Source organism: Baaleninema simplex PCC 7105 (assembly GCF_000332355.1).
GTDB lineage: Bacteria > Cyanobacteriota > Cyanobacteriia > Cyanobacteriales > Geitlerinemataceae > Baaleninema > Baaleninema simplex.
Map to the genome: position 1 here is coordinate 1,836,230 of NZ_KB235958.1, position 50,187 is coordinate 1,886,416.

Sequence of the window (50,187 nt, forward strand, 5' to 3'; positions counted from 1 at the left end):
TGGGTAGAAGTCTTCTATCGGGAAGCCAAAGGATGGTTGGGTTGGAGGGAATGCCAGGCGAGAGGTTTGAAGAGTTTACAGCGGCATTTAATTTTGGTATTTTGTGCCTACACTTTTATCCTTTGGCATAAGTTGACGGGCGGTTTACGAAGGAAGTGGGCGAACCAACCTTTGGAAACTTTTGTAGATGCTTTAGAGGCTTTTCGGACAGCCATGTCTTTTCGTTTTGTGGCATGGCTGAACGAGAATCGAGACCTGTTTGCCGCTCACAAAGCGCGTTTTGGCTTGGTTTGGGCTTGAAATTTGTTTAAGTACCGATAGGTGCGTTGCTTTAATCCATGACGTAACTGAAGTTCGGTCTGTGATGCGAAACTTCCTTATCTCCTCGTCTCCTCCTCTACCCGTTCCAACTCCAGACTTCCGACCTCGGGATAGCCGAGAGCGTTAGGTTCGCCGAAACGCCAGTGTTGGCGGTAGCGATCGAGGAAGTTTTGACCGATCAGACCGTCAATCCCGATAATATTGAAAAGATCGTCGCCTAAGACAACGGCGTCGAGGTTGCTGGCTTCTGCGGTTCCGAGGCGGACGCGATCGAGCGTTGCAGTCAAGCTGCTTTCCGTTCCGCAAAATCCCACAACGTCCACGGGTTCAGTTTGCGTTAAATCCAGATTTAAGTCGGCGGCGACTCGCTGCGAAATCACCATTAAATCGGCCCCCGTATCGACACCAAAGCGGTAAGTGCGATCGTTAATTTCCAGTTCCACCGTCATCATTCCCATGTTTCCCTGCAACGGAATCGCTGTCGGATCGGGAGTTGTGGGAGATAACAGTTGTAACTGTTGCGTTTGGGGATCGATGGTAACGTCGAAGCGACTGAGAACGTCGATTCCTAACACGCCGTCGGCGTTACCGGGAATGAGATCTGGGGGGAGTCCCATCCCCGTAATCCCTTCAACCCTGGCAGTTTCGACGGAAATCGAGGGAAGAGTCATCAAGCTCGCTTCGACATCGGAACAGTCGTCCCCAACAGCGAAGTAACTGAAGAAGTTACCGGGAACGGGAGTCGTCGCAACGCCTAACTCGTCGGCGAGAGGATGGGAGACGATCGACCCCGACGCGCCAGTGTCGAGGAGAAATTGACCGGGAAATCCATCGACGTTGACGTTGAGGCTGTAAACTTGCGAGTTGGGAATGGGTTGCAGGGGAACGACGGCTTGTCCGTTCGCGGTGGGAATTGGAAGCGTTACTCCTGTGACTTCGATTAACGCCAGCATTCGCGAGTTCGCGTCTCGTCGCACGTTCCCCGCGTCGTCGAGCAGAACCACTTCGAGCATACATTGCGTCGAGGCGACTTGTAAGGCTTCGAGGGTAACGGCGAGGGGGTTGGAGATGTTGCTACGAACGCACTGCGTCAAGCTTTGTAGCAGTTCTGCCCCCAAGTCTACATCGGTGGCGGGGACGTTTTCAGCAAGGACGGTTGAGGTTCGATCGCCGATGGGGTTTCCCCAGTCTGATAGTTGGGGTGAAGCGGCGATCGCGGGAGTCGAGCTGACTAACGCCCCTAACGTGAATCCTAGAATAGTTTTGACTCTTTTCATGTGTTGTTTTTGTTTCAGGATTGTTCGATCGAAAAAATCAAAATCATGTCAATTTATCGCCAAATTATTTGAGTCGCGAACGCCCTCTACAGTTGGAATTGCAGTTTTACAGTGCTTTTAGGTTGCGCGATCGCACGACTCAGTCGAACTGGCTATATATTTTTCACTTCAGACTCCCCCGTATGCACCACCTCGAGATCGATCGGTTGTCGCCTTCCCAACACTTTCAGGTTTCCGTGACGTTTGGCGTAGCGGTTGGCGTACTCCCCAGACGCCGGGTAAGCCAGTGTAGAGCCACTGTCGAACCCCGTGGCGATCGCGCATCGCTCTTAAGTAGTCTCTCTCTCAGCCAATCCGGAAATTTCCAGCAGCTCAGGGGGCGATCGCTTTATCGCCAAAAGGCGATCGAGATCGCAGGCAACCGGAACGTTAGCCCGTACAATACAACAAACTGCAAATACTTCTGTCACCATCGCTTACAACTGGGACAGTATCGATGAACCAAGTTACGACCCCCAAAAAAACCGAGTCCGTCCTGCGCCAAAATCCCTTCACGACCTATCGCGATCCGAAAACCGGTCGGTGGATTGTGGTCAAACCCCCCACACAACCTTCTCCACAGTAACCCAAAGACTCACAGCAGTTTTCAACCAGTTTCGACGGAACCGAACGCGATCGGCCGTTTCGCTTCAGGTGAGGTGGTGGTGCGCTTCGCGCTAACGATAGACTAGACTGTTGGCACGAATCTCACTCTCGCACCGTGCGTCTCGCCACCGCTATGAAACCATCGTCCTTTCTTTTCGGTCGGTTCCTTCCGGGACTGTCTATCATGGATCGCTACCTCATCGGCGAAACGCTTCCGCCATTTCTCTTCGGTGTCGGCGCGTTTTCTTCGATCGGCGTCGCGGTGGGTATCGTGTTCGAGTTGGTACGACAACTCACCAACGCCAACATCTCCCTCGACGTGGCGGCGAAAGTCTTCGTCTTGCAGCTTCCTTACTACATTTCCCTTTCGTTTCCCATGGCGATGTTGCTGGGAACCCTCATCGGCTATTCTCGCCTGTCCAGCGATAGCGAGTTGGTGGCGTTGCGAAGTTGTGGCGTGAGCTTGTATCGCATCGTCCGTCCGGCGTTGCTGCTGGCGCTCGTCGTCACGGCGATAACGTTTGCGTTCGATCAAGTGGTGGTTCCCGGTGCGCTGTACGAAGCCGAAGTGACGCTCGATCGCGCGTTGAAGGAAGAAGACACGTTGCTGGCGAAGCGCAATACGCTCTATCCCGAAATCGGGAAATTACCGCAAGCCAGAGACGCCGAAGACGAGACGTTGGTGCGATTGTTTTACGCCGAGAAGTTCGACAAAGAAGACGAACGAATGTACGGGGTGATCGTGTTAGATCGATCGGAACCGAAGTTCGATCGCCTGGTCTTCGCCGACTCCGCCACCTGGAACCCCGAAGACAACATCTGGGATTTCTTCGGCGTCACCAGTTACGCCATCCCCCCCGACGGATCTTACGTCAACATCGCCAAGTTCGATCGCCATCGTTACCCCCTCCCCCGCGCACCCTTGGAATTGGCGCGAGAGCGAGATTACCCGCAAATGAACGTGACGCAAGCGTTCGATCGCCTAGAAATCTTGAAAGCCAGCGGCCGCGAAGACAAAATTCGCAAACTCGAAATTCGCATCCAACAGAAGTTCGCCATCCCCTTCGCCTGCGTCGCCTTTGGATTAGTGGGAGCGGCGTTAGGGACGAAACCCCAGCGCACCAGCGCCTCGCGCGGGTTCGGAATTAGCGTGTTGGTGATCTTCACGTATTACCTGCTGATGTCCGTCGGCGATGCGTTGGGATTGAGCGGGTTAATCCGTCCCTGGATAGCCGGTTGGCTACCCACCCTCGTCGGATTAGGGGTGGGAATGGGACTGCTGATGCGCGCCTCGAAACTGTAGCGATCGTCTCGAGGTGGTTCAGCCTTCGTCGCGGTAGCCTTGCAGGTTTTCCGGCTCGAACTGACCTACCAAGATTCGTCGCAGTGCTCCAACCATAGCCAATAGGCTTGGTTGGTGGTGAAGCGGCGGTGAGTTTCGGTGCATCCCCTGAACAATGCGATAGCGAGAGAAGGGGATAGCGCCGAAACGAACAAACTGGTAAAATTGCCTTACCCGAAACGGTCTTTAAGCTCCTAAGGGTATGGTTCGCAGCACCCGAAAAACCCGTGGTGGAGGTAAACCACAAAATCGCCAGTTGGTGTGGCCAAGAGAATTTGATTCTCGCTTATGTCTGCGGTGGGGCGCATCGTGGACGTTAAACAAACAGCCTGTGAAGGCGTTCTGACCGGGGGTATTCGGGCTTGCTCGTTTATCTAGGCATGAGCCAGTGAAACAGGAATCTCCGACCATACCCGCTAGGGTTGGGGGGAGAGCGTCAATTGACGTTGGACTTGGACAAAGGGGGGGTCGATTTCGATATCTGCAAATCGGTCGATGTGGCGAGAGGGAGGAAAACGCTTTACGAAATCACCCCACGTTCGTACAACCCGAGAATCGTGCAAACCGTCAGAATCCAACCCACGATCGTTAACAAAACTGGCCAGTCCGACAGCAAAATTTCTTCCGGTCGTTCGCTGCGATCGCTCGTCGGAATTGGCTTAAAACCCGGACGTTCCATAATTTTCGGATCGCTCAACAACTGATAGCGAAACAATCCGTAAAGGACGAACGGTAACGTCAACATCATCCAAGGCGTCGGCGCCCCTTCAACTTGCGGTCCCGAACTCCAAATGGCATAAGTCATAATAGTTCCGGTCGTCACGATATTTTCCATACGACCGAGTAGTAAAAACGAATAGCGTTTGAGAACCGGGCGAGTTTTACCGATTCCCAATTGACTCAAGCGCAACTCCGCTTTACGCTTTTCAATTCCTAAAAATAGCGCCAGAAACGCCGTACACAACAAAAACCAGGGAGAAAGCCGGATATCGATCGCCGCCGCCCCCGCTACAGCCCGCAACACGAAGCCCGTCGCGATCGCCATTACGTCTAAAATAACCAGACGTTTCAACCCTAAGTTATAAGCAGCTTGTAGCACAGTATACAGCGTTAAAACCGCACCCAACTCCCACGCCTTCCACCATCCCAGCCCCAACCCACCGACGAGTAGCACCGCAGCCATGACCTTGGCCGTGGACATCTTCACCTGTCCCGAAGCGATAGGGCGATGGCGTTTGATGGGATGAAGTCGGTCTGCGTTGACATCGACGATGTCGTTGACGAGATAAAAACTACTCGAAATCGCGCAAAATAACACGAATGCCAGACTACTTCCCAACAGTGTCGCTGGTGTTAAGTCGAACGCGAACAGCGGCGCAGCAAAGACAATTGCATTTTTCGTCCACTGACGAGGACGCAGCGCTCGAACGTGAGGCGAAAGAGTCATAGGTAACCGCCACGAAGATCGAAGGTTTTTTTCAACATCCCAACTGCAAGACGCACCGAATTGAAACCAACAACTTCAGCGTAAACCTGTATATCTTTAAAGTGTAATAGTGGAATCGAGAAATCGATGCGATCTTAACAAACTCTTCTAGAAATGGCGATCGCATCCAACTTTCTTGAAAGAAAACTTCTAGAACAAAGACATTTGACGCTCGGGGGGGTCGTAACCCAGATGTTTCCAAGCTGCGGGAGTGGCGACGCGGCCGCGAGGCGTTCGGGCCAAATAGCCAATTTGCATCAAATACGGTTCGTAGACTTCCTCAATGGTTTGGGGATCTTCCCCTGTCGTAGCGGCGATGGTTTCCAAACCCACCGGACCACCGCCAAACTGTTCGATCGCCACCGTTAGCAAGCGGCGATCGGTCCAATCGAGACCCATCGGATCGACGTTAAACAACTCTAAGGCCGATCGCGCCACCTCTGCCGTCACCGTTCCTTCGGCTTTCACTTGGGCGTAATCTCGAACCCGCTTCAGCAACCGATTCGCCACCCGAGGCGTTCCGCGCGATCGCCGTGCGATTTCCGTCGCCCCATCTCCCGTCAGCGGCGTATCCAACAGTTTCGCTGTCCGTTCCACGATGAGCGTCAATTCCTCCGGTTCGTAAAACCGCAACCGCTGCACTAACCCGAAGCGATCGCGCAACGGCGAAGTCAACGCCCCCACCCGTGTCGTCGCCCCCACTAAAGTAAACGGCTGCAACTCCAAACTACGAGTTCGGGCAGATTTCCCTTTTCCGATGGTAATATCGACGCGAAAATCTTCCATCGCCGGATACAGCAACTCTTCCGTCATGCGGCTGAGGCGGTGAATTTCGTCGATAAACAGTACGTCTCCCGGCTTCAAACTCACCAGCAATCCCACGATATCTCGAGGACGTTCTAACGAGGGTGCGGTGGTCATTTTGTACCCGACTCCCATCTCCGAGGCTAAAATCGTCGCCATCGTGGTTTTCCCCAATCCCGGCGGTCCGTAGAGTAATAAATGGTCGAGAGCTTCACCGCGAGATTGCGTGGCTTGAATGGCAATTTCGAGAACTTCTTTTAACTCCCGCTGTCCGATGTAGTCCGCCAGTCGTTGCGGGCGCAGTTTTTCGTCCGGTTGGACGGCGGCCTGTTCCTCTGGGGTTTCCTCCGGGGACAGCAGGTCGTTTCCTTGGGGTTCTGGTTTGGGAGAGGGTTGGTGAGAAGAGAGAATCGCCATAACTCGAAAATTGCGGCCAGTCGCATCGGGACTTCTTTTTACCTTAGCTCGAATCGCGATCGCCGCCGAACTCGAGAGATTCCGGCTTACTTGCGACAAATCGCCGCCAAACTTGTAAAAAATTGCGTTCCGTTAACGGTGACGGGGTGGATTTGTGCAAACTGAACTTCCGAAAAATAGCGTTCGAGCGTCTTTTGAAAACTGGCTTGATTGAAAAAGTTAAAATGCGTCGCTTCGAGAAGATGCCAGGGAACCACTTGATGGGGAAAACAAAGCGGAATCGCGTTAATATTGGGAACTGTAAACGCAGCACGATCGCGTGTGATGCGGGCCAGTTCCGCCAAGGCTTTCTCATAGTCGGGAATATGTTCGAGGACTTCGATACTCACGACGCTGGAAAAATGCTCGTCCTCGTAAGGTAGCGGAAAACTCCCGTCGTAGCAGGTGACGAACTCCGCCACTTCCGGCAAAATCCCGTTGGTAATGGCGGGGCGATCGATTTCCAAGCCGTAAGCCTCCACGTCGCGCGATCGCAACTCCCGCACTAACGCCCCGATCCCGCAGCCGAAATCTAAAATCGGGGCGGGTAACGGTTGCGTCAGGGATAACACCACCTCCGACGTGACTGGCGAGGGCGTCCCCACTCCATAAATTTGCTCTCGATGCAAAACGCGATCGCCGCTCAGTAACCTATCGTACGCCGGACGAGACACCACCAATTCCCCACGTTCGCACCAGATCCGCGTCCCGTTGCTGTCGATGGCGAGTTCCGCAATCGGTGTCTCGTAAGGAAGACCGTACTCGAACGCAGTACCAGAAAATCCTGAATTTGTCAAGGGCAATAAATCCGGGCGGTAAGTTTGAAACCGACTCAACAGCGGCACGGGCGACCCGTTGACATAAACTCGTAAGGGATCGAAAGACTCCCAAGGCGATCGCGTCCATCCCACCACCCGCAGCACGCCGCAGGCTTCGATATCAAAGGTTTCCCAAACCCCCGTTTCGTGAGGGCGATCGAGGCGATAAGACCCCACAGCTAGCGCAGCCAACGTCTGAGACTTTTGCAAGTGGGAAGGTTCGGACTGCCAGCGACGCAGAACTCGGAACAACTTAGAAAACTTCATAGATAGGGAAAAGAGGAGACAAGGCAGACAAGGGGGACGAGGAGAACCAGGCAGAAAGTTGGTTTCCCTATCATCTCATCATCCCCTTATCTCATCATCCCCTTATCTCATCATCCCCTTATCTCATCATCCCCTTATCTCATCATCTGGCGCGATCGGGCTATGATGGTCGTGCCGAAACTAGAAAATCGGACGAAAGTGCTTTAGCCTAAACTGCGAGAATCCTCGACTTCAATCAAAGATTAGAAGCGGGTACGAACGCGCGGCGGCAAAGTAGCGGGTCAGCCGTTCGATCGGTTATACTCACTTTAACACGAAGCTCGTTTGTATTAATGAAAGTCGTCAAGCTGAGAATCTATCCCACGAAAGAGCAGGAAGTTGCCTTGGCCAAAGCCTTTGGCTGCTGCCGTTTCGTGTGGAATCGTTGTCTCCAACTGACGACTGAAGCCTACCGACAAACCGGAAAAGGGATCTCTGGGTTAACTCTCAAAAAGATGCTTCCGCAATGGAAGCGAGAACTGGAGTGGCTCTCAGACACTTATTCTCAATGTCTGCAAAGTTCGGTACTCAACCTTTCAAGAGCGTTTGTCAACTTCTTTGAAGGACGCGCCCAATACCCACGCTTCAAAAGCAAACACAAACGGCAATCCCTTCAATACCCTCAAAACGTCAAGCTAAACAGAGACAAGTTGCATCTTCCCATGATTGGAGAGGTGTACTGTCGCGTTCATCGTTGGTTTGAGGGCAAGATCAAAACGGTAACGGTCAGTCGCCACACTGACGGTCGTTATCACGCTTCGATCCTTATCGATGACGGTTCTGAGAAACCCGAACCGAATGCGGAAGGTAAAGCCATCGGCATCGATATGGGATTGAAGCATTTTGCGGTGACTTCTGACGGTGATAAATACAATAACCCTCATCACCTCAAGCAACACGAGCGCAATCTCAAACGCAAACAGCGTAAACTTTCGAGGAAACAGAAAGGGTCGAATTCTCGTCGAAAAGCCAGACGCTTAGTGGCGAGAGTTCACAGCAAGATTGCCAACTCTCGAGCCGATTTTCTCCACAAACTATCCCGCAAGATAGTCAACGAAAACCAAGTGATTGTGGTAGAAAATCTAGCGGTGAAGAGCATGGTCAAAAATCACAGCCTCGCTAAAGCGATAAGCGACGTGAGCTGGGGAATGTTCTCGACGATGCTTAAATATAAGGCGAAGGCAGAAGGGAAGGTGTATCTGGAAGTGAATCGATTTTTTCCCAGCACTCACCTTTGCTCTGAAACCTTATTGCCGCTACCTAAGATGGGACTCGACGTGCGGTCGTTCAAATGCCCGCAATGCGGACAAACTCACGACCGAGATCTCAACGCGGCAATCAACCTTAAAAATGAAGGCTTGCGGATTTTGGCCTCGGGAACCGGGGCTTCTGCCAGTGGAGGGAATGTAAGACCAAAGGGAGGTCGGATTCGTTCGATGCTCCCCGAGGCAGTTCCTTTTGAAACTGGAAGCCACTCATCTATCGCGTCGCGATGATGAGTGGTAGTTCACCCTGTTTATCGAGCATATTGCTGCGAATTTTCGGTTGTGGGTGAGGAAAAGACTGTTGCGTAGTATGTTAAAGGGATCGATCTCGAAAGCGGGATCGGGGAACCCAACAAAAGGATCTGACAATTCGCGATCGTTCAAACTCGAACTGCTGAAAACCCTCGTTCAGCGAGAATTAGAAGCGCGATATAAAGGGTCGGTCTTGGGCAATTTATGGCCGGTGTTGACGCAGTTGTCGCAACTGCTCATCTATACCTATGTTTTTTCGATCGTCCTGAAAGTCAAGCTCAACTTGGCAGGAGTTCCAGCCAACAACTTAACCTATGGTTTGTGGCTGTTTGCAGGGTTGTTGCCTTGGTTTGCCTTTACCAACGGATTTTCTCAAGCGGCGTCGTCGGTGGTCAACCAACCGAACCTCGTGAAAAAAGTGGTGTTTCCCCTGGGGTTGTTGCCACTGGTTCCCGTGTTGGCGGCGTTCGTCGAAAGTACCTTGGGGTTGATGGTCTTGGTGGCGTTCGTGGCGATCGCTACACAAACCCTTCACGCGACCCTGTGGTTGATGCCCCTAATTTGGTTGCCACAACTACTGCTGACAGCGGGATTGGGATACTTCGCCGCCGGACTGACCGTGTTTTTGCGGGACATTCCCCAAACCATTACTGTCGTACTCAATCTGTGGTTTTACCTGACGCCGATCGTCTATCCGGCCGAAAGTGTTCCCGAATCGTTGCGAACGCTGGTATTCTGGCTCAATCCCCTCGCTGCCTTTGCCCAAGCCTATCGCGACGCGATTTTAGTCGGCAGCTTCCAGCACGGGGCAGAGTGGGCGATGGCGTCGATGGTGTCGGTGTCGGTATTTTTGGCTGGATTGTGGTCTTACCGAAAGCTCAAATCCGGCTTTGCTGACGTTCTGTAAGCTTCGCGTTTCATCCAGGTGTCGCGTCGGCGTTGTCTGCCGTTCTAGACCTCCGATTTTCCCGTTCTTCGATCGCTCTCAAACCACAGTTCAATGGACGATTTCGCAATTTCCGTTCGCAACGTTTCCAAGAGTTTTCGGCGATACCGACATCCCACCGATCGCCTGAAGGAACTCCTGTTTCCCGGCCATCAGAAGTATCAAGAATTCTGGGCGTTGCGAAACGTCAGTTTGGAAATTCCAAAAGGCCAAACGTTAGGCATTGTCGGACGCAATGGGTCGGGGAAAAGTACCTTACTTCAAATTATCGTTGGGACGCTGATGCCCACCGACGGCGATGTCAACGTCAACGGACGGATTTCAGCGTTACTCGAACTCGGAAGCGGCTTCAATCCCGAGTTTACAGGACGCCAAAACGTATTTTTCAACGGTCAACTGCTGGGACTGACCAAACAGCAAATCGAAGAACGGTTCGAGGATATCGTGGCCTTTGCCGATATCGGCGATTTTATCGACCAACCCGCAAAAACCTATTCCAGCGGGATGTTCGTGCGTTTAGCCTTTGCAGTAGCCACCAGCGTCGATCCCGATATCTTAGTCGTAGACGAAGCCCTAGCCGTCGGTGACGAAGCGTTTCAACGCAAGTGTTTTTCCCGCATCGAAGCCTTACAATCTCGCGGCGGAACCACGTTGTTTGTTTCTCACGCCGCCTCGAAAGTCGTAGAACTGTGCGATCGCGCCGTATTACTCGATCGCGGCGAAATGCTCCTGTTTCACGAACCGAAATTCACCATCGATCGCTATCACAAACTCATTTACGCCCCCGCCGACCTCTGCGAGAGTTTTCGCGAAGAGATTCGCAACACCCCCAACCTCGACCCCCACGCCGAACTCGAGAGCGATTCCCACAACCCGCCGACTCCCCAGACGCCGGAAGAGTCCCCCACCGACGGCGACTTCTTCGACCCCCACCTCGTCCCCAAAAACACCATTTCCTACATTCCTCGGGGGGCGAAAATTGCCAACCCTCACATCGTTGCCCCCGACGGACGCACCGTCAACCACCTCACCGGACGCCAGGAGTACGTTTACACGTATAAAGTGACGTTTTACAAAACCGCGTCGAAAGTCCGGTTTGGAATGCTGGTGAAAACCGTCAGCGGCTTGGAACTGGGGGGAGCGTCGTTTACCACCTCCAGTCAGTCGATCGATCGCGTCGAAGCCAACACCACCGTCACCGTCCGCTTCCGCTTTCAATGTTTGCTCAATCCGGGGGCGTATTTCCTCAACGCGGGGGTGTCTGGCATCGTAGACGGTCAGTTTACCTATCTCGCCCGAGGAATCGATATCGCCATGTTCCGCGTGCGTCCAGATAACGATTCTTTCGCCAGCGGGATCGTGGATTTACTCATCGACCCCCACGTGAGTCTCGACTCTGAAGTAGAGACAGTGGAGGTGCGATCGAACCCCGCCCGCGAACCGAAAGTTGAATCGCTGTAATGCTTAAATACCATAAGTCGTAGGGTGCGTGACTTGAAAAATCGGGTGTCGATCGTTAGAGCGATCGCTCGTCACGCACCGCCCATGTACACCGCCCACATACCAGGGTGCGTGTTTTACAGTGAACAGTGAAGACAGCCGTAGGGTGCGTGACTTGAAAAATCGGGTGTCGATCGTCAGAGCGATCGCTCGTCACGCACCGCCCATGTACACCGCCCACATACCAGGGTACGTGTTTTACAGTGAACAGCGAACAGTGAAGTTGTAGAAATGGATATTCAAGCCACCGAAGAACGCCTCAAGGCCATTGTCGAAGAGTTCGGCCCCTGGACGAATCACAACGTCCGCCTCGCCCCCAACCTTTACACGATGGGGGCGTCGCCGTCCGGGGCGGAAGTGAAGTTAAAGCGGTTTTTGCAAATCGTCTCGGATTTTTGCGGAGACGACTTCTCAAACCTGCGAGTCTTGGATTTAGCTTGTTTGGAAGGGCTTTACGGCTTGGAACTGGCGATGCAAGGGGCGCAGGTGGTTGGAATCGAGGGACGCGAAAGCAACCTCGCCAAAGCCCGATTCGTCCGAGAGACATTGGGACTCGAGAACATCGAGTTTCACTGCGACGACGTGCGGAACCTGTCGCGGGAGAAATACGGCAGCTTCGATATAGTCCTCTGTATCGGGATTTTCTATCACCTCGACGCCCCGGACCTGTTTCGCTTTGCAGAGAACATCGCCGAGGTGTGTTCCAGGCTGGCAATTTTCGACACCCACGTCAGCCAAACCGCCGATCGAACCTACGAATACCGAGGGCGAACCTACCAAGGGCGATCGTACACCGAAGACCATACCGCTTGGGGATCGATCGGTAACGAAGAGAGTACCTGGTTGACGCGCCCGTCACTGTACGGTTTATTGAATGACGTGGGGTTCGCCTCGGTCTACGAGTGTCACCTACCCGTCGTACCGAAGTACGTCGAACTGCGATCGCGCAAACAAGCCGATCGCTCCACCTTTATCGCCGTCAAAAATCGATCGATTTCTCTAAAAACGACCGATTTGGCTGACGTTTAATCCCTTACCAAAACACCTCGAACGTCAATTTCCGACCTCGATTCGTACCATAAATTCTTGACAAAGATCGAGATTTATGTTAATAAAATTGACTTGAAGTTTTCAAATTTCAAAAAACTCGTCGATCGAACAAAACCGATGAGACAATAAGGCAATTTCCTCTCCCCCTCTCCCCCTCTCCCCCTCTCCCCCTCTCCCCTGCTCCCCCTCTCCCCTGCTCCCCTGCTCCATGAACCAAACTCTCATCGTCACCGGAATGCACCGCTCGGGAACGTCCCTAATGGCGTCTCTGATTCAAACAGTGGGCGTTCACATCGGCGACGAATTATTAGAAGCCGACGATCGCAACCGTCACGGCTATTTTGAAGATAAAGAATTTCTCGAATTTCAACGATCGATTTTGCAAACCTCTTGCGTAGAAGGGGAAGAGGGCTGGTCGGATTGGGGATGGACGGTAAGCGAACGGCTCGATCGCTCCCAGTTCGATCGCTATAAAAAAACGGCGTTAACTCTCATTGAATCTCGCCAACAAACGGAAAAAATTTGGGGATGGAAAGACCCGAGAACCGCGTTGATGTTGGACTTTTGGCACGAATTAATCCCCGACGCAAAATATCTCTTTGTCTACCGCTATCCTTGGGATGTCGCCGACTCGATCGCCCGTCTCAACGCCCCAATTTTTGCCAACAAACCCGACTGGGCGTTACGAATTTGGTCGTATTACAACCGTCACGTTCTCGACTTTTACAAACGCCATTTCCAACAGTGTCTTTTAGTCCACACTAACACGGCATTAACCCAACCCGAGCGCTTTGGCGAACTGCTACAAACCAAGTTAAATCTAGAACTCGATAGTCCCTTGACGGCGGAAAAAGTCGCTGAAATTTACGATCCCAACCTCTTACAAACCCTAAATTGGAACCATCCTTTCGCGGAAAGCATCCGCACTCGCGCCTCCCGTCATTGGATGTGGTTGAAGGAACTCGATCGCGCGGCGGAGATTCCTTCAGTCGCCAGTCGTCAGTCGCCAGTCGCCAGTTCTTCGGAAAATATTAGCCAACCGTTCGCTGTGACTCAGATGCAAACACCGTTACCGCTGGCTGTGGCGGCGAAACTTCCCGAAGTGAAGGGAGTTGCAGAACCCGAGGACGCCGACATCACCGTGTCGGTGGTGATTCCCTGTTACAACCAAGGGGAATATATTCTCGAGGCGATCGCCAGCGTTCAAAGCTGTCAAGAGCCAGTTTACGAAATTCTCATTATTAACGATGCGTCCACGGACTCCCGTACCTTAAAGGTTCTCGACTACCTGAAACAGCGAGGGTTTCGGGTTATCGACCATCCCGAAAACCGGGGACTCGCCGAAGCCAGAAATACCGGATTTCATCTGGCGCGAGGGCGTTACGTGCTGCCCTTGGACGCGGACAATAAGATTAAGCCGAACTATATCACGCAGGCGATCGCGCTGGGCGATCGCGACCCCCGCCTCGGCGTCGTCTACGGCGATTGCGAGTACATCGGCGACAAAACTGGCGTCTGGAAAATCCCCGATTTCGACATCAACCTCCTCGCCGTGGGGAATTACATCGACGCTTGCGCCGTCATCCGCAAAACCCTTTGGGAAGACTGCGGCGGCTACGACTCCGACATCCCCGAAAAAATGGGGTACGAAGATTGGGATCTGTGGCTGAGTGCGGCCGAACGGGGTTGGAAATTTCACCATATCCCAGAAGTCCTCTTCGAGTATCGCTTCCGCCGCGATTCGATGGTCAGTCGCTGCAACATCCCCGACAACCGACAGCGACTGATGCACTATCTCTGCACCAAACATCTGACGCTGTACGTCACCAACTTTCCCAGCATTTTCGCCAAAAAAGATAGCGAACTTCTCGCCGAACGACTGCGCGTCGAAGAGTTGAAGGCGGAAACCGAACAACTGAAAGCCGAAGTCGAAACCCAGCAAACCGACTCGCTGCATTTCCAAAGCGAACTCCACCACGCCAACCTGGAAATCGCACAACTGCAATCGCAACTGTTCCCCACCGAGGCGGAGTTAAAGCGCACCCAAGCCGAAGCGAACGACCTCCGCAACGAAAACCGCCAACTCCATCAAAAACTGTTCGAGGCGTTGCAAACCTTAGAGGCGACGAAAACCGAACTTGACGCCGTAAAAGAAAACTCGACGACAGCCAACGAACAGCTTCAAAAGGAACTCATCGCCGCACAACAACAAATTCAGGCGTTACACGTCGAATACCAGGCGATGCAAGCCCACTTACACGACGAACTGCATCGCCATCAAGAAACCATCGCGGCGATGGAGGATACGAAGTTCTGGAAACTGCGGGTGCAGTGGTTTAAGGTAAAAACCCCCGTGATGCGGAAATTGGGGCTGTTGAAAGAAGAGACTCTCGCCGCAGTTCCCCTTCCGCCAGCCGCGACGCCTCCGGTTCCCGAAGACAATCCCTATCAGTGGTGGTTGAGCCAACATTACCCCCGTCCGTCGGATTTAGAACGGATGGCCGAAGACTTGGAAACGTTGGAGTTTCAGCCGACGATTAGCATCGTCATGCCCGTTTATAACACCCCGGCGAACTACTTGGAACAGGCGATCGCCTCAGTTCTCGATCAAGTGTATCCCCACTGGGAACTCTGCATCGCCGACGACGCCTCCACCGCCCCCCACGTGCGCCAAACCCTCGATAAATACGTCACGCTAGACGCCCGAGTTAAAGTGGCCTACCGCACGGAAAACGGCCATATTTCCCGCGCCTCCAACACGGCGTTAGGCTTAGCTTCCGGGGAATTCGTCGCGTTGATGGATCACGACGATCTGATGACGCCAGACGCGCTGTACGAGGTGGTTCGCCTCCTCAACCGCCACCGCGACGCGGATATGGTGTATTCGGACGAGGATAAGGTAGACGAACACAACCAACTGCGCGATCCCTTTTTCAAACCGGATTGGTGTCCCGATTCCTTCCTCTCGCGAATGTACACCTGTCACCTAGGCGTGTACCGCCGCAGCATCCTCGAGGAAATTGGCGGGTTCCGCGTCGGGTTTGAAGGGGCGCAGGATTACGATTTAGTCTTGCGCTTTACTGAAAAGAGCGATCGCATCTTCCACATTCCGAAAATTCTCTACCACTGGCGCAGTCACCCGGAATCGACCGCCAGTCGCCTCGCCAGCAAGTCTTACGCCGCCGAAGCCGCCGCCAAAGCGATTACGGAAAGTTTGCAGCGACGGGGAGAACCGGGTATCGTCAAACCTACGAACAGCGGTCATTGGATCGTGCGCTACAACATCCAAAGACCGGGGAAAGTCAGCATTATTATCCCGACGAAGGATTTAGCCAGCGTTCTCGATACCTGTTTGACGTCGATTTTCCAGAAAACCACTTACGCCGATTACGAAGTCATCGTAGTGGACAACGGAAGCGTGGAAGCGCAAACCCATCAGTTATTCGAGAAGTGGCGTCAGCGTCAACCCCATCGCTTCCGCGTCGAACCGTTAGATATTCCGTTTAACTATTCTCAACTGAACAATTTCGCCGCGTCTAAAGCCCAGGGAGACTATTTACTGTTTCTCAACAACGACACGGAAATCGTAACGGAAGATTGGATAGAGGCGATGGTGGAACAGGCGCAACGTCCGTCTGTGGGGGCGGTGGGGGCGACGTTGCTCTATCCCGACAATACCATCCAACACGCCGGGGTGGTGTTGGGGATTGGCGGCGTAGCCGGTCACAGTCACAAAACCTATCCCAAAGATGCGATCGGCTATTTCGCCCAGTTACAGACGGTGAACAACTATTCGGCGGTGACGGCGGCTTGTTTGATGTGTCGTCGAGAGGTATTTGAGGAAGTAGGAGGATTTGAGGAACGGTTGGCGATCGCCTTTAACGATGTAGATTTCTGTTTGAAACTGATCGATCGCGGCTACCGCAACGTTTGTTTGCCCCACGCGATCCTATACCACTACGAATCCAAGAGTCGCGGCCACGAAGACACCCGCGAGAAACAAATTCGCTTCAAACAGGAAATCGATGATATGAAACACCAATGGGCGAAGTATCTCGACAACGACCCCTGTTACAGCCCCCATTTAAGTCGCGATCGCGAAGATTACAGCCTCGCTGCGACGCACCCGCTCTTCAAACCCAACAAAGTTTTGGGATAGCGTTGTGCGATCGTCAACTCTCGCCTCAATGTGACGTAAACTACAGAAATCTTGCCAATTCAACGCCAACATACCGCCAAATTCCCCCATGAAACGCCGTAAGTTCGTCACGCAAGCTGGCATCGGAACCGCCAGTGCTACCGTCCTCGCCGCCTGCACTCAAAGTTCCGGGCCCGCTGTCGATGCCACATCGCTTCCTCGCATTGACTGGCGTATGGCGACGAGTTGGCCCCCTTCTCTCGATACCATTTACGGCGGGGCAAAAACTATTTCTCGCCGCGTCAGCGAAATGACTGACGGACGCTTCACCATCACCCCCTACGCCGCTGGGGAACTGGTTCCCGCCTTGCAGGTTCTCGACGCGGTTCAGTCGGGTTCTGTCGAATGCGGACATTCGGCGAGTTATTACTACATCGGTAAAAATTCCGCCTTGGGATTCGCCACGGCGATGCCTTTCGGTTTGAACGCCCAGCAACAGAACGCTTGGCTGTACGAAGGAGGCGGTTTAGAGGCGATGCAAAACATTTACGCCGATTTCAACGTCATCAACTTCCCCGCTGGCAATACCGGAACTCAGATGGGAGGGTGGTTTAAACAGGAAGTCAAAACTCTCAGCGACTTAAACGGGTTGAAGATGCGGATTCCCGGCTTGGGGGGCAAAATTATGTCAGCCCTAGGAGTCAACGTGCAGGTGCTACCCGGTTCGGAAGTGTTTTTGGCATTAGAACGGGGGGCGATCGATGCGGCGGAATGGGTCGGTCCTTACGATGATAAAAAATTAGGACTCCACGAAGCCGCTCGATACTATTATTATCCCGGCTGGTGGGAACCCAGCGCAACGCTAGATGTATTCGTGAATCGATCGCAGTGGGATCGGTTGCCGACGGAATATCAAGAGGTATTTAAAGCGGCGACTGTCGAAGCCAACACGACGATGTTAGCTCAGTACGATACCCTCAATCAACAAGCCTTGGCAGAATTAATTGAAGGCGGCACAATTTTAACGGCATACAGCCAAGAAATTATGACTGAAGCGAAGAAAGTCGCTTTCGAGTTATACGAACAAAATGCTCGAGAAAACTCGACATTTAAGGAAGTTTATGAGAATTGGAATGCCTTCCGCGAGGCCGTTTACCGTTGGAACAGCATCAACGAATTGAGTTTCGCACAGTTTAGTTACGGCGGTGAGTAATATAGGGAACGGGGAACGGGGAATAGATGAGGTGAAGTTCCTTAGTGGTGCAGAAAAGTCCTGAAACCCTTGCTAGAAAAGATATCGCCATATTAAAGGGTTGGCCGCAAAATCTCAGATCGGTAAATTGCTGCTGGAGATCCCCGGCATCTTGGAGATGCCGGGGATCTGGCTTGAGTCTCAATACATATTTTATGTGCTTTGTCAATCCCCGATCTCGAAAAGTTTTCTGCACCGCTAAGGGTGAAATTCTCATCATCTTCCCTAACTTTTAGGCGATCGCGCGGGTTGGGCGATGACCGTCAACGCCTCGCTTTCCTGTTGTGCCTGAGCAATTTGTTTCGGTCGTAAATAAAGGTTTTCCACGAGCGCCGACGCCCCAGCAAACCAGGGTGGAACGATGAGCGCCCCGATAATTCCCAATACTTGAGCGCCACCGAGAACAGACAAAAGTTGAAATAACGGATGAACGCCGACAGACGTTCCGACTAATAACGGATCGAGAACATAGGTTTCTAAATTCTGAATGATGGCGAACAGAATCAACACCCACAATACGAGCCAACCCCCTTGAGAAAGGGCGACGATTAAAGCCGGAATCGCACCGAGAATCGGTCCGAGAAACGGAATCAGGTTCGTGACACCGGCGATCGCTCCCAAACCCAACGCGAAATCTTGCAACCCGAGAACTGTCAATCCAGCCGATGTGGTCACGGCCAAAATTGTCGAAACGAGGAGTCGTCCGCGAATGTATCCCCCCATCCGTTGGCTGACAATAGAGGTTTGAGCCGCGAGGCGGTCTTCCCAGGGTTGGGGAAACAGTTGCACGATACTGCGAACTAACGTTTTGCTATCGGCCACCATGTAACCCGAGATAAACAGCGCCAAAATCAGGCTGAAAGCTGCCCCGAGAATGCCCCGCGTAATGCCGTAAGACCGCAAAACCAGTTGTTGGGACGATCGAATCACCCAACCGGTAATCGATTGAGCGTCGAACAGTTCGAGAAGCAGTTCCGGCCGCGCGTCGGTTACTCGGATAACCGTCGATTCGATAAGCGTCAGTACGTCTTCAGAAAACTTGGGAAGTTGACGAGCTAACCGTTCGATTTGGTCGAAAACTGGCGGCCCGATAATTAAAACGACACCCGTGACGATCGCGATCAGACCGAAATAGGCAAAAATCGTCGCCAACCATCGCGGCAAACGCAGAAGGCGCTCGCAGAAGTCTACGACTGGCACGATCGAGGCGGCGAGAACCACTGAAATCATCAAGATGACGATCAGGCTTTGGAGCTGCCACAACAGGAATACGAGCAGCACTACCGCCGCAATCAACAAGATGTTGGAAAGAGAAAGCGAAATCGATCGCTGCATAGTTCACAGAGTTGAAAACGGCAGGTTTAAGGAAAATCAGGTCGAGGACGGACGTTCCCGTACAAGACCCGGAACTCACGGAGAACGGAGCGAGTCAGAATAAAGAGGAGGAAAACGAAACGGTTGCTCTGTCTTCACCCTGTATTCTGCACCCTCTCCCAAAAAACACGCACCCTCGCCTGTTGCAGTTTACGAGAAAATAGAGCCGGGAGTGACTCTCGAGACTCTCGAGCCGAGCGCCGACTCTTTTCTGTCCGACGGTATGGGAACGAGAACGCGAGGAAAATGACAAGCTCGGACAGAAAAAGGCTGAGGTTGTCAGCCAAACGTTGCCACTCGTTCCCTGAGAACTCAAGCGAGGGACTTTCAAATCGAACCGTGCGAAAAGAAGGTCACTTACGCTCAGTGTCGCTAACTATTTTGACCCATCTGAATTATGCCAGTATTGAAAACTCAGACTGATTTTAGCAACGTCGGGGTTCGTTCGCTCCGAACCCTCGAACAGCCCGCGGTTGGAACGCGGCTCGGTCGAACTCTAGGGTGGGCGATCGGGTTCGCCGCCGTTAGTTTAATCGCGTCCAAAGCTCAAGCGATTTTATTAGTGAGTAGTTTTGGCAGCGATCGCGTGTTGAGCTACGACGAAACCACGGGAGAATTCCTAGGAACGTTCGGCCAAGCCAACCTTGCGGACAGCGGACTGCTCGGCCCCGATGGTTTGACGGTCGGCCCCGATGGCAATCTTTACGTCACTAGCTTTATCTCGTCAGAAGTTCTGAAGTACGACGGAACGACGGGAGAATTCCTAGGAACGTTCGGGGACGCATCTAACGCCAACAGCGGATTGGTAAGTCCTGTGGGTTTGACGTTTGGTTTGGACGGAAACCTTTATGTCAGCAGCTTTGGGAGTAACGAAGTTCTCCAGTACAACGGAATCACGGGGGAATTCTTAGGCATTTTTGGGGAGGCGTCCACCCTCGGAAGCGGATTGGGAAATCCCGATAACTTAACCTTCGGTCTGGACGGAAATCTTTACGTGAGCAGTTTTGCCACGGACGAGATTTTAAGATACGACGGCGTGACGGGAGCTTTTTTAGGAACCTTTGGCGAGGCGTCCAATATCGCCAGCGGACTCGACAATCCGACCGGTTTGACTTTCGGACCCGATGGCAATCTTTACGTCACGAGTTATCTGAGCGACGAAATTTTGAAGTACGACGGCGTCAGCGGGGAATTTTTAGGCGTTTTTGGCGATGCGTCGAGTTCTAACAGTCCCCTGAACGGTCCGTTTAATTTGACGTTTGGAACGGACGGTTTTCTCTATGTCAGTAGCTCTAATTTTTTGAGTGTGGATGAAGATCCGGTCGATCGCGTTTTGAAGTACGACAGTACGACGGGAGCATTTGCTGGAATTGTTCTCGATGCGAGCAATACGAACGGCCAGTTGTCGGTTCCGGCGGGTTTAGTTTTCCTTCCTGAGTCCGTCCCCGAACCCGGTTCTGTGTTGGGTTTGTTGGCTGTCGGTGCGATCGGAATCGGTGTGCGGCGATCGCGCAAACCACAGCGATCGCCATCTGTTCGTTCTCTGTAAAGCGATCGAATCGAACGCGGCGATCGCGTTTGTTTGAAAATCTAAAATGAGTGAATCGATTAGCGTTTTATGCGATCGAAAATTCGCTATTTTTCAAACTCTATTTTGGCTTTGATGACTTCGCGATCGCAGCTCGATAAAACCTTGCCGCTCGGATCTCATACTCCATTCTTTTCTGATAAGCTGGGATTCAAGAAGTCTTCACCACATCCATCCTTAGCCCCCCTTCCCAAGAGGGTTTGAGGGGCTTGGCGGGTCGAGCCAAACCAGTATTTGAGTCCTCGACTCCGCTCGGACTTAACGCTTCGGCTCCGCTCAGCGTTGAGATTCGGATTCCGTATCGTTTGTCGATCGCCGAACAGTCTGTGGCACAATAACACAGATCTGCAAACGGATCGATCGCCATTCCTCATTATCCATGAATCTCATTCTCTACAGCAAACCGGGCTGTCACCTGTGCGAAGGACTTCACGAAAAACTCGTTCAAATCGATAACCTCACTGTCGAACCTCGCGACATTACTACCCGCGACGACTGGTTTCGCGCCTATCAATACGAAATTCCCGTGTTATTTTGGGTGGACGAGTCCGGCGTCGAACGTCAACTTCCTCGTCCCTCCCCGCGATCGAACGTCGCACAATTGGAGCAAATGCTACAGAAATATACTCAGATCTCTGGTTAAAACCGAACGAAACCCCTCCGGTGCGAGGACAGCTTTATGAAACTGCGAGAACTCCTCGGGGCGATTTCCCCGCAACCTGCAATTCCCGAACATCCTGCCTTAGACAGCGAAATTAAAGGACTTTCGACCAACTCCCACGCTTGCCAGTCGGGAGATTTATTTATTGGAATGCCGGGAACCCGCGTCGATGGCGGTGAGTTCTGGCAAGGCGCACTCGACGGCGGTGCAGTCGCCGCGATCGTCTCGGAGGAGGCGGCGAAAAAATATCCCCCCCAAAACAACGAATGTGTCGTCGCCGTTCCCGACGTCACTGTCGCCTGTGCCAACCTCGCCAGTTGCTTCTATCACCACCCTGGCAAAACTCTCGACTTAGTGGGCGTTACGGGAACCAACGGCAAAACCACCACCACCCACCTTATCGAGTTTTTACTGCGAGAGGCGCACAAACCGACCGCACTGCTGGGAACCCTTTACGCACGCTGGCCGGGTTTCGAGAAGGTTTCCGTTCATACGACGCCGTTTCCCGTCGATTTACAGGAAAAACTGGCGCAGGCGCGAGATGCCGAAGCCGAATATGCAGTTATGGAGGTGAGTTCCCACGCTTTAGCCCAGTCGCGAGTTCTCGAGTGCGAGTTTCAGGTGGCGGTGTTTACGAATTTGACTCAGGATCACCTGGACTATCACAAGGACATGGACGACTATTTCGCGGCGAAGGCGTTGCTGTTCTCGCCGCAGTATCTTAAAGGTCGCGCCATCGTCAATATCGGCGATCCTTACGGAGAACTGCTGTCGCAGCAAATTCCCGCAGAACGGCTTTGGACGTACAGCAGCGAGGACGATTCTGCCGATTTTTACGTCGATAACCTCAGTTACAATCCCGATGGCGTGGCGGGGACGCTGCACACCCCAGTTGGCGAGACGGCGTTCGAGTTGCCGTTGGTGGGTCAGTACAATATCGAAAATATGATGGCAGCGGTGGGGGCTGCGTTACATTTAGGCTTAGATTTATCGCAAATTGCGGCAGCACTCCCGAAATTTATCGGCGTTCCGGGGCGGATGGAGCGAGTTCAAACCGGGTTAAATCAGGATATCAGCGTCATTGTGGACTACGCCCACACGCCGGACAGTTTAGAAAACTTGCTTCATGCAGTGCGACCGTTCGTACCGGGGCGATTGATTTGCGTGTTCGGTTGCGGGGGCGATCGCGATCGCACGAAACGTCCGATTATGGGAGAAATTGCCGCGCGACTCTCGGATGTTGCCGTCGTCACTTCGGACAACCCGCGCACAGAAGACCCCGATCGCATTATCTCGGACGTTCTCGAAGGCATTCCCGAGGCGATCGATCCCTTAGTCCTTCCCGATCGCGCCGAAGCTATCCGCCATGCTATTTTACAAGCCCAACCCGGCGACGGCGTCGTAATTGCGGGCAAAGGACACGAAGACTATCAAATTCTCGGCACGGAAAAAGTCCATTTCGACGATCGCGAACAAGCCCGAGACGCCCTCGCCCTCCGAAAACAAGAGATGATGAGATGAGGGGATGAAGACAGTCGCCAGTCACCAGTCGCCAGTCACCAGTGATGAGGATGAGATGAGGGGATGGTGGGAAGCTGTAGAGCCGTGACCTGCAACCTCCCCACAATTCCCCAACGAAACGACAAAAGGCGCACCCTAGAGTGCGCCTTAACTGTCAACTAACAAACAGTGAACTAACCCTACTGCTCACTGTTCACTGTTCACTGCAAAAGGTGCGTGACACGGCAACAGCGTTGACCTGACTTCGGCAAAATTGTTTGCTCTGCGTCACACACCCGACAAAGCGGAGAGGGAGGGATTCGAACCCTCGTTAGAGTTGCCCCTAAACAGCATTTCCAGTGCTGCGCCTTAAACCGCTCGGCCACCTCTCCAAAATGGGATTATTCAGTTTTGCAGCTTTACCATCATAACAAAATTTTCGGCGAGTGGGAAGCGATCGCGCGATTTTTTCCAAAATTTTTCTAAAATGTCTCGAAGGGGACGAGTTGTCCCGAGTCTCAGATTTGTCGTACTCTCAATAAAGGACACTTCGATCGCCCCCAGTTGCGATCGCATTTTGCCTCGAGCGTTTTTAAACTATGACTCGCACTTACGAAGTTCGCATTCACCACCGCCAGACCGGAAAACACTATTGCATTCGCGTTCCCGAAAACCGCTACATTCTCCAGTCCGCCGAAAATCAAGGAGCGGAGTTGCCGTTTTCCTGTCGCAACGGTGCTTGTACGAGCTGTGCCGTGCGGATCGTATCTGGAGAAGTCCACCAACCCGAAGCGATCGGACTATCCCCCGAGCTGCGAGATAAGGGATACGCGCTGTTATGCGTGAGCTATCCGCGATCGGATCTCGAAGTCGAAACCCAAGACGAAGACGAGGTGTACGAACTCCAATTCGGCCGCTACTTTGGAAAAGGCAAAGTCCGTTTTGGAATTCCTCTCGACGATGATTGAGTTTTAGAGAGAGCAGGGGGGCTTCTTCGCCGAAAAAGCCCCCCTGTTGGGTGCATCTCAAAAATCTAAATCGATCGGAGGCAAGCTTGAGTCCCCGATCGAGCTGCGGCAACTTACTCCAGACTACCCCAGACTCATATTTTTACAAAAGTGAGATGTCCCCCTGCTCCCGATCCGCTCGTCGTATTCTAGAGTAAGTCATGACGAGCGATCGCAAAACGATGTCTTATCCGTTGGTGAGTGTCATTACGCCGTGCTACAACGGCAAATCCTTTATTCGACGTGCTTTAGTCTGCGTCAAAACTTCGACGTATCCCAATATCGAACATATCGTCATCGACGATGCCTCCACGGACGGAAGTTCGGCGTATTTACAACAGCTACAAGCAGAGTTTAAATTCACCTTCGTCAAATCTCCCAAACATATCGGTGCAGCAGCGGCGAGGAACGTCGCCATTTCTATCTCTAAAGGAAAATATATTTTACCGCTCGATTGTGACAATTATTTCGATCGCGATTTTATTGAAAAATTAGTCGATACGGCGGAATCACTCTCTGAAACCACTTCTCCGATTTATACACCGATGGTTTTGTTTGGAGATGCTCAACGGACGATCGAGGGTAAGGAGTGGTCGCTAGACTTACTTCTACAGGCACCGTTTATTAATATTTGTTCTTTAATTTCTCGTCGATCTTTCGATGCTGTAGGGGGCTTCGATCCTCGATTCCCACTGTTAGAAGATTACGATCTATTTATGTCGATGGCACTGAACGGTTTTATAGGAAAACGAGTAGCAAGCACTCGACTTTATTATAATATAAGAAAAGACAGTGTTTCCGACCACTTTAATCAGCGAGGCGGAGATTTAAAAAAGAAGAAAATTCGTCAACTTATCTTTCAAAAACATCAAGCGGAGTTCGATCGCCTCGGCCTGCGGCAACATCCCGCCGTCGTGGAAACCCTCGACAACTCTTCAGGTCTCCCGTCCGCTCCGAGCGATCCCTCAACGCCCCAACCGACACCGCTCTCTGAAGCAGAAGGGAACGTCAACGAACAACTGCTGTATTTGGTTCCCGGCGATGCGAAAACCATCGTCGAACTGGGATGCGATCGCGGGGCGTTCGGCGTGCGCTACAAGCGCATCAACCCTCACTGTACCTATATTGGCATCGACGAAAACGCCGAAGCGGTCGAAGCGGCAAAATCGCGGCTCGATCGCGCCGTGTTAGTGCCGTATTCCCAACTCGATCGCCTGGAAATTCCCCCCAACTCCGTCGATTGCGTCGTGTTCTCCGCCAACCTCGCCAATATCGTCGATGCGGTGAGACTCCTCAAACTCGCGCGATCGTGGCTCAAAGACAACGGACAACTCCTCGCCAGCATTCCCAACCCCAACCACTGGCAACAAATTCTCGATCGCTTCGCCGGAAACAGCATCAACGCCTTCGACGTAGCGACGATAAAAAAAGTCTTCGCCGCCGCTCACCTGCATATTTTCGAGATGGAACGCTGTCGCGACAGCAGCAAAGAGGCGCAACAGCTCCAAACCCAACTCAAATCGGTTTTAGATACCTATAAGATCGATCGCGCCCAATTCGCCAAACGCAGCGAAACCGCCGCCTACATCGTCCGCAGCCTCAAACTCACCCGACCCCTCAAACGGTTGCTCGTCCAAACCCTGATGATTTCGACCATGGCGAGCGATCGCGTGCGCGTGTACCAACCCGATCGCCTGTTACGCACCGTTCCCGGCGTGCGCCCCGTCTCCAAAATGTACAACGCCAGCTTAAACATCGCCTTGCCCGAAGAAGAAAAAGTCTTTATCTGGCAGCGGACGCGATTGCACAAAGACGAAGCCCCCCCCAAACAAAAGCGTCTCATCGACCACGGCTATCTCATCGTCGTAGAAATCGACGACGATCCGCGATTTTGGCCCGAACATATCGAACAGGATTTCATCACCTACCGTAGCTGTCACTGTATACAAACCTCCACCGAACCCCTCGCCGAATTTCTGCGTCAGTTCAACCCCTACGTCAAAATCTTTCGGAACCAACTTCCCGAAATTCCACCGCCTCGCCAATATGCCGACGACGGAACCGTCAGGCTCTTTTTCGGAGCGTTGAACCGCGAAGCCGACTGGCAACCCCTCATCGATGTCGTCAATCGCGTCTTAACCGAATTCGGCGATCGCGTGCGGGTGCAGGTGATTCACGACAAATGGTTTTTTAACGCCTTACAAACGTCCCATAAAGACTTCGAGCCGACTTGCGCTTACGATCGCTACCACGAATTACTCAGAGCCTGCGACGTGGCGTTGCTTCCCCTCAACCCCACCGAATTCAACAGCATGAAATCGGATTTGAAATTCATCGAATGCGCCAGTCACGGCGTCACCGTCTTAGCCAGTCCGACCGTGTACGCGCGATCGATCGTCGATGGCGAAACCGGATTGTTGTACAATTCTCTACCCGAGTTCGAGACGAAACTCCGCCGCTTACTGCAAGATACCCCGTGGCGTCGTCAAATGGCGAACAACGCCTATCGCTGGGTTCGCGACAACCGCCTACTCTCCCAACACTACCGAGAACGGTACGATTGGTATCTCGAAATGCGTTCCCGTCTTCCCGAGTTAAATGAGGCTTTACGCCAGCGGGTTCCCGAGATATTTCGGTGACGAGGTGATGGGGTGATGATGGGATGATGGAATGAGGTGAAGGAGACAATCGTAGGGTGCCGTGACGCGGACAAAAACATCGCGCCGAAATCCGGTAAATGTGATTACCGCGTCACGCACCGCGCCCCACCGAAAAATGGAGAAGACAATCGTAGGGTGCCGTGACGCGGACAAAAACATCGCGCCGAAATCCGGTAAATGTGATTACCGCGTCACGCACCGCGCCCCACCGAAAAATGGAGAAGACAATCGTAGGGTGCCGTGACGCGGACAAAAACATCGCGCCGAAATCCGGTAAATGTGATTACCGCGTCACGCACCGCGCCCACCGAAAAATGGAGAAGACAATCGTAGGGTGCCGTGACGCGGACAAAAACATCGCGCCGAAATCCGGTAAATGTGATTACCGCGTCACGCACCGCGCCCCACCGAAAAATGGAGAAGACAATCGTAGGGTGCCGTGACGCGGACAAAAACATCGCGCCGAAATCCGGTAAATGTGATTACCGCGTCACGCACCGCCTCCACCGAAACAGGGCGGACAAAAACATCGCGCCGAAATCCGGTCGAGATAACTCCCGCGTCACGCACCGCCCCCACCGAAAAATGAAACCCCTCGTTACGATCGAACATTATCAATTATTAACTATCAATTGCTTCGATGTATTTAAAAACGCTACATTTACAACAGTTTCGCAACTACCAAGAAACCTGCGTTACCTTTGGTGCGCCGAAGACGATTTTAGTCGGAAATAACGCCCAAGGAAAATCGAACCTATTAGAAAGTGTGGCGTTATTATCGACATTAAAAAGTCAGCGAGCCAACAGCGATCGCGAATTAGTCCGAGACGAAGAACCGATCGGACGAGTCAGTGGAACGTTAGAACGTATCACGGGAGAAGTTGAATTAGATGTCATTTTACGGCGATCGGGACGGCGAACGGTGTCTGTCAACAGCGAAACCTGTCGGCGACAAGTGGATTTTCTCGGACTGCTCAACGTCGTAGAATTTTCCAGTCTCGACTTAGATTTAGTACGCGGTTCCCCGGACGATCGCCGCCGCTGGCTCGATGGATTGGTGATTCAGCTCGAACCAGTTTACGCCCATTTGTTGCGGGAATACGGACAAATTTTGCGCCAGCGTAACGCCTTTCTCAAACAGATGAAAGGAAAAGGAGGCGCGGAATTCGAGGCCATGCGATCGGTGTTCGACTTACAGCTAGCGACAGCGGGGGCGAAAGTGATGCGGCGGCGCTGGCGAGCCGTGCGACGGTTGGCTCCCCTCGCGCAAAAGTGGCATCGTGATATTAGCGGACAAACCGAAGTATTATCCGTTGAATACGCGCCTCACGTTCGCGATATTGCCAATTTTAACGATGCAGAAGCCGTTCGTCGGGATTTTCTAACCCAGCTACGCGATCGCGCCGTTCCCGAACTCCATCAAGGGAGTACCCTCGTCGGACCGCATCGAGACGAAGTATATTTAGCCATCGATCGCACCCCCGCACGACAGTACGGCTCCCAAGGACAGCAACGAACCCTCGTCCTGGCCTTGAAACTGGCCGAACTGCAACTGATCGAGGACGTTGTGGGAGAACCCCCCGTACTGCTTCTCGACGACGTACTCGCCGAACTCGACCTCAACCGACAGAACCAACTGCTCGAAACCATCGAAGATCGTTTCCAAACCCTGATTTCCACCACGCACCTCGGCGCGTTCGACGCTCAGTGGCTGCACGCCTCGCAGATTCTCTCGGTATCTGGAGGACGGCTGAGTCCGACCCCCGAACCCGTGACTTAGCTTCGAGGCAATGGTTAAGCTGAGTTAAAAAAGTTTGGAAAAATTTAAAATTCTCACGAGTCTCGTTACGAAGTGAGAATGGTTGCCTATAATCAGTACAGGATTCTTCGCATTCAGTAACAGTTGGCGTAACAGTTCGCGAAGAACCTTCACAAAAGCGAGTTCGTAGTACAGTCGGCCGAACCGACAGTCAGACGACGACGCGATCGCACCTGCGAATCTTTCACACACCCGCTCGTAAACATTGATTAATGATGCCTCGGATACTCGTTATCGACGATGACCCTTCAATTTCGGAACTCGTCGCCATTAACCTGGAAATGGCGGGCTACGAAGTCAGCCAAGCTAAGGACGGTGTGAAAGCACAAGCGCTAGCCATGCAGCTCGTCCCCGATCTCATCGTGTTGGACTTGATGCTCCCTAAAGTCGATGGATTCACGGTTTGTCAACGGCTGCGCCGAGACGAGCGCACGGCTGACATTCCCATTTTGATGTTGACGGCTCTCGGACAAACCCAGGAAAAAGTCGAAGGCTTTAACGCTGGTGCTGACGACTACATGACCAAACCCTTTGAAATCGAGGAGATGTTGGCGAGGGTGCGGGCGCTGTTGCGACGAACCGATCGCATTCCCCAGGCCGCCAAACACACGGAAATCCTCAACTACGGACCGCTGACGCTAGTTCCAGAACGGTTCGAGGCCATCTGGTTCGATAAAACCGTCAAACTGACTCATTTAGAGTTCGAGTTACTGCACTGTTTGCTACAGCGTCACGGTCAAACGGTCTCTCCAAGTGCCATCCTCAAGGAAGTCTGGGGCTACGATCCCGACGACGACATCGAAACCATTCGCGTTCACATCCGACATCTGAGGACGAAAATGGAACCCGATCCCCGCCATCCCAAGTACATCAAAACGGTGTACGGAGCGGGGTATTGCTTGGAGTTACCGGGAAACCAGTACACGGAAGAGGAAGAAACGGCATCGACCGAACCCTCGCGTAGCTAACCTCTGCGGTGTAGCAATTCGGGGCGATCGCGTATCGTTCAGTTGCGGTGGTTGTTGTTGTAGTGAATGCGAGCGCCAGCCCAAAGCAGTTTGTCTCGTAACGTCCCGAAGTAAGAATAGTCTTCTCGTAGAATGACGAACTGTGCCATACAGTCGGCCATACGCACGTCAACGCGCTGTCCGGGCCAGATCGCCGTCGCGAGAGCGCCGTCCATCCAGAGCTTCGTGTTCAAATCCCGGTCTTCTAGCGGCCAGATACTGACGACCGAACCCGGAGGAAGGACGAGGGGACGACTCGACAAACTCAAAGGACAAATCGGGGTGACGGCGATCGCGTTCATACCGGGATGGACGATCGGACCGTTAGCAGACAGCGTGTAACAAGTCGAACCCGTGGGCGTCGCCACGAGCAGACCGTCCCCCTGATATTGATCGACGATTTCGCCGTCGATTTCCATTTCTAAGATCGACGTGAGCATTCGATCGATCGCAGCGGGTTTGATACACATTTCGTTGAGTGCCAAATAGCGATCGCTGACGGGGTCTTGATTGGAGCGATCGCCCTCGTAAATCGCCGCCTGCAACATCATGCGACGCTGTAAGGCGAATCGATCTTCGCTAAGACGATCCCAAACCCCCTCCGTATCTTGAAAAATCTCGAGGGGTTCGGTCAAAAACCCTAAATGTCCGCCGACGTTCACCGCCAAAACGGGAATTCCTTCCGGCGATAAATGGCGGGCGGCCGTCAACGCCGTACCGTCTCCCCCCAGTACAATGCCCAAATCGATTTTTTGCGTCGAAGAGGCTAAAAACACCGGATAGGGGTTATCCTTCGGACCGCTAGGCCCCAGTAAAACATGACAGCCGCGACGCTCGAGCTGCTTGGCACAATCTTCAGCCCAGCGCTTGCTCGTGGTGTCGCCTGCTTTGTGGGCGATGATAACTTGTTTGAGCTGCACGATAGTTGTCGCGAAACGTCCCGATCTGTCCTATTATCCTGGCTTGTCTCGAGCGGTGCAATTCTCTGCCGCTCGTTTGGCGAGGACACAACATGATTTCTTGACAGTCGGCTCGCTATTATATTAAGGAGTTCCGTTCAAGCCTTGTCGCAGCACGATCGCCCAACTTAGAGAGCCGTTCGACATAGCTCTAAACTCGTGAAGTTGACGTTCTTCTCTTTCCCAGGCTCGAAACGACCGGTCTCAGTTTCTCTGCGAGCAGTTCTCGTCGTTCCGTTTCTCACCCAAATTCTGCTGACGGTCGGTCTGACGGGGTACTTGTCCTTTCGCAACGGACGGCGAGCCGTCGAAGACTTAGCCGGACAACTGCTCGATCGCGTGGCCGTCCAAGTGCGCGATCGCCTCGAGACCTACCTTCACAATCCCCATCGCATCGTCGCCAAAAGCGTTCGCCAAATTCGCCACGGCCATCTCGATCCCGACGACCTCGACGACCTCGAACATTACCTGTGGCACGAACTCACAACCTTCGATCGCGTGACCAGCGTTCACTTCACCCGCTCGAACGGGCAATGGTTGGGAGTCGGCCGCGACCTGACCGGCACGATCTTACCGCCGAACACCATCGGTCTGGCCGAAATTCGCCCGTCCGACCTCAACACCCGTACCGAACATCTCCTCGACAGTCGAGGCCAGCGCGCTATCCCCCTGCGCTCGATCGCGAGTTCCGATCCCCGCTCTCGTCCTTGGTATCGCAGCGCGATCGCTTTCGACAAGCAGGTATGGACTGAGATCTTCGCTTGGCAAGCGTTTCCCCTGGCCGGACTCACCGCAACCGCCCCAGCCTACAACGAAACGGGCGACTTCGTCGGCACGTTCGCCGCCGACGTAACCCTCTCAGAAATCAGTCACTTCCTCGAACAACTAGACTTTTCCCCGTCGGGAGAAGCGTTTGTCGTCGAATCCTCGGGCAATCTCGTCGCGAGTTCCACCCTCGAACGTCCCTATCTCAACGTGACCGACAAGGGATACTTAATGCGACTTCCAGCCATCCAAAGCCGCGATTCCTTGACCCGCTCGACCGCGCGGTATCTCGTGCGGCAGTTCGGTCGTTTCGACGAGATCTCGACCCAAAAATCCTTCCGACTGACTTGGAACGACCGACGCCATTTCGTGCGAGTCACGCCCTACCGCGACGAATACGGTCTGAATTGGGCGATCGTCGTCGTCGTTCCCGAATCGGATTTTATCGCGCAAATCCAACAAAACACCCGTACCACCGTGGCGTTGTGCGTCTTAGCTGGGGCGATCGCCACCGTTCTTGGCCTGCAAACGGCTACCTGGATTGCCCGGCCGGTGCGACGACTCCAACAAGCCAGTCATACCTTAGCCGAAGGACACTGGAAACAGTCCTTCGAGATCGCAACACCCATCGCCGAACTGCGCGACCTCGCCACCTCGTTCGATCGCACCGCCTTACAACTGCAACGGTCGCTAAAATCGACGCAAACGGCACTTCAAGAGTCGGAGACCAAATTTACCAAAATTTTTCACAGCAGCCCCGATAGCATTGCCATTTTGTCCTGGCCCGAGGGACGGTATCTCGAGGCGAACGACGCGTTTTTACGAGCGAACGGCTACCGTCGAGAAGAAGTTCTCGGGAAAACCACGTCGGAATTGGGATGGGTGGTGCGGTGCGATCGGATCGACGAGGCACAGCAAGCATTAGAAAACGACGGATCGCTGCAACTCCTCGAAGTCGATACGCGCATCAAATCGGGCGAGATCCGAACCTTTCAAGTGTCGGCCGAACGCTGCGACATCAACGGACAGTCTTGTCTCGTCAGCATCTCGCGGGATATTACCGATCGCAAACGCGCTGAAGCAGCCCTTCGTCAGAGCGAAAGACAGTTTCGCAGCGCCTTCGATACGGCTGCGGTGGGCATGGCACTCGTCTCCCCCGAAAACAAAATTCTCAAAGTCAATGCTGCCTTGTGCCAAATGCTCGGCTACAGCGAGACGGAATTACAAGCCCTGACGGTGAAGGATGTCAGCGCCCCCGCAGATCTCGACACCGATCTTCAATATACCCGACAACTCCTCAACGGCGAAATTGCCTATTACCATCTCGAAAAACGCTACGTTCGCAAAGACGGTGGCTTAGTCTGGGGTATGCTGAGCGTCTCCTTGGTTCGAGACAGTCAAAACCAACCGCGTTACGTCATTGCCCAAGTTCAAAACATCACCGATCGCAAATTAGCCGATCTCGCCTTACTCGAAAGCGAACGCCGCTACGCGACCCTCACTGAAATTTCTCCAGTCGGTATTTTCAGGGCAGACCCTCGCGGCGTTTGTCGCTATGTCAACCAACACTGCTGTAGGATGTTAGGTCGCTCTGCCAGCGAGCTGTTCGGTCAGAACTGGTCTGAAGCTTTGCATCCCGACGATCGCGAGGCCGTTCTCGAGGCGTGGCAGCGTGCAATGACCACTCACAGCGTTTTTCAACTTGAATACCGATTTTTGCGTCCAGACGGACAAACGGTGTGGGTATGGGGTCAGGCGGCGCCGGACTTCGACACCCACGGCCGACTGACGGGCTTTGTGGGAACCCTCACCGATATTACCGATCGCAAACACGTCGAAGTGGCTCTGCAACAGGCCAAGGACACGGCCGAGGCTGCCAATCACGCCAAGAGTACCTTTCTGGCGAATATGAGCCACGAGCTGCGAACGCCTCTCAACGCCATTCTCGGCTTCGTGCAGCTCCTGCGACTCGATGGCGATACGACGCCGAGCCAACGGGAACGGCTCGATATTATCAATCGCAACGGCGAGCATCTGCTGGAGCTGATTAACGACGTTCTCTCGATCTCGAAAATCGAAGCCAATCGCCTCACCCTCGATGTGGAAACCTTCGATCTCGATGCCGTTCTCGATCGCCTCCGAGACACGTTCTCACTCCAAGCGCGATCGAAACACCTCGCCTTCGAGATCGAACGCACCGCCGACGTACCGTCTTCGCTCCGCACCGATCGCCGCAAACTCGAGCAAGTTCTCACGAACCTCCTCGGAAACGCTTTTAAGTTTACTGAAACTGGAGGTGTCGCCTTGCGCCTGTGGTGCGAAACGTCCGACTCACAGTCCGAACGGCTCGGGTTCGAGGTGGCCGATACGGGATGCGGTATTGCCCGAGAGGAACTCGCCGCCGTGTTCGAGCCGTTCGTCCAGGCCGAAAGCGGACGGCGATCGCAGCAGGGGACGGGGTTGGGATTGCCTATCAGTCGCCGTTTCGTTCGATTGATGGGGGGAGATATGACCCTGACGAGCGAGCTGGGCTACGGAACCCGAGTTCGCTTCGAGATCGCCTTCGATCGCGCGAGCGACCCTCAGAATGGGCGATCGCCAAACCGCCTCGACGGAAAACTTCCGGTAGCTTCGCGATCGCGCGGTTCCGTTTATGCTTTAGCGCCCCACTGCCGGAAATATCGAATTTTGGTGGCTGAAGACACCTCAGACAACCGACTCTTGTTGTTGCAATGGCTTGCCGCTGTGGGATTCGAGACCCTCGAAGCCTGCGACGGAGAAGTCGCGGTTTGTCGGTGGCAACAGGACGCCCCCGATTTGATTTTGATGGATTTACAAATGCCTCGAGTCGATGGATACGAAGCTACGAAACGCATTCGCGCCCTCGAACGCAGTTCTTATCCTCGGCGGCGGCGAACCCCCATCCTGGCTACGTCAGCCCATGCGTTCGAGTCGGAACGCCGCGACAGCCTCGCCGTCGATTGCGATGAATATATTCGCAAACCGATTACTGCGACGGTTTTGTTCGCCACGATCGCCCGTTACCTGAACGTAGATTATCTTTATGAGGAGTCCGAACAGATGGGAGAGTCCGTCGAATCGAGCTTCTCAGATCCCGAACGATCGCTCGAAGCGATCGCCACGATGCCGCACTCCTGGGTACAACAGCTCGATCGCGCAGCGGCGATCGCGGACGAGGCGCAAGTTCGTCAGTTACTCGCCGCCGTGTCCCGAGACGGTCTCGACGAAGAAACGGCCGCGCTGCGAGAGGATTTGGTTCGCGAGATGACCGAACTCGTAGACGATTTTCGCCTCGATGTCGTTCTCGATCTCCTGCAACCGTTTCGCGATCGAGCCTAGGACTGAAAATTTTCGGACGGATGTTCTCTCTCGGCTTCTACGGTGTTTGTCGTGTCCTGGGAATCTGCCACGCTCTCGGCTTTTTCTAACAACATCTCGGTGGGAGCGTTCGGTTCGAGGAAGGAAAACAGGTGTTTGTAACGCAACTTACCCTGACGATCTAAGACGAACTGGGCGGGTAACGGTGCGCCGAGGGCTTGTCCGACCCGGTACGCCCGAAAGACGTTACAGTCAGAATCGCTCAACAAAGGGAGTTTCAAGCCTAAATCCCGCACGACGATCTGACTTTGGCGCTCGTCGATGCTGGCGATCGTGAAGACTTCTACGCCGAGTGCTTGGAACGTTTCGTACTGCTCGTTCAGTTGAACGAGGTGGGGAAAACACAGGGGACAGTATTGTTTTTCGGTGAAAATCCGTGTAAATGCCAGAACGACCGGCTGTTTTCCTCGATAGTCCCGCAGGCGAACGCGACGTTGGTTGGTGATGTCCGGTAACTCGAAATCTGGAGTCGCGACTTCGTAGTAAGACTGGTTGGTGGCGGGAAAGGGGAGGAAGTTTTTAAAAAAACGAGGGTTGAGTAAGCCGCGAAAGTCTGTCGAAGTGAGTCGGATTGATTTCAACATGGTGAGTTCCCTATCTGTACCCGATCGCTCGGCAGGCGATCGATGGTCTGGTTTTTTTTATTTGTTTTAATACGATTTTGGCAAAATAACGAGGGGCGTGGCATCGATTAAAAAAACAATTCAAGGAAACCCCGGTGCGATCGCCGCTCGTGAAGATAACGGGAGACCCCTTAGAGGTTCATGTTGGAAAACCGAAAAAGGGAACGGGAAATCTCCCGCACCTAACGCACCGCACTCTTTCCAGGTGGGAGAGAAAACCGATCGATTGGGTATCGACACACGCACCAAAAAAACACCCGCTGGATGCGGGTGTATCGAACTCAATTGCGATGCAGGTTAAATCTGTTTCGAGTTATCTCTGTTCTCGACGTTCTACTTCAGCAGCTTGACACGATGGCGGTTTCTCTTAGCCTTCGGTGGTTTCTGCTTTGATTTGTTTCGGTTCTGGGGTGTCGAGTAAATTCACTTTCACCACGCGATGAACCGCTTCGGGAGCTTTCGGTAACATCAGCGTCAAGATACCATCTCGATATTCGGCTTTTACGTCGCTGTTGGTGATGGGTTCGGGTAAGTCGATCGTGCGGCGGAATTTACCGATCGGAAATTCGCTGTAAAAGCGATGTTTGTCGTCTTTGGGTTCCCGTTTGCGATATTCACCGGCGATCGAGACTTTGTCGCGGGTGACTTCAATGTCGAGATCGTCGCGATCGATCGCTGGAACTAACGCCCGTAATAGAAACGCCTCGGGACGTTCTTCGAGTTCGACGGCGATCGACCAGTTTCGAGAATTGTTTTCTCCAGAAACTTCGTTAAAAACGCGATTGAGTTGACGTTCGATGCGATCGAGTTCTTCAAAGGGATTGACGGTATAGAATCGCATAACTGCCTCCTCTAATTTAGGCTGTGTTTCTTTCTCTATTAGCTGGTTTTCTGCGGACAGTTTTATTGTGCGATCGCACCGCTCGAAATGAAAATGCAGACAACCGTACTTTACTAGGAAACTTGCCGAAATTCGGTTCGCCTCACTCGAAATTCGGTTCTCCGAAATCTCAACGTCCGTAGGGACAAATCTGACAGGCGCGTGCGGCGGCTTCGGGTGCGATTTCCGTCCGTCGTGCGTTGAAGCCGGGGCTTCCGTCGTAGTCGATATCGTCGTACAGCACTCCCAACACGCACCGCCGAATCTCGAGGGCTTGTCGTCGAGTCCGAACGCCTTGACACGCCAACGCCGCAGATGACTGACTGACGATGGTGCGCTGGGTTTCAAAGCCCGGATCGCCGTTGTAGTCGATTTCGGTGTACAACAAGCCGTTGAGACAGCGTCTGACTACGTCTTCGCGGTTTTCGGCGAGGGTGGGAGAGATCGGGGTGAGGGGAATTCCAACAATCGTTAAAAGGACGAGGATGAAGCGTTGCATGGGGATCGAACTGGCCTTTGAGACGATTGACGTTTCGATCGCGTCAAAGGTTTCGTTCTGTTTGCGATCGCTTAAAACAGCAACTCGAATTCTTGGCGAAGTCGGTTGTAATTGGCAACTCGTCCGACGACAATACAGTCGTCTTCCGATTTTTGAAAGATCGTTTTCCAATGGCGAACTCGCTCTTCGCGTTCGAGCCAAAAATTGACGATCGCCCGGACGACTTCGTCCCAATCCCAATCGGGCTTTTCATGGACGAGTTCCATCGATCGCACGAATCCATCTAAGCTACAGTCGTAACTTCCGAGATAAGCTCGGCTGCGTTTGGGATTGTTTTCGTGTTCTTGTTGGTGGTTGAAAAAGTTTAAAACCGGGGTGACGGTCACGATTTCAAAATCAAAGGTGTAGGTCATAGCCACGACAAAAACGAGACTGTGGAAACTGCGATCGCCAATCTTTTAAAGGGAGCGATCGAGACCGTTGGGCTTTAGCACTTCGAGACGGAGAGTGCTAACCTCAAAACAAAAAGGGTGCGAGTTGTCCTCACACCCCACTTATGGCACAGATTGACGTTTCCAAGCTTACGGGTTCGTTCGTACACGGTCTCGAAAATCCAATTTTCGATCGCTTTCTGCCATTGTACTCAGTCTCGCGATACGCAACTGTTTGCGAGCAACAGTTGTAAAAAAAATTTACGATTTCTAGTCGCTAAAACATAAAAATAAAATAAAAAACGTGGCGTTAACTGCCACGCTAAATTGACGCTCTCCCCCCAACCCTAGCGGGTATGGTCGGAGATTCCTGTTTCACTGGCTCATGCCTAGATAAACGAGCAAGCCCGAATACCCCCGGTCAGAACGCCTTCACAGGCTGTTTGTTTAACGTCCACGATGCGCCCCACCGCAGACATAAGCGAGAATCAAATTCTCTTGGCAACACCAACTGGCGATTTTGTGGTTTACCTCCACCACGGGTTTTTCGGGTGTTGCGAACCATACCCTTAGGATCTTAAAGACCGTTTCCGGTAAGGCAATTTTACCAGTTTGTTCGTTTCGGCGCTATCCCCTTCTCTCGCTATCGCATTGTTCGGGGGATGCACCGAAACTCACCGCCGCTTCACCACCAACCAAGCCTATTGGCTATGGTTGGAGCGCTGCGACGAATCTTGGTAGGAGATATAAAGGAAGGAAGTCCGAGCGATCGTCAACTCGAAGGATATCGCTGGGGAGCATGTCCGACCATCCACGGACGCCCGCTCTGAGACGGTTGGTATCGCGACGGTGTCGGTTCTCGTTGCGCCTTCACCACTCGCGGTTCGGATGTTGAGGACTTAGAACTCAGAGAACCCGCATTGAGATTCACCATAGGCGGGGAGAAAATGCGTTGTGCGATCGCCTCACATTGAGGACAGTTCACCGGAGTTTGACGTTCGGCGATGGTACGCCACGCTTCAAACTCGCCACAACGGGCGCATCGATATTCGTACAAAGGCATATAGATTAGCTCGGTAAAATATCTCGATCGAAAATGGCAGTCGGAAGGGCTAACGTACAGCAAGCGTTGGGAATATCGACAATACCGCTAATACGACCTTCGACGGGGGCGCAACTGAGGAGTAAATAAGCTTGTTCGCCGGTAAAGCCAAATTTCTTCAAGTATTCGATCGCGTTGAGACAGGCGCGACGATAGGAAACGTGAGCGTCGAGATAGTACTGTTCGCCGCTGAATTCATCGACGGAAATGCCCTCGAAAATCAGATATTCTGAATAGTGCGGTTCGACAGGGCCGGGCTTGAAAATCGGGTTGACCATGCCGTATTTTTCGACACCACCTTTGATAATATCGACGTGGAGGTCGATGTATCCCGACATTTCGATCGCGCCGCAGAAGGAAATTTCACCGTCACCTTGGGAAAAGTGAATGTCTCCCATTGACAGTTTCGCCCCGTCCACGTACACCGGGAAGTAAATCCGAGAACCTTTCGAGAGGTTTTTAATGTCGCAGTTTCCACCGTGTTCGCGAGGGGGAACGGTGCGGGCCGCCTCGGCCGCGACGCGATCGAACTCGGAACTCGGCAACGTGCCTAAAATGGCTTTGTCGGGGTTGGGAAGTGCTGCCAGGGGCGGAATTTGCGGTTTCCACGGCGGACCGCCTTTATCGACTAAGGCTTTTTCGCGACGGTTCCACTCGGCGAGGAGTTCGTGGGAGGGAGCGCAGCCAATTAAGCCGGGGTGAGTAATCCCGGCAAAGCGGACGCCGGGAATATGTCGAGACGAGGTATAAATGCCTTGTAAGTCCCAAATGGCTTTCGCGGCTTCGGGAAAGTGATCGGTGAGGAATCCGCCGCCGTTCTCACGGGCGAAAATTCCGGTGAATCCCCATTCGTCGCCGGGTAAGGCTCCGATGTCGAGTAAATCGACCACGAGGATATCTCCGGGTTCTGCACCGTTGACGTGAATCGGACCGCTGAGAACGTGAACGACGTTGAGATCGACATCGCGAATGTCGCTAGGATCGTCGTTGTCTTTGATTTGTCCGTCTGTCCAGTCTTTGCATTCGATGCGGAATACGTCGCCGGGATTGACGGACACGACGGCAGGAATGTCCGGATGCCATCGGTTGTGACCCGGAAGTTCCTGTTCGTTCATCGGTTTGGTCAAATCGACTTTGAAGAGGGTTTCTGGCACGATCGTCCTCTGGTGGTGTGGTCAAAACAATGGCAGTTTTTTGGGTGCGCGAAACTGCGAGAAAACGCGATCGCGTTCCCCAAGTGGCTGTTTCGGTCGGAAATCTCGATTCTCAATCGATATCCGTAAGAAAAGTCAGAAAAAACTGAGTTTAGACAGAATTTAACATAAAGGGTCTGTCGAGAACGATCTTGTTACTTTTGTTACGAAATGGCGATCGAAACCGTTCACAGCGATCGCAAAAAATAAGAACGATTCTCAAATAGCGTTATTCAATTTTGAATTAAAAGCATTTAATAATGATAACGATTATATAAACTCAAAAGATTTGTTAAGATTTGAGGACAATTCTCGAGAGGCGATCGCTCGAAAACTCCTTAAAACTTCCTTAAAAATTCTCAAAAAAATCGTTTTGAGACTCTCAACTGCTCGAGTTTTCGTCTAGAGACAATGCTGCTCACACCTTTCGTCACGATCGACGGGTAAACCTCGATCGCCGCAACTCCAAAAATCCGCGATCGCGAGGTGTTGGGTATTGTCTGAAACTGCGATCGCGAAAGTCTCGCGAGGAGAGTCACTTACAATAAACGTTTCGATCTCGCATTGCGTAACCTCAGAGATCGAGACTTGCCAGATCGTGGGAAATGCCAAAACTCTCTGTCGTCAGATTATTCGCAATAAATTACTGGATGGACTCGAACTTGTAGTAAAATATAAATTGCAACATACTTTTCAATAAAAACGTTCGCTCTGTTTTGTAAAATTGTATTTTCTTCGATCTTTTATCTTGACAGTATATGACATATTTTTTGAAAAAATATGTTTTTTGTGTCGTCGTTTAAAGGACAATGAAAATTACATCATCTCAAGTTCTATTGTCTTTGCAAGCTGTTTTGCAAACAGTCAGAGATACAGATTTTCGTATTTAGGGTGGTGTAACAGAGTGTTGAAGGGGTGCATCTCAAAAATGTAGATTCATCGAATTGGGCGCACTCAATTTCCAGATCCCCGGCATCTTGGAGATGCCGGGGATCTTATACCGGAAGTGCTAATCGGGAATTTTGCCACCCCAAACTGATGTTTTTGCACTCATTGAGATGCACCCGTGTTGAAGTCGGCGATCGCCCTGTTCAGTTGAAGTTTTAAGTTTGCAAGATCGATCGGTTTGCTAACCTAGAGAAACGAAATACGATCGCTCGACTGCCATGTCAGAAACTTCCCACTTCAGCTTCGCTGAAATCGTCGAACTCCAACCGCCCCTCAACGATCGCCTCACGCGGTATATGTTAGAAAACTTCGGCGTTACCCTAAAACTCCGCAGTCCTCACCCCGTCGAAACCCTGCAAGTACAACTGTGGACGAACGCGCACAGCAAATATAACAGCGAAGGAAACTGGCACGCGATCGACCTTCCCTACAAAACCACCCTAAACGACGTTCACTCGTTTGAAGGAGGATTTTTCCCCACGAGCCAGGGACAATACGAATACACGTATCGCCTGCGTGTCGAGGACGATATGGAGTCGTGGCAATGGTTGGGACTTCCCCCGCACAACGGCAAACTGCACATCAAAGCGCCCTCAGAGGCGATGCCTTGGACGCAAGGACCGAGTTGCGTGGGCGTTTTACCCCGTCTTTACATCGGGAACTACATCGCCGCCTCCCAAGCCGACAAACTGGGAGTCGATGCCGTGTTGAACATGGCGGAAGAACTGACGTTGACGTATCCCCCCGAAGCCGATATCGCTTACTGCAAACTAGGAACCGCCGACGGCGCACAAAATCCTATCGACGACGAACTCCTCGAAAAAGCCATACACTGGATCGACGATCGCCTTACCGAAGGTCGGCGCAAAATTTTAGTCAACTGTCGCGCGGGAATCGGTCGCAGCGGTTCGGTGATGGTAGCCTATTGCTTTGCGAAACACCCCGACTGGACTTACGTGGAAACAGTGGAATTCGTCTGGAGTCGCAAGCCGAGTATTTACCCCCACCGCCAGTTACAGGAGAGTTTAGAGCGACTGTTTCCCCGTCAGGTGAAGCGATGAGGAGATGAGGTGATGGGGAGATGGGGGGGTGAGGCGATCGCAGGGTGCATCTCAATTTCGTAGAACGACCCCTCCGCCTTCGGCTCCTCCCCGTGGGCTCGGGGAGGAGGGGTGGGGTTCCGAATCGCCAAAGTGCATCTCCTTTACGACGACCATAATCGCTGAATATCGTAAGCCTCAAAAGCTGGATCGCGACTCATCAAAACTAAGGAACGATTCATCGCCTGTGCGACTAAAATGCGATCGAACGGATCTCGATGATGTAGGGGTAAATGAAGATAGCGTTCTGTATCGGAGAAGGTGATGGATAAAATCTCGATTTGGAGTTGTTGCAACACTCGCCCTAAATCAGAAAATGAATTTTGTAAGCTCAGTTTTCCTAAACCAAGCTTAATTGAAATTTCCCATAAGCTGGCGATACTGAACCAGAGCGTATTACTCGTATCTTCGATCGTTTCTGCTGCTTGACGACTTAATTTTTGGCTGTTCTGTAAATACCAGAGTAAAGCATGAGTATCCAGTAGAATATCCATGTTTACATATAATATTTTAAATCTTCGAGAGGTTCGTCGAAGTCATCAGACATCCAGATTTTCCCTTTCCAAATTCCCAGCCCACCTCGCTTAGACGTTTTTTCGACTTGAGGAAACTCCCGTGTATATCGACTTGCGAGAAATTCAGTATAGTCCAAAACCGCTTGCTTGACGGATTCAGGCAGTTTTTCGAGGTTTTGTAAAATCTCAGTTTCGATAGTCATTATTGACTTTATTTTACATTAACAAAAGTGTAGTGTAGGGTGGGCAATGCCCACCGACCTATAGGGTGCATCTCACTTTTGCAAAAACATCAGTTTGGGGTGGCAAAATTCCCGATTAGCACTTCCGGTATAAGATCCCCGGCATCTCCAAGATGCCGGGGATCTGGAAATTGAGTGCGCCCAATTCGATGAATTTACATTTTTGAGATGCACCCGACCTATACATTGATTGTGGGGGGTGCATCTCACTTTTGTTATCGAAACCCCACCCATCCTCCCCGAACTCGCGGGGAGATGCCGAAGGCGGAGGGGTCATTCCACGAAATTGAAATGCACCCGTGTAGGGTGGGCAATGCCCACCGACCTATACATTGATTGTGAGTAAGGCTTAATCGCGTAAGTCCAGTCTATTTTAGATGCGATAAAAGCCAAAACAAAGCATTAGTATACTATACTAATTTTAGCATTTTTAACTCACTTTGACCGAAGTTTTTTCTCAATTTATCCGAGGTTTAGAACCTCCGTCGCGCAGGCGTCTAACCGGCAACACCGAAGTCCGCTACCCCTCGCCGGGTTCCGTGTATTCGCAAAACACCCGCAACCCCACCTTGACGATATACAACACCGCGATCGTGGCAATGGCGGGACTGATGGGTAACATGGTCAGTTCCAACAGATAGATAACGACGCCCGTGAACAGTGCCGCGTCTTCCGGTTGGCGGGTGTACGCCGTCACCTTGGCTAAAAACCCCTCGTCGCCGCAAACCTCGTCTCGCAGAACCCGCCGCATCACCGACCACAGGGACTCGCGGGAAACGTCGAAGGAACGCTGTTCTGGGGGAACCTCCCGCTCCCACAGTTCGCCGACGCTGGTGCTGACGTTACCGTGGTGGTGTTCCAGAACCGCCATCGCTTCCCGTGCGGGGGCGTAGTCGTGCAGGAGTTGTTGGGCGTGCTGCATTTCGGCGGGGGTCAGTTTCGGTTCGTCCATGGGCAGTTTGGGAAAACGTCGTTTGTATTGTACTGGGAGAGTTGGAGTTAGGATTCGTCGTTGTCGAGGCGGGATTAAATTAACTCGCGGATTTCGTCGCTGAGGGGTTCGCCTGTCACCTGTTCCCACGTCGACTCGAACGCCGCTTCACCGAGTTCCTGGTGCAACTCGGCTAGTCCTCGCAGTGGATATTCAGCCATATAACCATCTTCAAACCTGATATACGTACCGAGCGCCTGCACGAAATACGACATGGCCTCCTCGAAGCGGCGCTGCAACTGGGCGACCCTGCCCAGTTGGTGATAGTCGCCGGCCGCGTGGTAGGTATCGCCAGCGGCTTCGTAGATTTGCAAAGCTTGGCGGTAGAGGGCTTCGGCCTCCTCGAAGCGGCGCTGCTCCTCGGCGACGATGCCCATTCCCCACTGTTGCAGTCTATCTTCCGTTTTTTTGGCTTTGTCGGGTTCGATACCGTAGGGAAATTTCAGGAAGTCTTCGAGATACCAGCGCAATTCGTCGAGGGCGTCTCGGTCAAATGGATGGTGAAAGGAAATGGGATCGGCGAAGCGGGGTTGCGTTTGTGCGCGTTGCCATGAGAGGCGCACGCTCGAGTCTTGATGGGTAATTCGCAGGTAGTTTCGCGCCATCGCTACCGATTTTTGGGAAATTTTCCCCATCCTAGCGCAAACTTTCAGTCGCCAGTCACCAGTCTTTTACAGTCGCCAGTCACCAGTCTTTTACAGTCGCCAGTCACCAGTCACCAGTTACTGGCGATAGCGGCGCAACATTCCTGCAATTCGTTTCGTTCGGCGCGATCGCGCTCGTAATCGAGCAGTTTTCCATAATAGTCGTGTTCGTTCAAATTCAACGACAAGTAAACGTGCTGTCGGGGATTTTTAAAGCCTTTGCTCGTGAAAAATTTAATCGCCGCTTCGTTAGACGGATCGGTATCCATTAAAACGGTTTCTGCGCCCTGTCCGATCGTCCGTTCGATAAAGCGATCGACCAATTTTCCTGCAATGCCAATTCGATGAAACTCTGGACTCACTCCCAACCAGCGAATATAACTGTAAACGTTGAATTTTTTATCAGATTTTTTCTCGACGATCGTGCCTAAAATAAATCCCGAAAATTGACTGTCTACTTCTGCCACCAAACACAAATCAGAATCGGTGTTGTAAGCTCCGGTGACTTCCCATTCATCCCAGGTTCGATAAAGTGAGGGATACAGTTCACTCGAGAAAAGCTGTTCGCCTAAATGAAAAATGGGCGCAATATCGTCAATTCCCATTTCGCGAATAATAATTTTAGGGTTGAATTTAGATGTTTTTTTAGACATAAATCTACACATCTATATCAGAAATAAAATAATTTTTATTGAAAGTCTGGACTGACACACTTAAGCGTTACCCACGCTAAATGTAGAGGGTGTTGGGCAATGCCCACCCTACACATGGAGTGAATGCGGTTGTTCTGAAGTCTTATCTGATTAAAGGAGTCGATTTCCAGATCCCCGGCATCTTGGAGATGCCGGGGATCTCATACAAGAAGTCCCGATAACGATCGCACTTCTAAATCACTGCAATACACGAAAATATTCCCGAGCGATACCTGCAATATGAGCGGCGCGATCGAGCCAGTTGACAATTCTACGGGCGTTGAAGAAATCCTGATACGAACCCGAAATATAGTCGCTCAAACTATATCCCGTATAGGAACCATCTCGCATTCCCAACACCAAAATTTTCGCCGCGATCTCTTTCTGTGCGGCCAAATCGGGATTGGCGATCAAATCGATGCCCAAACGAGCCGACCAGTGGCGGTAATTGGCTCGTCCCGTAATCTGGACGAACCCCCGTCCTTTATAGAGCGGACCGTCTCCGGCGTAGATGTTTCCCAAATCCGATCGCCACTCGTAATCCCAACCGCTGGCTAACTCTCGCATCCATTTTCCCATGTGAGATTCATGTTCGGCTGTGGCGAGAACGTAGGCAATTTGCCCCAAATCGGTAACGCCGTTGTCGAGACAGGATTGCAGAATTAAGGGAACCGAATCGCGAGCGTGAACGCGAATGTCGGGATAGGGAATCGAGGCGATAATCCGAGGAATATCGAAATTTCCAACCCCTTCTTTCGGGCGATCGGGTTGGTAAACGCGAACGGGCCCGTCGATCAACATCGACCAGGTTTCCCGGCCGACTAAACCGTCTACGAGGAGGTTTCGCTGTGCCTGAAACCGCTTGACGGCGGCTTCGGTATTGACGCCAAACTTTCCATCGACAATTTCGTCGGGGGGAAAAATACCCGCGTCTTTGAGGCGTTGTTGTAAAACGCGAACGAATTCGCTGAGTTCTGGGTAGTCTAAGCCGTCCCCCCGTTTTAAGACGGGAAATCGTGGAATCTCGACGGGAGGCTCGCTGTCTGGATCGTCTTTCGGTGGCTCTGACGGTGGCTCTGACGGTGGCTCTACCGGTTTTGCAGGGGGTTTTTTAGAAATTCCGAGAACGCGATCGATCTCGATCCAGGTACTTTGTCCGACAATACCGTTAACTTCGAGGTCGTGGCGCATTTGAAAAACGCGCACGGCTTTTTCAACCTTGGAGTCGAACTGACCGTCTACGACTTCGCTCTCGGGAAGTAGTTTGAGTCGAATCAGAAGTCGCTGTAACTCTTTGACGGGTTCGATAAACTCCTTCGATTTAATGCCGTCTCCGGGTCGAAGAAAGATGCGTTTGACGGTCATAGTTCGTTTTGAAAATAGCGGTGACTCTATTTTAGACACCGTTGGGCGATTCGCGCGGCTCTACGGTCAAACGAGTCAGTTCGTCTCGATCGCTGGACTTCTCAGCCGCGAACGGCGACTTCGGGCAACCATTCTGTCTCTCGAGACTGCCAAACTTTGCCGTCCATGGCCATTTGCTCGATGGAACTGGCCAGTCGTAGGGCGCGTAACGCCTGTTCTCCGCCGACAGAGGGTTGGTTGCCGCCGCGAACGCAGTTGACGAAATGTTCTAACTCTGCGTGTAGGGGTTCGATGTTGCTAGTGCGGACTTTTTCGATCAGTCCGTCTTGACGATACAACACTTGACCGTAATCGGTGGAGTAGTTGGCGGTGGTTTGACGGTGAATGAGGATTTCGTTGTTGAGGAAATCCGCTTCTGTCAGAGAATTTTTGCAATGAGCGGCGATCGATCGCCGTTTGCGGTGTGTTACCTTACTGGCGGTCAGGGTGGCGATCGCACCGTTGGCGAATCCCAGCGTCGCCGTGACGTAATCTAAATAGGGGGAACCGGAAACGCTGCTGCCGCTGGCGGAGACTTTCACCACGCGATCGCCGATGAGTTCCAACATCAAATCGATGTCGTGAATCATCAAATCTAACACCACCGAAACGTCGTTGGCGCGATCGGAATAAGGGCTGAGGCGATGCGCCTCTAACGCCAAAACGTCTTCGGTTTTTAAGACTTTACTGAGTTCTTGAAACGCGGGATTGAACCGTTCGATATGTCCCACTTGCAAGATACAACCCGATTCGGCTGCTGCATTGACGAGAGCTTCGGCTTCTGCGAGACTCGCCGCGATCGGTTTTTCGATCATGACGTGAATGCCCGCTTCTAGGCAGGCCATTCCCACCGAATAGTGCAACCGCGTCGGAACCGCCACACAAACCGCCTGGACGTGGGGGAGTAAATCGCGGTAGTCTTCGTAAAACTTGACGCGATACTTGCTGGCCGTATCCAGGCCGCGATCGACGTTAATGTCCGCCACTCCCACGAGTTCCACGTCTTTGAGCAGACTTAACACCCGCGTATGGTGTTGACCCATATTGCCAACCCCAATGACACCCATGCGAAGCGGCTCGGGTTGGCTCGTCCCCGCAGTGTTATTTGGATGATTCACGGATAGACTCTCTCATCACACTTGGTTTCGCCTCCCCCAACACCGGAAGAGTAAGTTCGGGCAGCCTAGTACGACCCAAAACTACCCAGATAGTATCACAGCGTCTTAAATTGTAAAGATTTGGCAAGTACAGTTTTCGACACTGTCTACTCCGGCGGATTTCGAGCGATCGGTGCGACGGTTGCAAGGGCGATCGCTCAAGCAAAGGTCGAACCGTTCCACCCCCACATGGCCCGTTCGGCATCGGCGAATTCAATGTACGTTCGTTTGGCCGGAACGCCGATGGCCTTTTCGATTTCTTGACAAAAATCCTCACTCATGGCCTTCGTTTGAGCGGGATTCATATTGCCAATACTTTTAATTTCGATGTAACACACTGGGTCGGTGGTACCGCCGAAGGTCATGGGAACGTCTGCATCAAAGGCTGTCATCACGTAGGATTCGGGTTTTCCCAAGTGTCCCGCCAGCTTGGACGACAGTTGTTTGAGCAGTCCTTCGATCGCCGTTTTCTCCGGTGCTACCGCAGAGGTTTTAACTTGAATTAAAGGCATGATGTCGTTCTCTGAGTCGTAAATGTCTAAAAACCCTTGTTGATGGGATGACCGGATGATGTGATGGGGTGAAGTTTTCTCCCCATCTCTCCATCTCCCCACTGGTGACCGTTGCTAAATTAACCGCCGTAACTCCAGCCGGTACTCGAGAGTTCGAGAATGTCGCCGTCGCGGTGCAATCCAGCCGCAATGACTCGGCCGACGAAAACGGTATGGTCGCCGTGTTCGACACTACCGACCACGTTACATTCGATATATCCGAGAGAGTCTTTAATAATGGGACATCCCGTTTCGCCGAGGACGAACTCGACGTCTTCAAACTTGTTTCCAACGCGGCGTTGGGGTTTGAAGAACTGTTGCGCCATCTCTTTCTGTCCCGCTTCGAGGAAGCTGAGCGCAAACACGCCACTGGCTTTAATCATGGCATTGGAACCGCTATCGTTTTTGACGCAGTTCACCACCAGCGGCGGTTCAAAAGACGCCTGCGTCACCCAACTGGCGGTAAAGCCGTTGACGTTGTCGCTATCTTTGACCCCACAGATGTAGAGTGCGTGGGGCATTTTGCGTAAGAGTGTCTTTTTGGCGGCTTTTTTGTCTTCCGTATCTAACATCGCGTTGTGTTTCCCTTGGGTAGATTTCTCGGGGTGACAGCGCGTTCGGGAACCCGTCGCACCGTCAGAGTCATTGTAAACAGTTCCCCGTCACCCGTCATCTGTCGTTGGTTAGGGCGATTCCTGGCGATCGCGCGGCTTTCGAGTCTCAATCGTCGCGGACGATTGCACGAACTTAAGGGTTGAAGTCTTAAAAAAAGCTTTACTTATCATTGGGATTTAACAATCGAGTTGAAAGACTCTCGACAAATCGGGCGATCGCCTTAACAATGGATTTAATTCAACCTTTTTTGTGTTAACCATAGATTTTTATCTATGTATAGACGATCGCAGATTGCCCAGCAACTCCCGCGATCGCCGTTGAGTTTCAAACGTTCTCTCGTTCGCTCAACACAGACATTCAGACTGCACAAACATCAGCAGCGAAATTGAGTACTAGAGTTTACATCCGATCGATTTACATTTTTGAGATGCGTCCATGCTTACCAACACAACTACATCAGTAAGAGTATCCTGGCAGTGATTGATATCGCCACCGTGGGATTGTTGTGCGATCGCCTCGTCACCTGGATTCAACATCTCGTCGTTTCCCGCAAATATAAAGACATCCAGGTTTACAGGGCAGGTGGTTCGACTCCATTCACTCGAAACACGCCACACCTGCCCTTTTCTTCTTCTCCTTTCTCAACCGTTCTGAACTGAGGCGTTAAGTTTTTCGGGGGAAGAGTGCGATTCGTTACGAACAGTACGTTTAGGGCGGCAAGTTACCCTGAGTCGATCGCTCTTTCCCCTTTCCTCTTGTATGTTAACCCCTGCATTTTAAAATTGGCCGACGACCATGTTAAGCAATCAAAAATCATTTTTTGGCTGAGGTATTAAGTTTTTCGGGGGAAGAGTGCGATTCGTTACGAACAGTACGTTTAGGGCGGCAAGTTACCCTGAGTCGATCGCTCTTTCCCCTTTCCTCCTGTATTTTGACATCAGAGTCAGAGCATCTCAATCAGGCTTGACAAAAGACTTTGAGAAAAGTGGTTGGTAGTAATGAGGAGTAATGCTAATTGGGTTGGGTGCATCTCAATGGATGTAAAAACACGAAACTCTGCGTAGGTGGGACTGAGCGAAGCCGAAGTCCACGGATGAAACGGAGTGGAACCCAACAGCCGATCGATCGAGTAGGTCAGCTTGTATCCAATGAATTTACATTTTTGAGATGCACCCCTTTGATTTTTAAACTCTTGCCATGAAAGGATTGTGACTGACCAGTATCATTAGAGTGCAAAACTACCGAATCCCCGCACCTTAAGGCTGTGGAATGTCAATCGGAGGAAAGCTCCTGCCACCAAGTTTGCAAATCGGCGAGACTGGTGAAATCGAGTAAGGCTTCCCCCAAGGCTTCAATTTGCGCCAGTGGTAACGCCGCAATTTGACTCGAGATTTCTGGGGGAATCTCTCCAATCCGGCGATGGAGAAGTCGCAGTACCATCGCAACACCTTCTTCGCGGCGTCCTTCCTGAAGTCCCGCCTGATGTCCTTCTTGAAGTCCCGCCTGACGTCCTTCTTGTAATGCTTCTTCCCAAATCTCTCGAAATACCACCGATTCTTGCATGATTTCTCTCCTGAAGATTTGCTGAATCAGCTCTGTTTCTAATAGTAGCCCAGCTAAAATGGCAGCGGAGGCGGTGAGATTGCTTTGGGTACGGCGATCGCGAAGGCGTTGTATTTCTCGGGCCACTTGCTGGAGCAGTTCGGTTCGTTCTTCGCTACGAGCCAACACTGCCAACGGTAACAGTCCCGGTGCGCTGAGAAAGAGTTCGGGGGGTTGTTCCCACAGGCGCACTACTTCAAATTCATGGCGAGTACCGGGAATTTCAAAGGTGTTTTGATAGACGAACGCCGACTGGCTGGGTTTCAAGTACACCACCACCTGTCGCATCTGTTTTTCGGGAAACCGACGATACACCCGCAGGCGGTAATCGGCCATGCGAAAGGCCATTTCGGCTTCGGGTCGGGTTTGAAACTCGACGTGCAGAACTGTATCGGTCGATT

At 52.3% G+C, this 50,187-nt stretch carries 42 protein-coding genes, 1 tRNA gene and 1 pseudogene; 20 read left to right on the plus strand and 24 right to left on the minus strand.

What is annotated here, in order from left to right:
- A pseudogene (locus GEI7105_RS0110215) lies at window positions 1-300 on the plus strand (IS701 family transposase); the annotation flags it as partial.
- 77 nt (window positions 301-377) lie between these two features.
- Here GEI7105_RS0110215 and GEI7105_RS29940 read toward each other — a convergent pair.
- A complete protein-coding gene (locus GEI7105_RS29940; protein ID WP_017660367.1) occupies window positions 378-1,598 on the minus strand; it encodes a retropepsin-like aspartic protease in 1,221 nt (406 codons plus the stop codon).
- Window positions 1,599-1,666: 68 nt separating this feature from the next.
- On the opposite strand from GEI7105_RS29940, the gene GEI7105_RS37090 reads away from it, so the two are divergent.
- The 3 genes from GEI7105_RS37090 to GEI7105_RS0110230 all read left to right on the plus strand — a co-directional run bounded on the left by GEI7105_RS37090 (window position 1,667) and on the right by GEI7105_RS0110230 (window position 3,546).
- Window positions 1,667-2,098, plus strand: a complete 432-nt coding sequence (locus GEI7105_RS37090) for a hypothetical protein (RefSeq protein ID WP_144053747.1) — start codon at window positions 1,667-1,669, stop codon at window positions 2,096-2,098.
- The gene (locus GEI7105_RS40440; protein WP_017660368.1) at window positions 2,095-2,223 is read left to right on the plus strand and encodes a hypothetical protein; all 129 of its coding nucleotides are present in this window, start codon (window positions 2,095-2,097) and stop codon (window positions 2,221-2,223) included. The genes GEI7105_RS37090 and GEI7105_RS40440 overlap by 4 nt, the downstream gene beginning before the upstream one ends.
- 153 nt (window positions 2,224-2,376) lie before the next feature.
- Window positions 2,377-3,546, plus strand: a complete 1,170-nt coding sequence (locus tag GEI7105_RS0110230) for an LptF/LptG family permease (protein WP_026097562.1) — start codon at window positions 2,377-2,379, stop codon at window positions 3,544-3,546.
- 559 nt (window positions 3,547-4,105) lie between these two features.
- Here GEI7105_RS0110230 and GEI7105_RS0110235 read toward each other — a convergent pair.
- The 3 genes from GEI7105_RS0110235 to GEI7105_RS0110245 all read right to left on the minus strand — a co-directional run bounded on the left by GEI7105_RS0110235 (window position 4,106) and on the right by GEI7105_RS0110245 (window position 7,416).
- Window positions 4,106-5,032 (minus strand): decaprenyl-phosphate phosphoribosyltransferase, encoded by a 927-nt coding sequence (locus GEI7105_RS0110235; protein WP_017660370.1) that lies wholly within the window; start codon window positions 5,030-5,032, stop codon window positions 4,106-4,108.
- A gap of 189 nt (window positions 5,033-5,221) precedes the next feature.
- Window positions 5,222-6,292 (minus strand): Holliday junction branch migration DNA helicase RuvB, encoded by a 1,071-nt coding sequence (ruvB, locus tag GEI7105_RS0110240; protein WP_017660371.1) that lies wholly within the window; start codon window positions 6,290-6,292, stop codon window positions 5,222-5,224.
- Between the two features lie 86 nt (window positions 6,293-6,378).
- Window positions 6,379-7,416: a class I SAM-dependent methyltransferase gene (locus tag GEI7105_RS0110245; RefSeq protein ID WP_017660372.1), complete on the minus strand. Its 1,038-nt coding sequence runs from the start codon at window positions 7,414-7,416 to the stop codon at window positions 6,379-6,381.
- Between the two features lie 332 nt (window positions 7,417-7,748).
- On the opposite strand from GEI7105_RS0110245, the gene GEI7105_RS0110250 reads away from it, so the two are divergent.
- From GEI7105_RS0110250 to GEI7105_RS0110280, 6 genes are all read left to right on the plus strand, one after another.
- Window positions 7,749-8,951: an RNA-guided endonuclease InsQ/TnpB family protein gene (locus GEI7105_RS0110250; RefSeq protein WP_017660373.1), complete on the plus strand. Its 1,203-nt coding sequence runs from the start codon at window positions 7,749-7,751 to the stop codon at window positions 8,949-8,951.
- Window positions 8,952-9,030: 79 nt separating this feature from the next.
- On the plus strand, window positions 9,031-9,879 hold the full coding sequence (locus GEI7105_RS0110255; protein ID WP_017660374.1) for an ABC transporter permease: 849 nt from the start codon (window positions 9,031-9,033) through the stop codon (window positions 9,877-9,879).
- Between the two features lie 93 nt (window positions 9,880-9,972).
- Window positions 9,973-11,379 carry an ABC transporter ATP-binding protein gene (locus GEI7105_RS29945; RefSeq protein ID WP_017660375.1) on the plus strand — a complete coding sequence of 469 codons (1,407 nt, stop codon included), beginning with the start codon at window positions 9,973-9,975 and terminating at the stop codon, window positions 11,377-11,379.
- 270 nt (window positions 11,380-11,649) lie between these two features.
- Window positions 11,650-12,447, plus strand: coding sequence for a class I SAM-dependent methyltransferase (locus GEI7105_RS0110265; RefSeq protein ID WP_017660376.1), 798 nt, complete (start codon window positions 11,650-11,652; stop codon window positions 12,445-12,447).
- A 229-nt stretch (window positions 12,448-12,676) separates the two neighbouring features.
- Window positions 12,677-16,627, plus strand: coding sequence for a glycosyltransferase (locus GEI7105_RS39820; RefSeq protein WP_083862351.1), 3,951 nt, complete (start codon window positions 12,677-12,679; stop codon window positions 16,625-16,627).
- Window positions 16,628-16,715: 88 nt separating this feature from the next.
- The gene (locus tag GEI7105_RS0110280; protein WP_017660379.1) at window positions 16,716-17,819 is read left to right on the plus strand and encodes a TRAP transporter substrate-binding protein; all 1,104 of its coding nucleotides are present in this window, start codon (window positions 16,716-16,718) and stop codon (window positions 17,817-17,819) included.
- A 264-nt stretch (window positions 17,820-18,083) separates the two neighbouring features.
- Here the strand turns inward: GEI7105_RS0110280 and GEI7105_RS0110285 are convergent, their stop codons facing one another.
- Window positions 18,084-19,193, minus strand: coding sequence for an AI-2E family transporter (locus GEI7105_RS0110285; protein ID WP_035492509.1), 1,110 nt, complete (start codon window positions 19,191-19,193; stop codon window positions 18,084-18,086).
- 436 nt (window positions 19,194-19,629) lie between these two features.
- Between GEI7105_RS0110285 and GEI7105_RS33345 the strand changes: the two genes are divergently transcribed.
- The 3 genes from GEI7105_RS33345 (at window position 19,630) to GEI7105_RS0110315 (ending at window position 23,002) form a co-directional block, all read left to right on the plus strand.
- Window positions 19,630-20,781 (plus strand): PEP-CTERM sorting domain-containing protein, encoded by a 1,152-nt coding sequence (locus GEI7105_RS33345; RefSeq protein WP_017660382.1) that lies wholly within the window; start codon window positions 19,630-19,632, stop codon window positions 20,779-20,781.
- A 418-nt stretch (window positions 20,782-21,199) separates the two neighbouring features.
- The gene (locus tag GEI7105_RS0110310; protein ID WP_017660385.1) at window positions 21,200-21,463 is read left to right on the plus strand and encodes a glutaredoxin family protein; all 264 of its coding nucleotides are present in this window, start codon (window positions 21,200-21,202) and stop codon (window positions 21,461-21,463) included.
- A gap of 36 nt (window positions 21,464-21,499) precedes the next feature.
- Entirely contained in the window at window positions 21,500-23,002 is a 1,503-nt protein-coding gene (locus GEI7105_RS0110315) for a UDP-N-acetylmuramoyl-L-alanyl-D-glutamate--2,6-diaminopimelate ligase (protein ID WP_017660386.1), read from the plus strand.
- 284 nt (window positions 23,003-23,286) lie between these two features.
- Here the strand turns inward: GEI7105_RS0110315 and GEI7105_RS0110320 are convergent.
- A tRNA-Ser gene (locus GEI7105_RS0110320) sits at window positions 23,287-23,373 on the minus strand.
- Window positions 23,374-23,580: 207 nt separating this feature from the next.
- Between GEI7105_RS0110320 and GEI7105_RS0110330 the strand changes: the two genes are divergently transcribed.
- Complete coding sequence (locus tag GEI7105_RS0110330) at window positions 23,581-23,949, plus strand: 2Fe-2S iron-sulfur cluster-binding protein (RefSeq protein ID WP_017660388.1); 369 nt, start codon at window positions 23,581-23,583, stop codon at window positions 23,947-23,949.
- A gap of 200 nt (window positions 23,950-24,149) precedes the next feature.
- Window positions 24,150-26,627 (plus strand): glycosyltransferase, encoded by a 2,478-nt coding sequence (locus tag GEI7105_RS0110335; protein WP_017660389.1) that lies wholly within the window; start codon window positions 24,150-24,152, stop codon window positions 26,625-26,627.
- A gap of 411 nt (window positions 26,628-27,038) precedes the next feature.
- Here the strand turns inward: GEI7105_RS0110335 and GEI7105_RS0110345 are convergent, their stop codons facing one another.
- Window positions 27,039-27,260, minus strand: a complete 222-nt coding sequence (locus GEI7105_RS0110345; protein ID WP_017660391.1) for a hypothetical protein — start codon at window positions 27,258-27,260, stop codon at window positions 27,039-27,041.
- A gap of 28 nt (window positions 27,261-27,288) precedes the next feature.
- On the opposite strand from GEI7105_RS0110345, the gene recF reads away from it, so the two are divergent.
- Window positions 27,289-28,428, plus strand: a complete 1,140-nt coding sequence (recF, locus tag GEI7105_RS0110350) for a DNA replication/repair protein RecF (RefSeq protein ID WP_017660392.1) — start codon at window positions 27,289-27,291, stop codon at window positions 28,426-28,428.
- 254 nt (window positions 28,429-28,682) lie between these two features.
- Complete coding sequence (gene rpaA, locus GEI7105_RS0110355; RefSeq protein ID WP_017660393.1) at window positions 28,683-29,435, plus strand: two component system response regulator RpaA; 753 nt, start codon at window positions 28,683-28,685, stop codon at window positions 29,433-29,435.
- 38 nt (window positions 29,436-29,473) lie between these two features.
- Here the strand turns inward: rpaA and GEI7105_RS0110360 are convergent, their stop codons facing one another.
- Window positions 29,474-30,394 (minus strand): NAD(+) kinase, encoded by a 921-nt coding sequence (locus tag GEI7105_RS0110360; protein WP_017660394.1) that lies wholly within the window; start codon window positions 30,392-30,394, stop codon window positions 29,474-29,476.
- Window positions 30,395-30,592: 198 nt separating this feature from the next.
- Here GEI7105_RS0110360 and GEI7105_RS0110365 point away from each other — a divergent pair, with 198 nt between their 5' ends.
- Window positions 30,593-34,558 (plus strand): PAS domain S-box protein, encoded by a 3,966-nt coding sequence (locus tag GEI7105_RS0110365; RefSeq protein ID WP_017660395.1) that lies wholly within the window; start codon window positions 30,593-30,595, stop codon window positions 34,556-34,558.
- On the opposite strand, the gene GEI7105_RS0110370 is transcribed toward GEI7105_RS0110365, so the two are convergent.
- The 6 genes from GEI7105_RS0110370 to fmdA form a co-directional block, all read right to left on the minus strand.
- Window positions 34,555-35,181, minus strand: coding sequence for a peroxiredoxin family protein (locus GEI7105_RS0110370; protein ID WP_017660396.1), 627 nt, complete (start codon window positions 35,179-35,181; stop codon window positions 34,555-34,557). The two genes, GEI7105_RS0110365 and GEI7105_RS0110370, sit on opposite strands and share 4 nt — an antisense overlap.
- Window positions 35,182-35,587: 406 nt before the next feature.
- Window positions 35,588-36,061 (minus strand): Hsp20/alpha crystallin family protein, encoded by a 474-nt coding sequence (locus tag GEI7105_RS0110375; protein ID WP_017660397.1) that lies wholly within the window; start codon window positions 36,059-36,061, stop codon window positions 35,588-35,590.
- A 169-nt stretch (window positions 36,062-36,230) separates the two neighbouring features.
- Window positions 36,231-36,599 (minus strand): hypothetical protein, encoded by a 369-nt coding sequence (locus tag GEI7105_RS29960; RefSeq protein WP_017660398.1) that lies wholly within the window; start codon window positions 36,597-36,599, stop codon window positions 36,231-36,233.
- A 71-nt stretch (window positions 36,600-36,670) separates the two neighbouring features.
- On the minus strand, window positions 36,671-37,012 hold the full coding sequence (locus GEI7105_RS0110380) for a hypothetical protein (protein ID WP_017660399.1): 342 nt from the start codon (window positions 37,010-37,012) through the stop codon (window positions 36,671-36,673).
- 790 nt (window positions 37,013-37,802) lie between these two features.
- Window positions 37,803-38,093 (minus strand): FmdB family zinc ribbon protein, encoded by a 291-nt coding sequence (locus GEI7105_RS34745; protein ID WP_026097567.1) that lies wholly within the window; start codon window positions 38,091-38,093, stop codon window positions 37,803-37,805.
- Between the two features lie 5 nt (window positions 38,094-38,098).
- A complete protein-coding gene (gene fmdA, locus GEI7105_RS0110390) occupies window positions 38,099-39,286 on the minus strand; it encodes a formamidase (protein WP_017660400.1) in 1,188 nt (395 codons plus the stop codon).
- Between the two features lie 1,205 nt (window positions 39,287-40,491).
- Here fmdA and GEI7105_RS0110405 point away from each other — a divergent pair.
- Window positions 40,492-41,334, plus strand: a complete 843-nt coding sequence (locus tag GEI7105_RS0110405) for a dual specificity protein phosphatase family protein (RefSeq protein WP_017660403.1) — start codon at window positions 40,492-40,494, stop codon at window positions 41,332-41,334.
- Window positions 41,335-41,477: 143 nt separating this feature from the next.
- Here the strand turns inward: GEI7105_RS0110405 and GEI7105_RS0110410 are convergent, their stop codons facing one another.
- The 9 genes from GEI7105_RS0110410 to GEI7105_RS0110455 form a co-directional block, all read right to left on the minus strand.
- Window positions 41,478-41,867 carry a type II toxin-antitoxin system VapC family toxin gene (locus GEI7105_RS0110410; protein WP_017660404.1) on the minus strand — a complete coding sequence of 130 codons (390 nt, stop codon included), beginning with the start codon at window positions 41,865-41,867 and terminating at the stop codon, window positions 41,478-41,480.
- Window positions 41,868-41,869: 2 nt separating this feature from the next.
- Window positions 41,870-42,091 carry a type II toxin-antitoxin system VapB family antitoxin gene (gene vapB / locus GEI7105_RS0110415; protein ID WP_017660405.1) on the minus strand — a complete coding sequence of 74 codons (222 nt, stop codon included), beginning with the start codon at window positions 42,089-42,091 and terminating at the stop codon, window positions 41,870-41,872.
- A 559-nt stretch (window positions 42,092-42,650) separates the two neighbouring features.
- Complete coding sequence (locus GEI7105_RS0110425; RefSeq protein WP_017660407.1) at window positions 42,651-43,082, minus strand: hypothetical protein; 432 nt, start codon at window positions 43,080-43,082, stop codon at window positions 42,651-42,653.
- A 74-nt stretch (window positions 43,083-43,156) separates the two neighbouring features.
- Window positions 43,157-43,756 carry a tetratricopeptide repeat protein gene (locus GEI7105_RS0110430; RefSeq protein WP_017660408.1) on the minus strand — a complete coding sequence of 200 codons (600 nt, stop codon included), beginning with the start codon at window positions 43,754-43,756 and terminating at the stop codon, window positions 43,157-43,159.
- A gap of 80 nt (window positions 43,757-43,836) precedes the next feature.
- Window positions 43,837-44,418, minus strand: coding sequence for a GNAT family N-acetyltransferase (locus tag GEI7105_RS0110435; protein ID WP_017660409.1), 582 nt, complete (start codon window positions 44,416-44,418; stop codon window positions 43,837-43,839).
- A gap of 237 nt (window positions 44,419-44,655) precedes the next feature.
- Window positions 44,656-45,822: a peptidoglycan-binding protein gene (locus GEI7105_RS39825; protein ID WP_017660410.1), complete on the minus strand. Its 1,167-nt coding sequence runs from the start codon at window positions 45,820-45,822 to the stop codon at window positions 44,656-44,658.
- 101 nt (window positions 45,823-45,923) lie between these two features.
- The gene (locus tag GEI7105_RS0110445; RefSeq protein ID WP_051044136.1) at window positions 45,924-46,928 is read right to left on the minus strand and encodes a Gfo/Idh/MocA family protein; all 1,005 of its coding nucleotides are present in this window, start codon (window positions 46,926-46,928) and stop codon (window positions 45,924-45,926) included.
- A gap of 248 nt (window positions 46,929-47,176) precedes the next feature.
- A complete protein-coding gene (locus GEI7105_RS0110450) occupies window positions 47,177-47,530 on the minus strand; it encodes a phenylpyruvate tautomerase MIF-related protein (protein ID WP_017660412.1) in 354 nt (117 codons plus the stop codon).
- Between the two features lie 119 nt (window positions 47,531-47,649).
- A complete protein-coding gene (locus GEI7105_RS0110455) occupies window positions 47,650-48,141 on the minus strand; it encodes a flavin reductase family protein (RefSeq protein WP_017660413.1) in 492 nt (163 codons plus the stop codon).
- Between the two features lie 465 nt (window positions 48,142-48,606).
- On the opposite strand from GEI7105_RS0110455, the gene GEI7105_RS37095 reads away from it, so the two are divergent.
- Complete coding sequence (locus GEI7105_RS37095) at window positions 48,607-48,843, plus strand: hypothetical protein (RefSeq protein ID WP_144053749.1); 237 nt, start codon at window positions 48,607-48,609, stop codon at window positions 48,841-48,843.
- A gap of 613 nt (window positions 48,844-49,456) precedes the next feature.
- Here the strand turns inward: GEI7105_RS37095 and GEI7105_RS29970 are convergent.
- A partial coding sequence (locus GEI7105_RS29970; protein ID WP_017660414.1) for an Rpn family recombination-promoting nuclease/putative transposase occupies window positions 49,457-50,187 on the minus strand: 731 nt, incomplete at its 5' end.

Bases quoted from the DNA above. Each gene is read 5' to 3' on its own strand.
- GEI7105_RS29940 (WP_017660367.1), bottom strand. From the start codon at position 1,598: ATGAAAAGAGTCAAAACTATTCTAGGATTCACGTTAGGGGCGTTAGTC.
- GEI7105_RS40440 (WP_017660368.1), top strand. From the start codon at position 2,095: ATGAACCAAGTTACGACCCCCAAAAAAACCGAGTCCGTCCTGCGCCAA.
- GEI7105_RS0110230 (WP_026097562.1), top strand. From the start codon at position 2,377: ATGAAACCATCGTCCTTTCTTTTCGGTCGGTTCCTTCCGGGACTGTCT.
- GEI7105_RS0110235 (WP_017660370.1), bottom strand. From the start codon at position 5,032: ATGACTCTTTCGCCTCACGTTCGAGCGCTGCGTCCTCGTCAGTGGACG.
- ruvB (WP_017660371.1), bottom strand. From the start codon at position 6,292: ATGGCGATTCTCTCTTCTCACCAACCCTCTCCCAAACCAGAACCCCAA.
- GEI7105_RS0110245 (WP_017660372.1), bottom strand. From the start codon at position 7,416: ATGAAGTTTTCTAAGTTGTTCCGAGTTCTGCGTCGCTGGCAGTCCGAA.
- GEI7105_RS0110250 (WP_017660373.1), top strand. From the start codon at position 7,749: ATGAAAGTCGTCAAGCTGAGAATCTATCCCACGAAAGAGCAGGAAGTT.
- GEI7105_RS0110255 (WP_017660374.1), top strand. From the start codon at position 9,031: ATGTTAAAGGGATCGATCTCGAAAGCGGGATCGGGGAACCCAACAAAA.
- GEI7105_RS29945 (WP_017660375.1), top strand. From the start codon at position 9,973: ATGGACGATTTCGCAATTTCCGTTCGCAACGTTTCCAAGAGTTTTCGG.
- GEI7105_RS0110265 (WP_017660376.1), top strand. From the start codon at position 11,650: ATGGATATTCAAGCCACCGAAGAACGCCTCAAGGCCATTGTCGAAGAG.
- GEI7105_RS39820 (WP_083862351.1), top strand. From the start codon at position 12,677: ATGAACCAAACTCTCATCGTCACCGGAATGCACCGCTCGGGAACGTCC.
- GEI7105_RS0110280 (WP_017660379.1), top strand. From the start codon at position 16,716: ATGAAACGCCGTAAGTTCGTCACGCAAGCTGGCATCGGAACCGCCAGT.
- GEI7105_RS0110285 (WP_035492509.1), bottom strand. From the start codon at position 19,193: ATGCAGCGATCGATTTCGCTTTCTCTTTCCAACATCTTGTTGATTGCG.
- GEI7105_RS33345 (WP_017660382.1), top strand. From the start codon at position 19,630: ATGCCAGTATTGAAAACTCAGACTGATTTTAGCAACGTCGGGGTTCGT.
- GEI7105_RS0110310 (WP_017660385.1), top strand. From the start codon at position 21,200: ATGAATCTCATTCTCTACAGCAAACCGGGCTGTCACCTGTGCGAAGGA.
- GEI7105_RS0110315 (WP_017660386.1), top strand. From the start codon at position 21,500: ATGAAACTGCGAGAACTCCTCGGGGCGATTTCCCCGCAACCTGCAATT.
- GEI7105_RS0110330 (WP_017660388.1), top strand. From the start codon at position 23,581: ATGACTCGCACTTACGAAGTTCGCATTCACCACCGCCAGACCGGAAAA.
- GEI7105_RS0110335 (WP_017660389.1), top strand. From the start codon at position 24,150: ATGACGAGCGATCGCAAAACGATGTCTTATCCGTTGGTGAGTGTCATT.
- GEI7105_RS0110345 (WP_017660391.1), bottom strand. From the start codon at position 27,260: ATGTTCGATCGTAACGAGGGGTTTCATTTTTCGGTGGGGGCGGTGCGT.
- recF (WP_017660392.1), top strand. From the start codon at position 27,289: ATGTATTTAAAAACGCTACATTTACAACAGTTTCGCAACTACCAAGAA.
- rpaA (WP_017660393.1), top strand. From the start codon at position 28,683: ATGCCTCGGATACTCGTTATCGACGATGACCCTTCAATTTCGGAACTC.
- GEI7105_RS0110370 (WP_017660396.1), bottom strand. From the start codon at position 35,181: ATGTTGAAATCAATCCGACTCACTTCGACAGACTTTCGCGGCTTACTC.
- GEI7105_RS0110375 (WP_017660397.1), bottom strand. From the start codon at position 36,061: ATGCGATTCTATACCGTCAATCCCTTTGAAGAACTCGATCGCATCGAA.
- GEI7105_RS29960 (WP_017660398.1), bottom strand. From the start codon at position 36,599: ATGCAACGCTTCATCCTCGTCCTTTTAACGATTGTTGGAATTCCCCTC.
- GEI7105_RS0110380 (WP_017660399.1), bottom strand. From the start codon at position 37,012: ATGACCTACACCTTTGATTTTGAAATCGTGACCGTCACCCCGGTTTTA.
- GEI7105_RS34745 (WP_026097567.1), bottom strand. From the start codon at position 38,093: ATGCCTTTGTACGAATATCGATGCGCCCGTTGTGGCGAGTTTGAAGCG.
- GEI7105_RS0110405 (WP_017660403.1), top strand. From the start codon at position 40,492: ATGTCAGAAACTTCCCACTTCAGCTTCGCTGAAATCGTCGAACTCCAA.
- GEI7105_RS0110410 (WP_017660404.1), bottom strand. From the start codon at position 41,867: ATGGATATTCTACTGGATACTCATGCTTTACTCTGGTATTTACAGAAC.
- vapB (WP_017660405.1), bottom strand. From the start codon at position 42,091: ATGACTATCGAAACTGAGATTTTACAAAACCTCGAAAAACTGCCTGAA.
- GEI7105_RS0110425 (WP_017660407.1), bottom strand. From the start codon at position 43,082: ATGGACGAACCGAAACTGACCCCCGCCGAAATGCAGCACGCCCAACAA.
- GEI7105_RS0110430 (WP_017660408.1), bottom strand. From the start codon at position 43,756: ATGGGGAAAATTTCCCAAAAATCGGTAGCGATGGCGCGAAACTACCTG.
- GEI7105_RS0110435 (WP_017660409.1), bottom strand. From the start codon at position 44,418: ATGTCTAAAAAAACATCTAAATTCAACCCTAAAATTATTATTCGCGAA.
- GEI7105_RS39825 (WP_017660410.1), bottom strand. From the start codon at position 45,822: ATGACCGTCAAACGCATCTTTCTTCGACCCGGAGACGGCATTAAATCG.
- GEI7105_RS0110445 (WP_051044136.1), bottom strand. From the start codon at position 46,928: ATGGGTGTCATTGGGGTTGGCAATATGGGTCAACACCATACGCGGGTG.
- GEI7105_RS0110450 (WP_017660412.1), bottom strand. From the start codon at position 47,530: ATGCCTTTAATTCAAGTTAAAACCTCTGCGGTAGCACCGGAGAAAACG.
- GEI7105_RS0110455 (WP_017660413.1), bottom strand. From the start codon at position 48,141: ATGTTAGATACGGAAGACAAAAAAGCCGCCAAAAAGACACTCTTACGC.